This window comes from Alcaligenes sp. SMD-FA, from assembly GCF_025960365.1.
GTDB lineage: Bacteria > Pseudomonadota > Gammaproteobacteria > Burkholderiales > Burkholderiaceae_B > Alcaligenes > Alcaligenes aquatilis.
Map to the genome: position 1 here is coordinate 3,027,992 of NZ_CP110108.1, position 57,671 is coordinate 3,085,662.

The following is a 57,671-nucleotide window of genomic DNA, read 5'->3' on the forward strand; positions in this document are numbered from 1 at the left end:
GCTCCCGACAATGTGAAGGCGGCCTTTGAACGCAGCGCCACCCGCGCTTTTGGTCCTGCCGGATTCCTGGAGCAGGACGACTCCGAGAACTGGGCTGAGATCCAAAAAATCCTGCGTGGCAAACGCGCCCGTGGCACCCAGTTGTGCATGGAAATGGGCCTGGGTAACGAAGGTCTGCGTAGCGACGGCGTGCCAGGCGTCACCAACTATATCTTCTCCGAAACCGCCGCTCGCGGCCTGTACAAGTACTGGGCCGACCTGATGGTGTCCGAGACCTGGGATGAAGTCCTGGAGCGCAGCCGCGTCTACGAAGAGGAGTTGGTGAAATGAGCGCCGTCATTGAAGAACCGACCCAAACAGCCATCGTCGATATGCAACTGCATCATGAAATTGCTGACTTCCTGTACATGGAAGCCGAGTTGCTGGACGACTGGCAGTTTCGCGACTGGCTGGACCTGCTGTCCGAGGATGTGCACTACCACATGCGCAGCACCACCAATGCGCAAACCCGCGACCGTCGCCGCAGCGTGCAGCCACCCACCACCTGGATCTTTAACGACAACAAGTTCCAACTGGAACGTCGCGTCGCTCGCCTGGAAACCGGCATGGCCTGGGCCGAAGAACCTCCTTCGCGCACCCGCCACTTTGTCAGCAACCTGCGTATTCGCCCCACTGCCGACGGCCAGGGTTACGAAATTCGTAGCAACTACATCCTGTACCGCGCCCAGAAAGAGAAGGACGAGACCTGGTACGCCGGCAAACGCCTGGACTATGTACGCCGTGCAAACAACCGCTTTGGTTGGGAGCTGTATGAACGCGAGATCGTTCTGGATCAAGTGGTCATTACATCCCACAACCTGAGCGTTCTGTTCTGACCCTGCTCACTTTCCGATGTTGATTGATATGACACGCATTACCGCATGTGAAACCGGTGCCCTGGCCGATGGCGAGGCACTGAAGATAGACACTCCCGACCGTCAGATTGCCCTGTTCAATATTGATGGCACCTTCTATGCGACTGACGACCGTTGCACACATGGCAACGCGTCCATGTCCGAAGGCTATGTCGAGGACGATGGCACGGTGGAGTGCCCACTGCACGCTGCCCGTTTCTGCCTGAAAACGGGCGCGGCCCTGTGCCAACCCGCCACCGAGGCGCTACGTACCTATCCGGTGATCATCAGCGAAGGCATGGTCTGTATCGATCTGGAGGCCCAGGCATGAACGGCTGGCTACAAAACGAAGTCGCTTTGATCACCGGCGGCGGCTCAGGCCTGGGTCTGGCATTGGTGGAGCGCTTTCTCCAGGAAGGCGCATCCGTGGCGGTACTGGAACGCTCGGCAGAAAAATGTGCCGATCTGGAACAAAAGTTTGCAGGCAAAGTGCTGGCTATCCAGGGCGATGTGTGCAGCGCGGCGGACAACCAGAAAGCCGTGGCTGCCACGGTTGCCCGCTTTGGCAAGCTGGACTGTTTTATTGGCAACGCCGCAGTCTGGGACCACGGTGCCCGGCTGATCAACACCAGCATCGAGCAATTGGACACTGGCTTTGACGAGCTGTTTGCCATCAACGTCAAAGGCTATCTGCTCGGTGCCAAGGCAGCCGCCGCTGAACTGGTCAAATCCTGCGGCAGCATGATTTTCACCTTAAGCAATTCGGCCTTTTACGCCGAAGGCGGCGGCCCGCTCTATACCGCCAGCAAACATGCAGCGGTCGGTCTGATTCGCGAGCTGGCGTTTGAGCTGGCCCCTAAAGTGCGTGTCAACGGCGTGGGGCCCTGCGGCATGAAAACCGATCTGCGTGGCCCACAAGCCTTGGGCCAGCAAGATACGCGCATCATGGACTCGCGCTCACCCGACGCCATCAAAGCAATTTTGCCCCTGCAATTCTTTCCCGAGCCTGAGGAATTTACCGGCCCCTTTGTGCTGCTGGCCTCGCGCCAGAACAACCAAACGCTGACCGGCGTCATGATCAATGCCGACGCAGGCCTGGGAATACGCGGCATACGTAATGTGGCCGGTGGACTGGAGCTGTGATGCAGACACCTCATATTGTGATTATCGGGGGTGGACAAGCCGGAGCCACGGCCGCCGCTGAACTGCGCCGCCGTGAATTTGCCGGGCAGATCACCCTGGTCGGTGAGGAGCCGTACCTGCCCTACGAGCGTCCGCCCTTGTCCAAAGATGCCTTGTTGGACCCGGACAATGTGCAGCTCAACGTGCATCCGGAACACTTTTACACCGAGCAGAACATCACCCTGAAACTGGGGGTTCGTGCGGATACGATTGATGCTCAACAAGGCTGCGTCACCCTATCCAATGGCGAAACCCTAAAGTATGACAGCCTGTTGCTGGCTACCGGCGCACAAGCCCGCCGTCTGCCCGAGCTGGACGCGCTGGGTTCGGTATCGCATGTATTGCGTACGCTGGACGACGCCAACCGTATCCGTACCCAGCTCAAACCTGGCAGCCATGTCTTGCTGGTCGGAGCGGGCGTTATTGGTTTGGAACTGGCCTCCAGCCTGATCGCCTTGGGTGCCAGTGTAGAACTGATCGACCCCGCCGCCCGGGTCATGTCGCGCAACGCACCGGAAGTCCTCAGCCAGTATCTGCAGACCGTACATGAAGCGCGCGGCGTGCGCTTTCACCTGGGCACACAGGTCAGCAAGGCCCACCTCGACCAAGAACAGAAAGTCGTGCTGACACTGGACAATGGCCAGCAGTTGCAAGGCGACCTGCTGATTTACGGTGTCGGTGTGACGATTGATACCCGCTTGGCCGACAGCGCCGGATTGCACACCGAACAAGGTGCCATCGTGATTGATGAGCATGGTCGCAGTTCCCAGCCTGCCATTTATGCGGCGGGTGACACTACCGTGCAAATCGGTATGGATGGACGCTGGCAACGGCAAGAAACCTGGGAAAACGCCAATCATCAAGCCTGCATGGCCGTCTGCCACATGCTCAACCAGGAGCCGGCTCAGGCCAGCCCGGCTTGGTTCTGGACAGACCAATGCGATATGAACATCCAGTTTGCCGGGGATATGGCCGCTGCCCACTGGATTGTGCGCGGCGATCTGGACACGCCTCCTTTTGTCCTGATTGGTCTGGACCCCGAAGGGGCCATCTGTGGAGCCATCACCGTCAATCAAGGCCGTGACATGCGCCCGCTTAAAGAGCTGATCGAACGCCGGGCTGTCCTGCCGCTGGAGGTCTGGAACGACACTGCCCAGAACCTGCGCAACCTGGCCAAACAAATCGCACAGGCAACAAACAGCCCAGCCGCAATCGCTGCAGTGGCAGTCGAAGCAGCGGCCCCCTTACACCCATAATCAGAGTCAGGAGACTGGCATGCAGGCACACCTGGAGTGTCTTTCACACACGCCGTTGCTGGGTCACCACGACCCAGCCCAAGCCGTACTGGACGAAGTTTTTGCGGTACAGAAAGCCGCCCGCGAACGTGTCGCGGCTTTCAAACCTGATCTGATCGTGCTGTTCACTCCCGATCATTTCAACGGTTTTTTCTACAACGTCATGCCCAGCTTTTGCATAGGCACTAGCGCCCATGCCATTGGTGATTTTGACAGCCTGGCCGGACGCCTGGACGTGCCCTTCGAGCTGGCGACACAATGCGCCACCCATGTGATCAATAGCGGCGTGGATGTGGCCATTTCGCACGATATGCAGCTCGATCATGGTGCCGCCTATCCGCTGGAACATCTGGTGGGTAGTCTGGATCAGTACCCGGTCATCCCGGTGTTTATCAATTCGGTGGCCGCCCCCTTGCCGACCTTCAAACGTGCCCGTTTGCTGGGCGAGGCCATCGGGCAATGGGCCCGCTCGACCGGCAAGCGCGTGCTGTGGATCGGTTCGGGTGGCTTGTCGCATCAACCTCCTGTGCCGGTGTATGCCGAGGCACCCGATGCCGTGCGTCGCTCGCTCGATGGCGAAGGCTACACGCTCTCGCCCGAGGCGCGTGCTGCCCGTACACAACGCACCATTGATGCCGGCAAAGCCTTTACTCAGGACCCTTCTGTTCTGCACCCACTCAACCCCGAGTGGGACCAGGGCTTTCTGGATCTGCTTCAAACACAAAGCTACCAACAGCTCGATGAAGTGGCGAACGATGACGTCTCGGCACTGGCCGGGCGCAGTGCCCACGAGGTTAAGACCTGGGTGGCCGCTTTTGCCGGACTGTCAGCCTATGGCCCTTATGAAGCGGGGCATCGCTATTACCGCGAAATTCCCGAGTGGATTGCCGGCTTTGGTGGCTTGTCCGCCCATCCGCGCCAGAACTGAAATCCACCACAACAAAACCTCAGGAGATTGTCATGAGTCTGAATGAATCTGATTACAGCCGTTTCGCGACCGTGGTCGAGGAAGGCAAAGAACTGCGCATCCATTACAACGATTTGGGCCAGGGTGAACAGACGGTCGTCATGTTGCACGGCTCAGGCCCCGGTGCCACCGGCTGGGCCAACTTCAACCGCAATATTGAACCGCTCACGCAAGCTGGCTACCGCGTCTTGCTGATCGATTGCCCTGGCTGGGGCAAGAGCGATTCCATCGTCAACAGCGGTTCGCGCTCAGACCTGAACGCCCGTGTGGTGAAAAGCATTATTGACCAACTGGGCATAGACAAAATCCACATGCTGGGTAACTCCATGGGCGGTCATAGCTCGGTTGCCTTTGCCCTGACCTGGCCTGAACGTCTGGCCAAGCTGGTTCTGATGGGTGGCGGCACGGGTGGCATGAGCCTGTTTACTCCTATGCCCAGCGAAGGTATCAAGCTGCTGAACGGCCTGTACCGCGAACCCACGCTGGAAAACCTGAAACGCTTTAACAATGTGTTCGTGTTCGACGCCAGTGTGCTGACCGACGAGCTGCTGCAAGCGCGCCTGAACAATATGCTCAGCCGCAAGGATCACCTGGAAAACTTCCTGAAATCGCTGGAAGCCAACCCACGTCAGTTCCCGGATTTCAGCCCGCGTCTGCCCAGCATTAGCGCTCCTACCCTGATCATCTGGGGTCGTCAGGATCGTGTTGTGCCTTTCGATACCGGCCTGCGCCTGCTGGCAGGTATCCCCAATTCCGAGCTGCACGTCTACAACCAATGCGGTCACTGGGCGCAGTGGGAACATGCCGAGAAGTTCAACCAGTTGGTTCTGGATTTCCTGGAGCGTTGAGATGAGCGAAACATCCAGCGATCTGCTCGACACCCTGGCCAGCCGTTTGCGCCAGGCCGAGAACAGCAGTCAGTCCATCGAGCCGATTCGCAGCCTGATTGGTGAAGACAATGCCGAGGCAGCCTACGCCATCCAGCGCATCAATATTGCCCGAGGTCTTGCCCAGGGCCGTCGCCTGACAGGCCGCAAGATTGGCCTGACCAACCCCAAGGTCCAGCAGCAACTGGGCGTGTCGCAACCCGACTTTGGCGCCCTGTTTGCCGACATGGCCTATGGCGATGGCGAAACCGTTCCTGTCGAGCGCGTCCTGCAACCGAAGATCGAGGCTGAAATTGCCCTGGTGCTGGAGCGCGACCTGCCCCATGCCGACACCAGTTTTGGCGATGTCGCCGCCGCTGTGGGCTGGGTCATGCCCTCGCTGGAAATCGTCGGCAGCCGCATCGCCAACTGGGATATCCGCTTTGTGGATACCGTGGCCGACAACGCCTCCAGCGGTCTGTACGTGCTGGGCGGTCCGGCCCGCCGCCTGGACGGTCTGGACCTGCGCAATGCCCGCATGAGCCTGCATCGCAATGGAGAACTGGCCTCCAGTGGCAGTGGTGCCGAATGCCTGGGCCACCCCTTTAATGCCGCCGCCTGGCTGGCTCGCACCATGGCCAAACTGGGCGAACCGCTACGGGCCGGCGATCTGATTCTGACCGGTGCCCTGGGCCCGATGGCACCCGTTGCCCCCGGCGATCATTTTGAAGCCGTGATCGAGGGCATAGGCTCGGTATCCGTCACCTTCAGCGCAGGCTAAGTCCTCTTTGTACGGAGTAACACACATGACAAACCCCAACGGCATTGCCGTCGCCATCATTGGCTCGGGCAATATCGGCACCGACCTGATGATCAAGGTGATGCGCCAAAGCAAGCACCTGAAAATGGGCGCCATGGTCGGTATCGACCCGGCCTCCGATGGCCTGGCCCGTGCGGCCCGCCTGGGCGTGCCCACCACCCATGAAGGCCTGGACGGGCTGTTGAAGCTGCCCAACTTCAAGGACATTCGCATCGTGTTTGATGCGACCAGCGCCGGTGCCCACGCCCGTCACAATGCCGTCCTGCAAGAGCACGGCATCCAGGTGATTGATCTGACACCTGCCGCCATTGGTCCATACACGATCCCGGTGGTCAACCTGGACGACAATCTGGACGCCCCCAACATCAATATGGTGACCTGTGGCGGACAAGCCACCGTGCCCATTATTGCGGCCGTCTCGCAAGTGACCCCGGTGCATTATGCCGAAATCATTGCCTCGATCTCGTCCAAATCGGCTGGTCCGGGCACCCGCGCCAATATTGACGAATTTACTGAGACCACCAGCAAAGCCATGCAGGTCGTGGGCGGTGCCACCGTGGGTAAAGCCATTATTGTGCTCAACCCGGCCGAACCACCCTTATTGATGCGCGATACCGTCTACACCCTGAGCGATCCGGGCAAGGAAGCGGAAATCGAACAATCCATCCAACGCATGGCCGACAAGGTGCAGGCCTACGTGCCGGGCTATCGCCTCAAACAAAAAGTGCAATTCGATGTCATCCCCGAGGACAAGCCCATCAATGTGCCTGGTCTGGGATGGCGTTCCGGCCTGAAAACCTCGGTGTTTATCGAAGTCGAGGGCGCGGCCCACTATCTGCCCGCCTATGCCGGCAATCTGGACATCATGACCAGTGCGGCATTGGCCTGCGCCGAGCGTCTGGCCCAAACCCGCCTGCTGACGCAAACCGCATGACACGCAAGGACACCACAATGGCACACGATCCCAACAAGAAGCTCTATATCTCCGATGTGACCCTGCGCGACGGCAGCCACGCGGTGCGTCATCAATACAGCGTGCAAAACGCCATGGATATTGCCCGTGCCCTGGACCAGGCCAAGGTCGATTCCATTGAAGTGGCCCACGGCGATGGTTTGTGCGGCTCCAGCTTTAACTACGGTTTTGGCGCGCACACCGACCTGGAATGGATTGAGGCCGTCGCCTCGGTTGTCACGCACGCCAAGATTGCCACCTTGCTGCTGCCCGGCATTGGCACCATCCACGATCTGAAGGCTGCCTACGACGCCGGTGCCCGTACCGTGCGGGTGGCCACTCACTGTACCGAGGCCGATGTCAGCAAGCAGTACATCGAATATGCCCGCAATCTGGGCATGGACACGGTGGGCTTTTTGATGATGAGCCACATGACGACCCCGCAACACTTGGCCGAACAAGCCAAGCTGATGGAAAGCTACGGGGCGACCTGCTGCTATGTGGTCGATTCAGGCGGTGCCTTGAACATGAATGATGTGCGTGACCGTTTCCGCGCCTTCAAGGACGTGCTCAAGCCCGAGACCGAAACCGGCATTCACGCCCACCACAATCTGTCCTTGGGTGTGGCCAACAGCATTGTGGCCGTGGAAGAAGGCTGCGACCGTATCGATGCCAGTCTGGCGGGCATGGGCGCAGGAGCCGGCAATGCGCCCTTGGAAGTGTTTATTGCTGCCGCCGCACGCATGGGCTGGAACCATGGCACGGATCTGTACACCTTGATGGATGCAGCGGACGACATTGTGCGCCCCTTGCAAGATCGCCCCGTACGCGTCGATCGCGAAACCCTGGCCCTGGGCTATGCAGGCGTGTACAGCAGCTTCTTGCGTCACAGCGAAGTGGCCGCACAGAAATACGGCCTGAAAACCGTGGATATTCTGGTCGAACTGGGCAAACGCCGCATGGTGGGCGGTCAGGAAGACATGATCGTGGACGTGGCTCTGGACTTGCTGCAACGACAGGGCACCACGGCCTGATTTCAAAAAACTAAAAAGTTCTACCCCCGGCTCACCGCCGCTTTATCGCGCGATGAGCCGGGTTTCTGCACCCTGAATTCGGGGCGGGCAGGTGGCAGAAGCAAGAAAAAAAACGTCCCGGTAAACCGAGGAGACATTGAAATGACACAAACCCACGGCCGCAAGCACGCGGTCATTACGGTGGCGATCTGCTTTCTGATCGCTGTTATCGAAGGCATGGATATCCAGGCCGCTGGCATTGCCGTGAAAGGCGTGGCAGCAGAGTTCGGTCTGGATAAAACCTACCAAGGCTATTTTCTAAGCGCAGGCATTCTAGGGCTACTGCCCGGTTCGCTCATGGGCGGGCGCTGGGCAGATAAATACGGTCGCAAAGCCGTGTTGATTGCCTCGGTCGCCATCTTTGCCCTGTTTACCTTGTTCACCGCCTGGGTCAACAGCCTGGCCACCTTGTTGCTGGTGCGCTTTCTGGCCGGTGCTGGTTTGGGCGCAGCCATGCCCAACCTGATCACCTTGGCTGCCGAGTCCGTCAAACCCGAACACCGTGCCCGCGCCGTGGGCATGATGTATGCGGGCATGCCCGTTGGTGCAGCCATTTTGTCGCTGGTAGCCGCTTCCAACTTTGGCGAGAACTGGAAAAACATCTTCTACCTGGGTGGCTTGCTGCCTCTGCTGGTCATTCCCGTGATGGTGTGGCTGCTGCCTGAGTCACGCGAGTTTTTGCAAGCACGCCAGAATCGAACCATCGTACAAGGCCGCTTCCAGGACCTGTTCAGCAATGGTCTTGCCGCCCGTACCCTGCTCTTGTGGGTCAGCTATTTCTTTACATTGATGGTGGTGTATCTGATGCTGAGCTGGCTGCCCTCCCTGTTCCAGGAGCTAGGCTTTAGCCGTAAACAAGGCAGCACCGCCCAATTCTGGTTCATGGTCAGTGCAACCGTGGGCACCGTCTTGCTGGGCTATCTGACAGACCGCTGGCACAAGGCCTTAGTCATCGCCCTGATGTATGGCGGAATCCTGGCCGGTTTGCTCAGTTTGAACGGTGCTTCCGGGCTGGAGCAGATGTATTGGGCCGCCGCCTTGACTGGTGCTTTTGTGATCGGCTGCCAGGGTGTCTTGTATGCCTTTGGCGGCATCGTCTACCCCACTGCCGTGCGTGCCACGGGTGTTGGCACCGCCGCCGCAGTAGGCCGTATTGGCGCCACCCTGGGCCCCACCATTGCAGGCATGTTGCTTAGCCAGGGCTATGGCGCTGCTGGTGTAATCACCTCCGCCATCCCCTGCATTATTGTCTCGGCACTGTGCATGTTCCTGGTGGTACGTCAGATCAGTCAGGAGCAGACACAGGCATCCGGCACCTGCGCCCTGCCTGCAGCAGGGAAAGCCTAAAAGCAGAGCGGATTGCAGACCAACACCAAGCTGTGTGGTCCGCAGGGCAATCCTTCCATAAGCAGCCCTTGTGCTAAGGCTGCTGCCAACCAAGCGAAGGCACTAAAGACATGAGCCGCCCCCCAACGCCGAAGCCCGTATTCGACTTTGGGGGCGGCTCGAAATGGCACAGCCATCTTTTACAATGCCATGCCTGTTTTGCCCAAGCAGACTGATCGGCGGCCATCCCTGATAAGAATGAAAACAAGAATAAAGAATGACGGGATACAATGGCCGGCTGCTACTTTGACAGCATTTTTCTATAGCCTGGCCTAACCCTGCTGCGGGAAACAAGAACAAGGCGCCAGGCCCAGCACGGAAACACGAGTGATGGACACAGTCATACTTCTTCTGATCGCCGCTATTGCCCTTCATTTTGTGCGGGCACGCTATCAACGCGGGCGCATTATCTTGCTGGGCCACCATCTGAGCAGCTTTCAGTTGGAACGCCACATGGAAACGCTGACAGAAGGCTATACCCGTGCGATTGGCGAACAGGATCTCTCGCGCCAACAGCAGGTTCTGGACATGTTTGCCCAGACTGAAAACGCCGTGGCTACCCAGATTCAATCCTTGGCCGATGCACTACAAAAAGAACCGGCAGAAAACACCCGTGTGGGCATGTTGCCTTTTTGTGTGCCTTACGCAGAACGAATCATCCCGTCCATGACGCGCGACTTTCGCCAGCTTTTGCAGATTCATGCCGCCGGTTTGCGCCATGTTGTCGACAATCCCGAGCAGTTGGACTCCAAAAGCCGTGCCTATCATTTGTCAGCCGAACTTTATCTGTTCCAACATAGCTGTCACTGGTTTTGCAAGTCCAAAACCGTGGCCGATGCACGCTTGCTAGCACGCCATAAAGTCACTCATCAAAAAGTGTTGGAGTCCGTGTCTGCCCAGACTCGCAGCGCCTATTTGCGCTGGCAGCAAGGCCAGGGCAAGAGCTAGTTGGTCCACTGGAAAACCCTAGTATTTTTCAGAAGGCATATTTTGTAGATTAAATAAGCAGACATCTTCGTCTGCCAAAACAGATGCATGCGCTGCCAAAGTTGCCAGCGACATGCAGGCAATAAAGCCTCACTCCCTGACACCAGGGGTGGGGCTTTTTTTGTGCGCGCGATTGATGCATGCCTGTTTTATGACCACCACAAGGAGAAGACAAATGACGGTAAGTGTGAAAGACGCCTTGGCCGCAAAAGGGATACATCCCAGCCCCCAGCATCTGGAGAAGCTGGAGGTCAAATGGCGCGAGATCCAGGCCATGAAAGGCAATCTGGAAGGCATTGCCATTGACGATGCAGACGTCGCCATCAAACACCTGGCCGGAGGAGACCACCATGAATAAAGACCTACTTGAACTGAGCGTTATCGACCTGGCCGACAAGCTGCGCAGCAAAGCCGTCTCTCCCGTTGAAGTGACCGACAACCTGCTGGCCTACATCGAGCAATCCAACAAGCAAACCAACGCCTATATTTCCGTTACCGCTGAGCAGGCCCGCAAAAGCGCCAAACAAGCGGAACAGGACATCATGGCCGGAAAGTACAAAGGCGTTTTCCACGGTGTTCCGCTAGCCCTGAAAGACAATATTTACTTTGCGAACGAGGTCACCACCATGGCCTCCAAAATCCACAAGGACTTTGTCTCCAAAGACGACGCCACCGTGGCTACCAAGCTGCGCGATGCCGGGGTGATCTTCACCGGCAAGCTGAACATGCACGAATACGCCTGGGGCATCGACAACAACAACCCGCACTTTGGCGCCGTCCATAATCCCTGGAATGCCGACCGCGTCCCCGGTGGCTCCAGCGGTGGCTCGGGTGCGGCCGTGGCCTCCCACAGCTCCTACAACACCCTGGGCACCGACACCGCCGGTTCCATTCGTATCCCATCGGCTGCATGCGGCATCGTCGGCCTGAAACCCACCCATGGCCGCGTCAGCAAATTCGGCGTCTACCCCCTGGCCTGGACCCTGGACCACGTAGGCCCCATGTCCAAAACCGTCGCTGACGCCGCCGCTATGCTGGAAGTAATCGCCGGCTTTGATGGCCGCGACCCCACGTGCGCCAAGGTCCCGGTCGGCTCCTACCTGAACGCGCTCAATGGGAATGTCAAAGGACTGCGCATCGGCATCATCGAAGACTATTTCTTCAAGAACGTAGACGCCGGTATCGAAAAAGTGATCCGCGACCGTCTGGCCGACCTGGAAAAACAAGGGGCCAAAGTCATCCCGCTGAACGTCCCCGCCCTGCGCTACTCCGAATGGGCCGAACTGGCAGTCAGCCTGACCGAAGCCGCCACCATCCACCATCAGGACCTGATCAAGCGCCCCGAGGACTTTGGCGACGACATCCGCTTCCTGTTTGAACTGGGCGAACTGTTCAGCGGTATCGACTACCTGCAAGCCCAGCAAGTACGCCGTGCGTTGAAACAGCAATTCACCGCCACCTTCAACGACGTAGACGTCATCATTGCCCCCACCCTGCCTTGCCAGGTACCCAATATCGGCACCGATACCGTCAATATCAACGGCAAAACCCTGGACTTCATCGATGAAGGCATCCGCTTTACCGGCCCCAGCAACCTGACCGGCCTACCCGCCATCACCGTACCCGCCGGTATATCTGAGGGCATGCCCGTGGGCCTGCAAATCATTGGCCCCGCCTTTGAAGAAGCCCGCATCTTGAACGTCGCCTACGCCGTGGAAAACATGAAACCACTGGCAGGACACCAGCCCGTCCTGAAACCGTAAGCTCAACAAAGCACCACAGGAACAAGCCCCTGTCCGCCAACCGCAGACAAGGGCTTTCTTTAGTAAAGCGACTAAAAGACGCAATCTGTTTAGCTTGGACCCAGCTAGCGAAAACAACAAAAATACGACTCTGAGCTATCTTCGTCTTTCAGCACCCCAAGCTGGACGCCAAACACGTCGGGCTACTCCTTGTCTGCTCAGTCACTTAAGTGGACTCAGACCGTTTGATCCCACCCGAACTGGCCCGATACCCCCGCATCCGACCAAGCCAGGCAAAGACAAAGCATCCACCACCAGTTCAAAGCCAAAGCCAAAGCCAAAGCCAAAGCCAAAGCCAAAGCCATCAAAATCGTAAACACAGAGGGACTCTATTTTCTTTCAATAAGCCATTCGGGTTCGCCCCAGGGCTGAGCGGCGAGTCAGAGTTCTTGCCGCGGGCGATTGCGGGATACGGGGTACAAGCGCCCTTCTGTTCGCGCCCGACGCTTGTGATGTGTCCGGGGGACACATCACCGGGCAAGTTAAGGGCGCGCCCGTATCCTGCAATTGCCAAGGGGACCGACGCGCAGCGTCGGCAAGGACTCAGCCGCTCAGCCCTGGGGCGAACCCGAATGGCGTCTTTCAGAACGAGCCCCCTGCTACCAACCCGAGGCACTTCAGACAAGAAAACAATCTAAACGAAGTCAAACAGCGCAGGCATTACACCCACCCCAAACAAGGCATTACCTCCTGCGTCAAATGCGCCACATTCAGGCGCATCCTGTCCCTAAAATCCTTGTCTACAGCAAACGAGGCCCCCGGCATCAGCAAGATCCCCTGCTGTTCCAGCCTCTCTATATAAGCCGTCAAATCCGGCATATCCGGGTGCCCAACCCACAAAAACATCCCGCCCTGCGCTGGAACCTCAAACACCCAGCCATATTCCGTCAACGCCTTTTGTGCAATGTGCTGATGCGTCATCAACTGCCGCTGAATTGCCTGCGTATGTTTCGCATAGGTGCCATCGGCCAAAATGGTATTGACGAAACGCTCACAAAACCCTGGCACAGCCACGCTGGTCAACAACTTCAAACGAATCAAAGGATCGAGCAACGACGTCCCACAGGCGATATAGCCAATCCGCAAAGAGGCCGACAAGGACTTGGAAAAACTGCCTATATAAACCACATGCTCCAAATCTCCCAGCCCCGCGAAAGTCTGCCGCACACCGGGGAAGAAATCCCCATACACATCATCCTCGACAATCAGGAAATCGTGCTCCGCCGCCAGCTTGACCACGGCAAAAGCCACCTTGGGACTTAAGCCTGCCCCAGTCGGATTATGAAAGGTACTATTGCAGAAAAACGCCCGTACCTTGTGCGCCTGCAGAATCTGCTCCAAAGCCACCACATCCGGCCCATCGGCCAAGCGCGGCACACCAACAGGCACACCCCCACACAAGCGGATCAGCTTGATCAGATTGCTGCTACAAGGCTCATCCACCAGAACATAATCACCCTGACGAATCACAATTCGGGCGATCAGATCCAACGCTTGTGTCGCACCTAAGGTCGTCACAATTTGCTGGGGGGACACCTCAATCAAGGTCGATTGCCGCAACAGCATGGACAACTGCTTGCGCAGCGGCAGATAGCCCTGAATATCTCCATACTCCACCAGACCACTGCGCCCCGAGCGCGCTGTCTTGCGTATAGCCTTGGCCAAGGCATCCGTATCCCTCCACGGTACAGGCAACCAACCACAACCCAACTTGCACTGCTCGGGCTTGGCCTGCAAGATCTTGAGCAAAGGGTCCCGTGCCGCTTCACAAGGGGACAGAGGCAAATGCTCCCCCAAACCAGACCAGCGAGCCACAAAATAACCGCGACCTTGCAAGGCCTCCAGCATCCCCTGGCCAACCAGACGGGTGTAGGCACTGACCACGGTGTGATGGCTCAGGTTTTCTGTCGCCATCATCTTGCGGATGGACGGCAACGGCTGCCCCACCGCCCATTCACCCTGAACAATCGCTTCCTTCAGACGCTCATAAAAATCCATGCTGCCTGCCTCTTAACACTGTTAGAAAAAATTAACTAACAGTTTTCAGGATAGTACACCCACTGTTCGAGACAAGCGCATCGTGAACATACAAAATGGTCCCCACCGTTTTCACGCACTCAGCCACCGTTGGAGCCGAGACAGACGTTCCCCTTGAAAGGTCTATCTATCACCGCGCAGCACCATGACATCCACTCATCTTCCATCTCGAACCTACCTGTATTTCCTGGCCCAATCCATCAACCTGACTACTGCCGTCATGTCCGTCACCATGGCAGCACTGGTCGGCGGCAGTCTGGCGCCCGAAGCCTGGCTATCGACCGTGCCTTACGGTTTTCAGTTCCTGTTTGTGATGCTGTTTACCCTGCCTGCGTCCAAGCTGATGGCCGCCATAGGCCGAAAAAAATCCTTTCTGCTGGCCTGTCTGTCCTTGGCCGCCTCTGGCGTGGTCGGTTACTGGGCAATTGAAATGAAGCAGTTTTCCTGGCTGGTGGCCTCACATGCCCTACTGGGTATTTATATTGCCTTTGCCAACTTCAACCGCTTTGCCGCCACCGACGGGCTTAGCGCCGCGTTAAAACCGCGAGCCATTTCCTTGGTCGTAGCCGGAGGGGTGATTGCCGCCGTATCGGGCCCTTTGCTGATACGGGGTTTGAAAACCAGCAGCTTTGGGCCCGAGTTTGCCGCCTGCTATGCCGCTTTCACCGTGTTGGCCGTCGTCTCATTCATTCTGAATCTGTGCATCAAACCCATACAGCCTGCTCAACAGGCTGCACGCAAACCAGGCAACCGTGGCCAGACCTTAAGCCTGGTACTGCATAACAAGACACTGGCCATCGCCATTTGCATCGCCGCGATTGGCTACGGCATCATGAACCTGCTGATGATTCAGGCCTCCATGCACATGTCCCACCTGCATGTACATTTTTCAGATATCAGCACCGCGATTCAATGGCATGTACTGGCCATGTTCGCCCCTTCTTTCTTTACCGGCTTTCTGATTCAAAAGTTTGGTTTGAAAACCATTGCCATTACCGGCATTTTACTTTTGCTCTTGAGCAGCCTGATCAACATCGTGGGCCACAGCTATACGACGCTCAGCCTTTCCTTATTGATTCTAGGCTTAGGCTGGAACTTTACTTATGTGGGTGGCAGCGCCTTGCTGACACAGGCCCTGGAAGGCAAACCGCACTCTCTGGAAGTACAGGGTGTGAATGATCTGGGGGTTTCCATCTGCGCCACACTGGGGGCCTTCGCTCCGGCCTTTCTGTTCAGCTTTGCTGGCTGGGGCGGCACCAATATTCTGTCCGCCATTATCTGCCTGGTGCTATTGCTGCTGTCCCTACTCTATATCCAGCCCACAACGACAAACACCAAGCCTTAGAACCGGGTCTGCCAAGATCACAACAGACTCGCCGTTATCGATGAAATCGCCGCTGACCTGTATGGAAAGCGGCGATTTTTTTGCCTGCATCAATAATCGAAAGCCATGAAAATCAGATAGTTCTTACTTCGCAAGCTGAATCTGCATGTTCCAATTTCATGCACACAACACGCTAATGCAAACTGCCTCTATTCAAACGGACCATCGCCTAAACAGGCGCCAGGCCCACCATTTTCTCGGTTTGCAGCACGGCTCGAATTCAATGCTCGCCCCTCAAAAAACGGAATAAAGATAGTCGAACATCTCGAGGAATTTATGCGATTTACCTTTCCCGGTGCGGCCATTGTGGCCGCCTTTATTTTATCTGCTTGCCAAGCCACCACCCCTACCCACACGACTGAAGCGCCCATTGCCTCCAGCCAGGAAGATAAATGCTATCAAGAACTCGCCGCGCTAAAAGATCTGGATCCGCTTGCCTACGAAAAATACCGACAGCAAATGCAAACTATTGACGAGAATTTTGGCGTCTACAAATCCAATGAAGCATTGATTGATGAAAACGCCTCTGAAGTCATGCTGACCGAAGTCAATAAGATGCTATCTCTGGTTTGTGTCCGGATTAATAACGCTGTCTATTCCAACATGATGGATCGCGTTCAAAGCCTGAACAAGCTATGAGAAAGTACATGAACGCAGCACTTTGCTGCAGTTTGCTGCTGTTTTACGAGGCGTCCCATTCGGTTGGCACTGGTCTTCTGGACCGCTTGGCCCATGAAAACATCATTGGCGATGGCCTTGCCCGCCCGCAAGGGGACGAGCACTCGGCACGAGCCAACGCCATCCCCGTCACACCGAACACCACAAACCAGGCCGAGCACCATGCCTTACTCAGAAACGAGCTGCATCAGGCCAACACACAACTGATCGCCTTACAACAACGCTTGTCAGATAGCGAAAACCTGAACAGCCAACTGCAACAACAGTTGCTGCAACTACACGCAGAGCCAGACGGCTCCATGATCTTGGCCCCCATTGCTCTCGATCAGGAACAGAACCTGGCGCGCATCAAGGATTTAAGTCAGCGCCTGGAACAAGAGCTGAACCAGAAACATGCCCTGGAATCAGAGCTGGAGAATTTGCAAAAAACTCGTGGCCACGACCTGCCCAATGGCCTGTCACAAGACAGCAGGCAGGCTGCGATTGAAATAGCCTCTCTCAAGAAAGACATTGACGACCTGAAAGCAGCAAAGCAAGACTTGCAGCACCGGCTGGTCGCACAAGCTCTGACCTCAAACCAGGCCGAACCCACTGGCGTGCCCAGGCGCATGATTGTAAATAATGCGGCATCAGCCGATGTTCGTCTTAGCTACGCCATCGGTACCTGGTATGCCGACAGTGCGCCACACGAGACACAGAAACTGGCCTCTATCGGCAAGAAGCTAGATTTACAAGCCTTCTCCCAAGGTTTTAGCGACAAGATAGACCAGCGCCTGCAATTGTCCTCCAGCATCATTTCCGTAGAACTGGCCAATGTCGACAAACTATTGGAACAGGCCATGCTGTCCAAGAACGAGAAACAGGCCCAATCGGTTCTGGCTGCAGCGGCGGCAGAAAAGGGGGCAGTCAAAATGCAGGATGGCACGGTTTACAAGATCTTGAACAAAGGCAAAGCACCCATGGTGACCGCCAGCAGCGACATCTTGTTTGAGCTGGACGAAGAGCTGGGAACAGGGGAAATACTGGCCGCCAGAGAAAGCAAAACCAGCCTGACTAAAGATTTGCCCCCCTTATTTCAAAGCATCGTCAAACAGCTAGGTATTGGCGGCTCTGCAAGAGTCCATATCCCCATCACCGAGGCTCATGCAGGCACCGGAGTGCCGCCCGGTTCGGTATCAATTACCACTATCAGGATCATCGGTGTGAAATAAGAAAAATGCCGATACTCGTATAAAAATCGAGTATCGGCATCTTGACTGGTTTAAGTCCCAAGCTACGGTGGCGGATTCATGCCTTCAAACGAAAAAAGAACTTCTACCATGATCGCTTACTTGGCGGTATACCCGCCATCGACCACCATACACGCCCCCGTCATGAAACTGGCCCCGTCCGAGAGCAGGAAAGCAATCGCGTGGGCAATTTCATCGGCATGACCCAAACGGCCAATCGGATGTTGGTCCACGAGTGCTGCACGGGCGGCATCATCTAAACCCGACAGAATCGGCGTATCCACATAACCGGGGTGGATGGTGTTGATGCGTACACCTTTGGAGGAATACTCCAGCGCAGCCGAGCGGCTCAAGCCAATCACCCCGTGTTTGGCGGCGTTGTAGCCGGGCAAAGTGGGGTTGGCCACCAGCCCCATGATGGACGACATATTGACGATAGCGCCCCCGCCGGCAGCCAAAATGGCGGGGATCTGATAGCGCAGACCATAGGCCACGCCGTTCAGGTTGATGTCGATCAGGCGACGCCAGCCGTCCAGATCCATCTCGCCAGCCGGGCCGGAATCCCCGGCCACACCGGCGTTATTGACGGCAAAGTGCAAAGCACCGAAATGTTCAATAGCGCCATCAACAGCGGCTTTCAACTGATCGGGCTGAGTCACGTCGGCCATATTTGCCACCGCCTTGCCACCGGCCTGCTCAATTTCCTTGACCACGGCCTGGACCGCGTCGGCCTGTACATCAGACACCACAACCGACAGACCATTGGCCGCCAGCAGGCGGGCCGTTGCGGCACCGATACCCGAAGCGGCGCCCGTCACCAGAACAGAATGGCCGGAAAATGAGTACTTCATACTGACAACTCCTTCAAAAATTCACTGGAACCCAGTCTCAAGACTTGCGCTGACGAGTCCTGGATGCAGCACCCGTGCTGGCAGGCTTGGTGGCCACCTTGCCTTGCCCGGATGCTGGCAAGGAGGTCGTTGCAGGCTTGGCGGCGGATTTGCTGGCTGGCGAGGCAGGTGCTGACTTGACGGCTGGCTTTGTTGCCGTGCTGACCGGATCGGACTTGGCGTCTGCACTGACGGCCTTGGCAGGCACGCTGGCAGCAGGCTTGCTTGTGGTCTGTTCCGCAGGAAACAAAGACCCAGAAGCAGACGACGTAGCGGCGGGCTTAGTCGCTGAACCTGTCGCAGGCCGTGCTACTGAGCTCGTCGTTGCAGACGTAGAGGCTGGCGATTTGCTTGTCGCCGGAGCCGCCGAACTTGCAGCGCCCGATACTGGAGTCCCGGCAGCGCTAGTTGCTTTACCCGTTTCCTTGCTGGGTTCTACCGATTTAGCCTGAGGTTTAGCCATGGCATTACTCTTTGCTTTTGTAGCGGCACCGACCTTGGTCTCCCCTACGGAGCGAGAGACAGGCTTGTCAACAGCGGGCTTAGCCGCCGCGTGAGCCGGAATGCCTGCCGTGGTTTGGGCAAGCGGTTTTGTTGCTGGCTTGGCGGCTACTTTCACTGGCGCTGTTGCAGCTGTTTTAGCGCTCGTACCTGTTGACGATATGCCCGTCGATTTCGCAGCCGTTTTCCTTACTGGCTGGGCCGTCCTTGGCTTGGCGGACGCAGGAGCAGCCGACTTCCTGGCCACTGCTGGCGTCGTTTTAGCAGCGGCTTTCGTTGTGACCTTGCTGGCCATTTCGGCAACGGGTTTGTCGTCCGCACTGCTCGACTTCCCGCCCTGCTCTTGTTGTTTAGCCGCTGCCTCGAACAAGCCCAACACTTCTTCAGAGGCCTTGACCACCGCCTCGGGGGCGGCATCCTGCTCGTCAATCGCACTGATCAGTTTCTTGATCAGGGACGCTACCAGACGGATTTCCTCTGGCTTATGTTTGCTCAACAGATGCGGAATCGCTTCTACGGCCTTATGACCGTGGTGCGCCAGCACCAAGGCTTGCTCGCGAATCGCTGCGCGCATTTTTTCAATATCAACGTGGCCCGTATCGTACTGCTCGCGCAAGCGCATGGCGGCATGGTGATAACGCTCATCAACGCTGTGACGCTGTTTGGCAATATGGAACAAACCGCGCAGTGCCGCTTCCAGCAAACCGCCCTCGTTCAACAAACCGTCCAGCCTGTGCATTTGCTGACGCACAAATGCCAGATGCTCAGGCGAGCTGCCAGGATGCGGGCGTGCCGGTGCAGAATCACCCGGCGCATGCCCTGCCAAGGCCATCAGCAAAGGCGAACCATACACCGTGTCAAACCAGATCTGATAAATACTGTCGCGACGGTCGCGGTAATTATTCAAGACCCGTTCCATGGCTTGGGAGAAATTCTCTTGCGCCTCCAGAAACAGATTGTCTTTGTCGACAGTCTGACGCTGCTGGCTAATGTTCTCGGCCCATTGATGAATCGTAGCGGCCCAAGGATGGGTGCTGGTCCAGGATTCGTAGGACAGGCGCATGGGATGCAAGGTTTCCAGCAGTGCAGCGGTATAAGGCGTGGTCAAGGCTTTGACCCACGGCTGTAAAGTGCTCTTGTAGAAAGCCAAATTGATTTCCGACAAGCGTGCGGCCGCTGCAAAGCGACGGTCTGACTCAGGGTCAGGTTGCACAATCTCGGCAATTTCAGCCAGATTGCTTTGACGCACCGACATCAGATACGGGTCGTTCAGCAAGGTGTCGTCGTCAGGTGTTTCCTCGACGGTGGCCCGATAAATACCAGCAGGCAGTAGATCAATTTGATCAATGGTGCTGGCAAACTTGCGGTGCTCTTTGCTGCCTACACTGCCCGACACAAAAATACCTAAATGCCCGATACGATCATGGGTCGTAAATACAATGGTCTGGTCGTGACTGCGTACATCATCGTCGTCCAGATACAGGTCGGTAATCCAGCCCAGGGCCTGTGCTGGTGGCGTGATGTTATCGCCAAAGGAGCTGAACACCACAATCGGTGAACGGATATTACGCAGATCAATACGGATGCCATCTGAAGTCAGTAACTGAGCCGTAGACAGCTTGTTGCCGATGAACAGATTGTCCACGATGTACTGCATTTCCACATCGTTCAGAAAGACATAACCGCCCCAGTACTTCTCGAAGCCGATGTAGCGTTCGGCCTCAGTGTCTGCCTTGGCGTACACGTTGTACTGCTTGGTCCACAAGGTATTGGCAGGGTCCAGGTTCTCGAAGTTCTTGACCAGCCACGCGCCATCAAAACGGCCATTGCCCAGATCGCTGGTCATGGCGGTCAACCAGCTCCCCCCCAGCAAGCCTCCGGCATAACGCATGGGGTTGCGACCGGCCCAGTAGGACAGGGGCGCGCCGGCCAGAATCAGCGGGCCAAACAGCTCCGGCCAGACAGCAGCAGCCATCATGACCTGCCAGCCTGCCTGACAATTGCCGATCACTACCGGCTTGCCCTGACTTTCCGGATGCAGTTCAGCCGCTTTGCTGACAAAGGCGGCATGAGCACGCATCACGTCCTCGACCGTCTGGCCGGGAACAGGGTCAGGTAAAAAACCGACGAAATAGCAAGGGTGCCCGGCTTGCAGCGCGGCACCGATTTCACTGTCGGACTTAAAGCCACCGATGCCCGGCCCATGCCCGGCCCGGGGGTCTACCACCAGGAAAGGACGTTTGCTGGGATCGGTAGGCTGATCATCCGGTGCCAGAATGCGCACCATCAGATAGTTAACGGGTCGGGGAAGAGTCAGACCCGACATGACCAGTTCAGCCGGGAAGTTCAACACATTGGGCACGTCAAGCTTGCGTTGGGCCTGGTACTGATCCCCGACCTGACGCTCGATGTCGGCATACAGAATGGTGCGCTGCCAGGCATCCACAAAGTACGAGGAGACGGTCTGACCCAGGTTCCAGGGATTCATCATCCAGGAGGACCAAGCCGTGCTGTCATCACGAGACTTATCTGTCATCATCTTCTCCCTTCAATCAGCTATCTGTTCAAGCGGCCTCAATAGCAATCGCTACGCCTTGACCACCGCCAATGCACAAGGTGGCCAGACCTTTCTGGGCACCACGGCGACGCATTTCATGAACCAGTGTCACCAGCACACGCGCGCCGGAGGCACCAATGGGGTGACCCAAAGCAATGGCACCGCCATTGACGTTGACCTTGTTCATATCCCACTGCAAGTCTTTGGCCACCGCCAGCGATTGAGCGGCAAAGGCTTCATTGGCTTCGATCAGGTCCAACTGATCCAGCTCCCAGCCCACCTTCTTCAAGACCTTGCGACTGGCCGACACAGGACCAATGCCCATGATGGCCGGGTCCACGCCAGTGCTGGCCCAACCACGAATCCAGGCCAGAACAGGCAGGCCCAATTCCTTGGCTTTTTCTGCGCTGGCCAGCAACAGCACGGCAGCACCATCGTTAATAGTGGATGCATTGCCTGCCGTCACCGTACCCTCTTTTTTGAAGGCGGGACGCAACTTGGCCAGGGACTCCAAGGTGGTTTGTGCACGAGGTTGCTCGTCAGCCTCGACACGAACGGGATCGCCTTTGCGCTGAGGAACCTCGATCGGGGTGATCTCGTCCTTGAAGCGTCCGGCTTCCATAGCGGCGACAGCTTTACGCTGGGATTCCACGGCAAACGCATCTTGCTGCTCACGGCTGATGCCGTAACGCTCGGCCAGATTCTCTGCGGTAATGCCCATGTGGTAATTGTGGAAGGCATCGGTCAGGCCATCACGCAGTAAGGTATCGTCCATCATGGCATGGCCCAGACCCAAGCCGGTACGCGCCTTGTGTACGACAAATGGGGCCAGGCTCATGCTCTCCTGGCCGCCTGCCAGCACCAGATCCGCATCACCCAGGGCGATGGCCTGCGCCGCCAGATTCACCGCTTTCAAGCCTGAACCGCACAGCTTGTTCAGAGACATCGAGGGGACTTCATACGGCAGGCCGGCGTTGACCGCTGCCTGACGGGCCGGATTCTGCCCTGCACCGGCGGTCAGAATCTGGCCCAATATGACTTCATCAATCTGCTCGGCTGCCACGCCTGTGCTCTGGAGCACAGCACGAATCAGTTGTGCGCTTAAATCATGAGCGGGCACCGTCGACAGCCCCCCTTGAAAGCGGCCGATGGGGCTGCGAGTTGCAGCAACAATCGCGATATCTTTGTGCATATCCATTCCTTTCGTAAGTCGCAGGCCCGACAAGCGGGCCCATCCAGGCTGCAGCCGAACAGGGTCGGGCTTAGTACATATGCTGGCCGCCATTCATGGCGACATTACTACCTGTCATAAATCCGGCTGCCTCGCTGGCAATAAAAGCCACCAAAGCGGCTATTTCCTCGGGCTGGCCCAAACGGCCCACCGGGATGCCCGCGATAATGCTGTTACGCACTTCCTCGGGCACCGCCATGACCATCTTTGTGGCCAGATAACCGGGAGAGACGGTATTGACCGTGACGCCCTTACGCGCCACTTCCTGAGCCAGCGCTTTGGTAAAACCGTGCATCCCTGCCTTGGCGGCCGAGTAGTTGGTTTGACCGAACTGCCCCTTGCTACCGTTAATGGAAGAGATATTGATCACCCGGCCCCAAGCACGCTCCAGCATGCCGTCGATAAAAGGCTTGGTCACGTTAAATACCGAGTCCAGATTGACACGCAGCACATCGTCCCACTTGTCTTTGCTGAGCTTGCGGAACGTACCGTCGCGTGTAATACCGGCGTTGTTGATCAGGATGTCGACCTGCAGGCCATCCTTCTCAATGGCTTGCGCCATTTGCTGGCACGACTCGAAATCGGCCACGTCAACGTGATAGCCCTGAAATACATACCCTGCATCGGCCTGCTCTTTTAACCAGACCTGGGCATCGGCCTCACTACGTGAATGAGTCACCAGAACATGGTGGCCCGCATCATGTAGGGCACGGGCGATCTCTTGGCCCAGACCACCCATCCCTCCTGTCACCAACGCTGTGCGTTTAACCGTAGACATACCGCTTATGCTCCCTTTTTAGTGTCTGAGGCGCTGGCAGCCGTTGCCCAAGGTGCGCCCCACTGCTTGAAAATATCCATCACAGGCACCGCCGCGCTGGTATCGCTGACGATCGCCATCACCGACTTCTGCCACGCTTCCAGCGCTTGCTGCAAGCCGGACGTAAATTCAGTCTGGTTCTCGATCGCAAGCTGATTGATGGTCTGGCTGTCATTGACACCGTGCTGGAACAAACGCCAGAAGGTGTCGGCGGGCAAGGCGGCCAAGGACTGCCAATTGCCGGTTTGCAGCAAGCTCTCGATTTCAGCGGTGGTCTGCTCCATGCTGCGCAAATTGCTCTTCTGTACAGATTCCAGCCAGCGATGTCCTCCTTCCTGCAGCAGGCGAGTGATACGCAGTTGCAACTCAACATTGGCCTTGTACAGATCCAAGGGAAGTGTTTCCATGCTCATCGAAATCTCCTTAAAGGAAAAAAGTGCCCCGTAATGGGGCCCAGCCCATCAAGCCATCTGAGAGATGGTGTTACGAAAACGCCGCAGCGACAGAACAAACAAGGCCGTTCCGATCACCAGCAGGGCTAAAAAGGGTTGCCACACGGTTTCAAGACCGGCGCCACGAAACAAAATGGCTTGTCCCAGAGACACAAAATGCGTGGTGGGGGCCAGTTGCATCAGGTTTTGAACAATTTCAGGCATGCTTTCACGGGGAGTCCGTCCGCCCGAGAGCAAGTTCATAGGCAGCAAGGTCAGCATCAGGAGCAAGCCAAACTGCGGCATGCTGCGCGACAAAGTGGCCAGATAGATGCCCATGGAGGTCATGGCGAACAAGCACAGCACAGTGCCGCACAAGAACAAAGGGATGGAGCCTTCAATCGGTACGCCCAGCAAGCCACGCACCACGAAGTTCAGGGACGCAGCGGTCGCAATCAGCACCACCAGCCCCATGGCCGTTACCTTGGACGCCATGATCTCGCCCGGAGTGACGGGCATCACCAGCAAGTGTTCAATGGTGCCGTGTTCGCGCTCACGAATCAGGGCAGCGCCAGTCAGAATGATGGACAGCATGGCGACCGAGTTGATGACCTCGGCAATACTGCCGAACCAGGCTTTTTCCAAGGTGGGGTTAAAGCGCACCCGCAAAGCCAGATCCACCGGCAGGGTGTCAACGCTGCGATATCGCCGCACGAACTCGTTGACCTCGCCCATCACCACCTGCTGGATGTAGTTATTGCCAGTAAAGGCCTGACTCATGCGGGTGGCATCAATGTTCAACTGCACCTCGGGGCTGCGTCCGGCCAGCACATCACGCTGAAAATTCGGCGGAATATTCAGCACAAAAGTAAAGGCCCCGGTATCCATGCCCGAGTCCATTTCGTCGTACTCGATCATGCGCGGGTGAATAAATTCCGGCGGATAGAAAGCCGACGTAATACGCGCGGATAAGGGGCTTTGGTCCTGATCCACAATCGCAATAGGCGCATTGTTCAAGGTTTCGGGCTGGGCCGTCGCCGAGGTGTAAATCGAGACCGAAAACACATACACGATGAGCAACAGCATCATGGGGTCGCGGGCCAGACTCCATAGTTCCTTGCGGCCCAGCAACAGCACATTCTTGAGTTTTCTCATCTCACTTCTCCTGCTTTTTCAGCAGCATGACCGCCGCACCCAGGACCACCGGAATCGCCAGCGCCAGGGCCAGCAAGGCGCCCTGCAAGTCCGAGAACGTCAGGGCCTTGTTAAATACCCCACGGCTGATGTTGAACATATGTGTCGCCGGGTAAATTTCGCCTGCCCAGCGACTGATCCCTTCCATGGAGGACACGGGATTGAGTAAACCCGATATCTGCACGGCGGGCAGCATGGTGCCGATCATGGCAAAGAACATGGCAGCGATCTGACTCTTGGTGACAGTGGATGCGACCAGGCCCATGCCGGTTGAAATCACGCAAAACATCAAGGTGGCCACGCTCAAAGTCAAAAAGCTGCCCTTGATAGGCACGTCGAACACCGTGATCGCCAACAGACACATGCACAAAAAATTGACCATCGCCAGGCCGATATAGGGAATCTGCTTGCCCAGCAAGAACTCCACTCGCGTCACCGGCGTGACGTACAGATTGATGATGGAACCCAGCTCCTTTTCGCGCACCACAGACAGCGCGGTCAGCATGGCGGGCAACATCAGCAAGAGCACCGGGATCACGGCCGGCACCATGGCGGGCAAGCTCTTGACGTCCGGGTTGTAGCGATAACGGTCCTGAATACTGGCGGGAACCACCAAGGCCCCTGCCCCCAGGCGTTCCTTGGCTTGTGTCACCAGCCATTGCTGGTGCATGGCTTTCACATACCCCTGGATGGTCTCGGCCCGGGTAGGCATGGAACCATCTACCCAGGCGGCAATTTCAGGCTTGCTGCCACGTAAAACATCACGCCCAAAACCGGGCGGGATTTCAATGGCCAGCGCAATCTTGCCACGCCGCATGCGGTCATCCAGATCCTGATAGTCCGTTAACGGGGGCTGTTCCAGAAAGTAGCGTGAACCGGACAGGTTCAAGGCATAGTTCTGGCTGATACTGGTTTGGTCACGGTCCAAGACGGCATAGCGCAAATCCTCTACATCCAGCGTAATACCAAAACCCATCACAAACAACAAAATCAAAGAACCGGCCAAGGCCAAGGTGGCGCGCACCGGGTCACGACGCAGTTCCAGGGCTTCACGCCAGGTATAGCTCAACAGACGTTGCAGGCTGAAGTGATCGCGCTTGTCGCTATGTTCCTGGGCTACGGTGACTTGCTCGGTAGCTGGCTCTACGTCAGCTTCCGGTCCACTGGCCTCCAGCAAATAGCCGATAAACGCTTCTTCCAGACTCGCTGCGTCCCGTTTTTTCACCAGATTGGCAGGGGTGTCACTATCGAGCACCTTACCGGCGTGCATCATGGACATGCGGTCGCACCGCTCGGCCTCGTTCATGAAGTGAGTCGAGATAAAAATCGTGACCTTGTCGCGACGCGACAGCTCAATCAACAAACGCCAGAAATTGTCGCGCGCGACCGGGTCCACCCCAGAGGTCGGTTCATCCAGAATCAGCAGTTCCGGCTTGTGCACCATGGCCACGGCCAAAGACAAACGCTGGCGCATACCCAAAGGAATTGCATCGGGCAGGCGGTCCAGAATCTGCCCCAGCTCGAAGCGCTCCACCATTTCGGCCACACGGCCATCCACCTCATCCTCGGGAACGTGGAACAACTGGGCGTGCAGCACCAGGTTTTGTCGAACCGTCAGCTCGCTGTACAGAGAGAAAGCCTGCGACATGTAACCCACACGACGACGGGTATCAATGTCCTTGGGGTTCACCTCGTGGCCGAACAGCCAGGCCTGACCTTCGGATGCAGGCAGCAAGCCGGTCAGCATCTTCATGGTGGTGGACTTGCCGCAACCATTCGATCCCAGAAAGCCAAAAATCTCGCCGCGTCGAATCCGAAAAGACACATTGTCCACGGCGGTAAAGTCGCCAAACCGAATCGTCAGCCCCTCGGCTTCAATGGCAATATCGTCTGCGTCCACATCCAGCGGCGGGATTTCTACTGCTTTGTGTCCTTGGCGCTTGTCCTCGGGCAAGAGGCGGATAAAAGCCTGTTCCAGGCTTTGGCTTTCCGTGCGTTCCAGCAACTCTTTGGGTGAACCCGTTGCCAGAATCTGGCCATCATCCATGGCGACCAGCCAGTCAAACCGCTGGGCCTCGTCCATATAGGCCGTGGCCACAATCACGCTCATGCTGGGGCGCTCGATGCGAATACGCTCGATCAAATCCCAGAACTGCTTGCGGGCCAGCGGGTCCACACCAGTGGTAGGCTCGTCCAGCAGCAGGAAATCCGGGTCGTGAATCAAGGCGCAGCACAGACCCAGCTTTTGCTTCATACCGCCCGAAAGCTTGCCTGCAGGCCGGGTAAGAAAAGGATGTAGTCCGGTACTGCGCGTCAAATCGTCAATACGACGGCGCCGCTCGGCCGCATCGTGCCCAAACAAACGGCCAAAGAACTGCAGGTTTTCTTCCACTGACAAAGTGGGATACAAATTCTTGCCCAGACCTTGAGGCATGTAGGCAATGCGCGGGCAAATCTGGTCGCGATGACTTTTTTCCGCCATATCACCCCCCAGCACCTCAATATGGCCTTCCTGAATCACGCGGGCACCGGCCAGCAGGGACAGCAAGCTGGACTTGCCCACACCGTCAGGGCCAATCAGTCCGACCATGCAAGCAGCAGGAACATCCAGGCTTAACCGATCCAGTGCGAGCGTGTCACCATAACGCTGGCTGAGCCCAACAACGCGAGCAACAGTCGCCGCTTGCTGCTTGAGCATGGTTTACTCCGTCAAGGTAGAAGTCAGCGACTCAGGCCAGTTGGCATTAGGATCCAGCTTCACCCAGGCCACACCAGGCAAGCCGGTTTTAACTTGCTCCAGGTGCTTTTTCAGCAACTCGGGGGCAATCTGAGCCTTGACGCGGAACATCAATTTTTGACGCTCCGAGGCTGTTTCTACACTTTTGGGGGTGAATTGGGCCGAACTGGCCACAAAGGACACGGTAGCGGGAACCGGAATATCAGGGATGGCATCGAGCACGAGACGGACCTCTGTACCCAGAGCCACCCTGCCGGCCACTTCGCTGGGCAAGAAGAAAGTCATGTACACATCAGACAGGTCCAGCACGTTCAACACACGGCCACCGGCACCCAATACTTCACCGGGTTGAGCAACGCGAATTTGCACTCGTCCATCTCGGGGGCTGACCAGCTTGCTGTCACGCAAGTCGGCTTCAATACGGGCAACAGCCGCAGTGGCAGCTTCCACCGCCGACTGCGCACCAATCAACTGAGCTTTAGCGGCGTTAATGGCGGCTTGCGCTGCATTGGCCTGGGCCTTGGTGGCGGCAACGGCCGCCTGTGCACCACGCACACGCGCACGGTCATCATCCAGCTCCTGCGCGGAGGCAGCCCCTTCTTTGGCCAAGGTCGTGGAACGGGCCAGACGGCGCTGGGCCGCATCCAGCTCCGACTCACGTTGACCAATCAGGGCTTTGGCGGCGATAGCATCGCTTTCACGCAAGGCAACTTGCGCCTGAGAGGCCGCCACATTGTTTTCGGCCTGACGCAAACCAGCCACCGCTTCGTCACGAGCCGCCTCCAAACTGTCTTGCTGCATGATGGCCAGCACTTGGCCTTCCTTCACAAAGTCGCCCTCATGGGCAGCAATACTCTGGATACGTCCGGCAAACTTGGTAGAGATATCAATCTCGGTCGCTTCGATACGGCCATTACCACTGACAAAACCTTCTCCAGGGCCCGTATCGGACATTTTCTGCCATGCCCACCAGCCCAGGCCCAACACCCCGGCAACGATTAGGACAGGAACAAGATTTTTTTTCAACGAAGATGGTTTGCTCATAGCTGGCTCGAGGATGGATTCGATGGAGAGGAGTTATGGGTGTTGGTCAGGGGCTCGGCAGGATCCAGCCCACCGCCCAAGGCGCTATACATGGCAATCTGGCTGGCCAGGAGCGCACGGCGCGTTTGCACCACTTGCTGCTCCACATCCAGCAGGTCGCGCTGCGCATCCAGCACTTCCAGATAGGCGGCTGAACCGTTGTCGTAACGCATCTGTGCCAGACGGGCGCGCTCGGTCTGAGCGCTACGGGCCACCAGTTGCACTTCCAGTTGCTGACTTAACCAACGACGCGTCGACAAAGCATCCGACACTTCACGGAAAGCGGTTTGAATCGCTTTCTCGTACTCGGCGATACGCATATCACGACGCACGTAAGAGACGTCCAGATTGGCGCTGCGACGGCCACCATCAAAGATAGGCAGGGAAATCGTGGGAGCGAACATCCAGGCTTTGCTGCCGGATTCAAACAAGCCATCGAGCTCAGCGCTGGCTGTGCCGAAATTGCCGGTCAAGGCAATGCGCGGGAAAAAAGCAGCGCGGGCTGCACCAATATTGGCGTTGGCTGCCCGCAACTTATGTTCAGCCGCAATAATGTCGGGCCGCCAGATCATCAGGTCAGAAGGCAAACCGGGAGCCAGCTCGGCCAACATGAGCGTGTCATTTAAAGGCGTCCCCGTTAGAGGCACTCCCGGATCAGCACCCAGTAGTTGTTGCAAGGCATGCAATTGCACAGCACGTTGCTGCTCCAGTTGGGCCAGCATGGACTGGGCTTGCGTCAGCAAGGTTTGGACCTGAGTCACATCCAGCTTGGACGTTGCTCCTACCTCATAGCGGCGGGAGAAAATACGGTAGGACTCCTGACGCGTCTCCACACTTTTACGAGCGATCTGCACGCGCTCATCGAGCTCGCGCACCACAATATAGTTAATGGCCACTTGCGAGACCAAAGCCACATGCGCGGCTTGTCGGCCTGCCTCGGTAGCCAGCCAGCCCTGCAAGGCGGCATCTTCCAGACTACGTACACGCCCCCACAAATCCAGCTCCCAACTGGTCAAACCGACCTGGGCGCGGTAATCGCCGCCCGTCACGGCCTGGCCGCTCGGGTTCATATCGCCTGGCACACGCGAACGCGCAGTCTGACCACCCACGGTAAATTCAGGAAAGCGTTCGCTGCGCTGCAAATTCAGCATGGCGCGAGCCTCATCTACCCGTAGCACAGCCACGCGCATATCACGGTTATGGTTCAGTGCCGTCTCAATGAGCTTGCTCAGAACCGGATCTGTAAAGTATTGGCGCCAGCCCAGGTCACGCGCTCGCGCCGCATTTACCTGCTCTGCAGACAAATCCGAATAGGCTTGCGGAACGGGGGCGGCGGGCTGCTGGTAATCGGGTGCCATCGAGGTACAACCAACTAAGGTCAGCAGCAAGGCAGCCAGCGCGAAATGAGGGCGACGCGCAGCACTTCGATACTTGATACTCAAATCAGAGATCTGTGGGGCCATGGGAAAACATGCCTAATGAGAAAAAGAAAACTGCCGTCCAGGCAAAACAGCACGTCAGCGATAGGTTTTGTCCCCATCGCCGACATAAAACAGCGCGAAAAGCTCAGCTCGAAAGAGAGCGTGTGTGAGCTGACTGCTTACTTCACTAATACGTATTGACCGGGTGCCGGACCGACAGGTGGATAACCCTGTTTAGCTGCCCCCATTTGCGGTGGCTTCACATTCGCACCCGAACGGGTTTTCAGCCATTCAGCCCAGGCGAGCCACCAGGAGCCCTGATGGGAGGCGGCTTGGGCCTGCCAATCGTCCACCAAAATGGGCGCGGTACCTGCTGCGCGGGTATGAATCTGATATTTGCGACGCGGATGACCCGGTTCGCTGACAATTCCGGCGTTATGCCCGCCTGTGGTCAAGACAAAGGTGATCTCAGAAGGGACCAGATAATGCAGTTTATAAACAGAGCGCCAGGGTGCTACGTGATCGGAAACCGTACCGACGCAAAAAATAGGCAAATTAACTTGCGACAAAGAAACAATACGGCCTTGTACCGGATAACGGTTTTGACTTAAATCATTATTTAAATACATGCGGCGCAAATACTGCGAGTGCATGGTGGCTGGCATACGCGTGGCATCTGCATTCCAGGCCATCAAGTCACTCAAGGGGAGACGTTCACCCAATAAATACTTACTCACCATGGGCGCCCACAGTAGATCAGCGGAACGCAGCATTTGAAAAGCAACTTCCATCTGATTGGCGCGTAAGTACCCTTCATCAGCCATCTGGGCTTCCAGCAAGCTGACCTGGCTCTCGTCAATAAACAGGGACAAATCGCCAGGCTCGGAAAAGTCGGTTTGGGCGGCAAAAAAAGTCAGGGAGGCAAGCCTGTCATCACCATCGCGTGCCATGGCAGCGGCCGCAATGGCCAGCAAGGTGCCGCCCAGGCAATAGCCGGTCGCGTGGATTTTCTGGCCGGGAACAATGGCGTTGACCGCATCCAGGCTAGCCTTCCAGCCCAGGCGAATGTAGTCGTCCATCCCGAACGCATGATCTTGGGCAACGGGGTTTTTCCAGGATAAGCAAAACACGGTATGACCTTGATCTACCAGATATTTGATCAGGGAGTTGTGCTCGGACAGATCCAGAATGTAGTACTTCATGATCCAGGCCGGCACAATCAGAACCGGCTCTGGATGAACCTGTTTGGTCGTTGGCGCGTACTGGATCAGTTCAACCAGTTCATTACGCAATACAACCTTGCCCGGAGTGGCCGCCACATCCTTGCCAACCACGAAGTCTTGCGCACCTACAGGAGGCTCACCGGCGAACTGGGCTTGCATATCCTGCTGCCAGTTTGTCAGACCACGGCTAAAGTTATCTCCGTGCTCTGCAAGGGTTTTGTCCCACACCAGCGGGTTCGTCCAGGCAAAATTGCTGGGGCTGAGCATGTTCAGCCATTGCTCGACACCAAAGGCAATTAGTTTTTGATGATGGGGCTCAACACCGGCCACGCCTTCCGTGGCGCTTTGCCACCATTGCTGTTGCGCCTGATAGGTTTGTCGCAGCAAATTAAAAGGCCAGCGGTCCCAGGCAGGATCAGAAAAACGGCGGTCTGTGTAGGCTGGCGTGGGGGCTGGTTGAGCAGTTTGCAAGGACTGTTGGGCCGATGCAGCCAGCTCTTGGCTCCATTCGCGGAACAACTGTTCCCACTGTTTTTGGGCCAACTGCCGTAACTGCTCTTGTTTGCCGGGGCTAAGGGCCAGATGACGTATCCAGTCCATCCAGGCAAGAAATTGTGATTCGGGGGAGATGGAACTCCAGATACGAGCCCAGGCGGCTCGTGCGGATGCGTCTAACTGTTCAGCCTGATCATGGGACTGCCTGCTAACCATTGCCACTCCGCAAAAAGTACACAAAAAACAGATACGACTGCTTAGTCTTTTTAATAATACACCAGTTTACATCTAAACTTTTTGCATACAGGTCTTTTAACAAGAAGCTATAAAAAACCTTTGCGTTAGATCAAGTTCATGACAGATAAAAAACCGCCAACGTCAGCCCCATTTGTTGTTATACCGTGCTTGTTATGAAATAAGGAAATGAAAATCAGTAAAAAACAAATAAAACATTTTTAAAAAAGGTTTTTAAAAACAAAACGCTGCATTTCAGTTAAACCCGCGAACACCCAAACACAGAGCAGAACTATTATTTCTGCAACTATGTGACAAAACAAGCAAAACGTCACGTCTCATGGAACGTAGCTTGCCAGCGGTCTGAGAAAAGCAGCCTGATATACTGCAGGCCCCATATCTTGCCCATCCACACAGGATGACATGACAGACACACACCAAAATAAACTTCATAAAAACGAAAGCACCAACAAGCGACGTTACCTGCCCTCGGCCGAGCGTAAACGCGAAATCCTGAAAGCAGCTTTTGACGAATTTTCTCACCGGGGTTTTTTGGGAACCTCGCTCGAGCGCATTGCCGCCCGCGCTGGAATCTCCAAGTCCGGCACTTACGCGCACTACAACAGCAAAGATGACGTATTCGAGGACATGCTCCGCAGCACGCTGCTGCCCCCCGAAGGCAACACCTTTGAACTTTCCGATACCTGCGAGGCAGCCACCCTGTCCTGTCTCGTGGATGAGTATCTCAATCAACTCTATGAGCGCCTGTCCAATCCGGACGTGCAAGCCATGTTCAGGCTGCTAATGACCGAAAGCGGTCGTGTCCCCGATCTGGCCCAGTATTGGGGCCAACAACTCTTGGACCAGAACTACACGGCCAACCAGGCTTTTTTTCAGTTGGGTATCCAACGAGGGCTTATCCGCCCCGATGTCAGCTCCTCAGACTACCTCCAGGCGGCCTCCCCTTCCCTGATGTGGTTAATGGTTTTGCTGGTTTTAGGCCCGCAACACTCGCCTGTACCCTTTGAGGAAGTCCGCCTCCTGCACAAACGCTTATTAATAGAGCGCCTGCAACCCGTGTCTGTCTGAGCACGCCCCCTTGAAATCAGGCAATCAAGCTCAATGGCATTGGCAAGCAGGCTTGATTGGCATGCAAGGCCTCTTATGTTGTAGGCCATAAGCCTCATCAAGCCTGACGTATAAGCGCAGCCGAGCTGCGCGCTACACTTGTGGCCACCAATTATTCCCTTGAACCGCAACTACTCGTACAATTGTCGGTTGCAGTCCATTTCCAATGGGTTCCCTCACCCCATCCACCAAAAAGGTCCAGACATGACTCTGCCTACCGTGCCGTCTTCACGGCTGTCGTTCTACTTGCGACTTCTCATTGCCTTTCACATTTTTATTGTGATTGCCAGCAATTATCTGGTTCAACTTCCCATTGAATTGTTCGGCTTCCATAGCACGTGGGGAGCCTTCAGCTTTCCCTTTGTTTTTCTGGCTACCGACCTGACCGTCCGTTTGATGGGCAAGTCCGAAGCACGCCGTGTGATTACCCGCGCCATGTTTCCGGCCCTCATCGCCTCTTATGTCGTCTCCGTGCTCTTTCATGAAGGCCAATTCAATGGCCTGCAGGCACTGGGCGAATTCAACAGCTTTGTGTTTCGTATTGCCTTGGCCAGCTTTGCCGCCTACGTCTTAGGGCAATTGCTGGATGTACAGGTCTTTGACCGCATCCGTCGCGACTACAAACAGTGGTGGCTTGCTCCAGCCGCTGCTTCGGTCTTCGGGCAGGCACTGGATACGCTGGCCTTTTTCGGTATCGCCTTCTGGCATAGCAGCAATCCTTTCATGGCCGAACACTGGGGCGAGATTGCCATCGTCGATTACGTCATCAAGCTGGGCGTCAGCCTGCTGCTGTTTGTACCTATGTATGGCGTGCTGCTCAATTCCCTGATCAGCACCATGAAGCGCCGCGCCCTAAGCATCGCGCAGGCCAAAGCATGAAGCCGCACACTCCACACCGCCGGGCCCTGGTTTTGTTTTCAGGCGGACAGGATTCGGCTACCTGCCTGGCCTGGGCTCTGGACCGCTTTGCCTTTGTGGAAACCGTGGGCTTTGACTACGGCCAGCGCAACCATGCGGAATTGCAGTGCCGTCAGACACTAAAAGACAAACTGTGCCAACGGTTCCCGCATTGGGCAGAGCGCCTGGGGCAAGACCATGTGCTCGATGCCCATGTTCTGGCTCAGATAGGTGGCAGCGCCATGACCGAATCCATGACGATCGCCATGCAGGAAGACGGTCTGCCCAATACCTTTGTGCCCGGTCGAAATCTGCTGTTCTTTACTCTGGCTGGTGCCCTGGCCTACCGCCGGGGCCTGGATACGCTGGTAGGCGGCATGTCGGAAACCGATTATTCGGGCTACCCGGATTGCCGCGACAACACATTGAAAGCGCTGCAAGTGGCATTGAGCCTGGGAATCGAGCGCCCACTGACCGTGGAAACACCATTGATGTGGCTGGATAAAGCAGATACCTGGGAATTGGCCCACCAGCTTGGCTCGGATGCTTTGGTACAACTGATTCGGGAAGACAGCCACACCTGCTACCAGAACAATCGGGAAACGCTGCATGACTGGGGATATGGCTGCGGGCAATGCCCGGCTTGTGAACTGCGGGCCAAAGGGTATGCCGACTGGCGGATACAAGACAGAACCGCAAGGCGCTCATGAGCTAAACGGATGACTGAATGGCCACTACCACCTATACCTCAAGCCTCAACATAAAAGGTGGTGAGTAAAGCCGCTTCATGTCCCAAGCAACATGCCTAAAGATAAGCCCAGTCATGCTAATGACTGGGCTTTTTCATTGAATTACAACTGCGCCGGTTCTGTCTGCACTTGATACACCGGATAGCTTCGACACAAGGTCACGATTTTTTCACGGATCTCGTGCTTGATCGTATCCAGCGTGCCTGCCTCATAGGCATCGAGCACATCGCACAAGTAGTGTGCCAACTGCTCGCAATCGGCCACGGTAAAGCCGCGCGTGGTCACAGCGGGGGTTCCGATCCGGATACCTGAGGTCACCATGGGCGAACGCGGATCATTGGGCACCGAGTTCTTGTTCACTGTAATGTAGGCATCTGCCAAGGCATCGCTGGCCTCTTGGCCGGTGTAAGGTTTGGCCGACAAGTTAATCAGCATCATGTGATTATCCGTACCGCCTGACACGATATTATGGCCGCGCTGCATCAGTACCGCTGCCATGGCGCGGGCATTACGCACCACATTTTGCTGATAAGTCCGGAACTCGGGCTGCAGAGCTTCTTTGAACGCAACCGCTTTGGCTGCAATCAAGTGCATCAAGGGGCCCCCTTGCACGCCAGGAAACACAGCCGAGTTCAGGCGTTTGTACAAATCCTCGCTCTGCCCTTTAGCCATGATCACACCACCACGTGGGCCACGCAGGGTTTTATGGGTCGTACTGGTCACCACATGCGCGTATGGCAGAGGGCTGGGGTACTCACCTGCCGCCACCAGACCCGCCACGTGGGCCATATCCACCCAGAACCAGGCACCCACCTTGTCGGCGATCTGGCGCATGCGGGCCCAGTCCTTCACACGCGAATACGCGGAAAAGCCACCAATCAGCATTTTGGGCTTGGTCTCGATAGCAATGCGCTCCATTTCGTCGTAATCGATCAGCCCGGTTTGGATATCAACTCCGTAAGGAACAATATTGTAAAGACGGCCGGAAATATTGATCGGGTTGCCGTGTGTCAGGTGCCCGCCTTGGGCCAGGTTCATTCCCATGACCGTATCGCCTGGTTTGAGCAAGGCCAGGAACACAGCGGTATTGGCTTGCGCTCCGGCATGAGGCTGTACGTTGGCGTAGTCACAATCGAAGACGGCTTTCAGGCGCTCGATTGCCAGACGTTCAGCCACGTCCACAAACTCGCAACCGGCGTAGTAACGCTTGTCCGGGTAGCCCTCGGCATATTTATTGGTAAACACGGAGTTCTGAACCTGCATAACCAGGGGACTGGCATAGTTTTCCGAAGCAATCAGTTCTACGTGATCTTCCTGGCGGCTTTCTTCGCCTTGGATGGCCTGGGCCAATTCCTTGTCAAAATCGGACAGGCTGAGAGTGTTGTCGTACATCGCTTTTCCTTAAAAAAATTCTATCCACGTTGCGGCCACTTGCCTGGCCACTTTGCAAAGCAGGCCCACGCCCTAACCGTGAGTGCGCTCGAACTCACGCATGAACGCTCCCAGCGCCTGTACCGCGTCCAAGGTGACGGCGTTGTAGATGCTGGCGCGCAAGCCTCCTGTTGATTGATGGCCCTTCAAACCGTGAAAACCATTTTTCTGGGCTTCTTTCACAAACAAATCTTCCAAATTAGTTTCAGCAATATGAAATGGCACATTATTGATGGATCGATCGTCAGACCAAACGCCATTGGTATAAAAACCATTGCTTTTATCAATGACGTCATAGAGATGTTGTGCTTTTTTCTTATTTATTTCATACAAAACGTCTATTCCACCTACTCGCTCAATCCACTCCAGAGTCAAACCCAAGACATACCAGGAAAATGTAGAAGGGGTATTGAGCAAGGATTGCTTTTTTGCCTGAATGGAAAAATCCAACACCTGTGGCGTACTCGCTAAAGGCTTGTCTAAAATAGCAGGATTGAGCAATACCATTGTCACACCAGCGATGCCCATATTTTTCTGGGCTGAAGCGTAAATCAAATCGTGAGCCGAGATGTCAAGCGGTTTTGACATCAAGCTGGAGCAAGCATCGCATACCAATGGAATAGATGAAACAGGTGGTTTTGAAAATTGCAAGCCCTGTGCAGTTTCATTCTCTGTGTAATGCAAGTACGCTGCATCCAGATTAATATTAGATTCATTAATTTCCGGAATACGATCAAATCCAGTTTCATAAGAACTCGCTATGATTCTTACTTCCCCATATTGCCTAGCAGCATTGGCGGCTTGTTCCGACCATAACCCTGTATGTATATAGTCTGCTGTTTTTTTTTGATGAAACAAGTTCATCGGGATTTGAGAGAACTGCAGATACGACCCCCCTTGCAGGAGCAAGACGTGATAGTCCGATGGCACAGCCAGAACACGACGTACAGCGGTGTCAGTACGATGGGCAAAATCCATGAAAGGCTGGGAACGATGACTGATTTCCATCACAGAGACCCCTGTGCCGGCAAAATCAAGCAGCTCATCTCGTACTTGCAATAGAACATCCATCGGCAAGGCGCTGGGCCCTGCGCTGAAATTAAAGGGTCGGGACATACTTGTTGAGATCCTGTACAAACCTGAACGCCGGAACAGGCCCCCCCTATTTCGGCAATGACAATCAAGTCTACGAGCACAATGGTCTGACTAGTCAGACCATTAATATTCCCTGGAGCAGACCGCATGACGCGTTCGTTTGAACTGGATACCTTGAAGATGCGTCTTAACGATGACGAACTTCAATCCCTGGATCTCCATCAGCGCATCCAGCGTGCCTTGCGGGCATTGATTCTGGATGGCGCGCTGGGCCCCGGGGTCAAGCTGCCTGCTACACGCTCCCTGGCCAAGTCCCTGAGCATGGCCCGCGATACCGTTGAAAACGCCTATGTTCAGCTACACCGCGACGGCTTTATCGTGCGTCGTGAAGGCTCGGGCAGCTATGTTTCCGAATCAGTAGGCACCGAGCTGCGTGGCAGCGCCTACCGTCGTATCAAAGCTCAAGATCTGAAACGCAGTGTGATGGAACCGGGCACCGGTTTAAGCCGTCGCGGTCGCGCCGTGTTTGAAAGCGGCGGCATTGCTGATCAACAAACTATCAAAGCCTTTGCCACCGGCTTGCCGGAAACCCGCAACTTCCCCACCGATGTCTGGGAGCGCCTGCAACGTCAGGCCATGAAAGACTATCGGGCCAACATCCTGCTGCACGGTGACCCGCAAGGCACCGAGTCCCTGCGTAAAGCGATTGCCGTCTACCTGAATCTGGAGCGTGGCGCCAAAGTCTCGGCCGACCAGATTCTGATTCTGAGCAGCACACGCCAAGCCTTATTTTTGTGCGCGCAATTACTGGTCGATGCCGGCAAGCCCATTCTGGTTGAAAACCCCGGCTACTTCGGTGCCCGTAAAGCATTTGAAGCGGCCGAGGCCCGTGTGGTGCCCATTGGCGTGGACAGACAAGGGCTGCGCACCGATTTGCTCAATGAGGACCGAAGCGGCGCGAACTGTATTTATGTGACACCCTCGCACCAGTACCCCACCGGGGCCACCATGTCCCTGGAACGCCGTCTGGAACTCATCCACTGGGCGGCAGAAAATGGCCGCTGGATTATGGAAGACGACTACGACAGCGAGTTTCATTACGACGGGCTGCCCACCGCATGCGTGCAGGGTCTGGATAAATACCAGCGCACGATTTACTTAGGCACCTTCAGCAAAACCCTGTATCCGGGCCTGCGCATGGGCTATATGGCGCTGCCGCCCGAACTGGTCAAACCCTTTACCCAGGCACGCAGCATCATGGACGGCCACACGCCGCAAATCCTGCAGCTGACGCTGGCCCGCTTTATGGAAGACGGACACTACAACTCTCATATTCGCGCCATGCGCAAGTTGTACGCAGGACGACGGGAAATCATGCTGGAAGCCATCGAGCAGCACTTGCAAGGCATTGTTCGTGCTGCCCGACCCGAAGGTGGTTTGCAGATTCCCTGCTTTCTGGAGCCGGGCTGGTCAGAGGAGCACACCTTGCGCCGCGCCTTAAGTGCCGGGGTTCAACTGCCAGGCTTGAGCCGTCTGTACATTGGTGAGGAAAAACAACAGGGCTGGTTACTGGGCTATGCGTCTCTGACCGCTTATGAAATCGAGTCAGCCATGTTGCGTCTGGCCAACGCCCTACGTCAGGGCAAAGGCTAAAGGAGCCGGGTATCAGTACATCAAGGGGTATCGTCGATTCAGGTCGGCGACCCCTTCCAGAATGGCATTTTCGGTACGTGGGTTGCGTGAGCCACTACGCACACCGCCCAGCAAAGCCAGAATCATGTCGCCAATTTCTTTGAAATCATCCTCACCTAAACCACGAGTGGTACAAGCAGCACTGCCTACGCGCACTCCCGAATACGCCGCATTGTCTTGCTCATAAGGCACCCGGTGTTTGCTCAAACTAATGCCTAGCTGAGCCAGCACCCGCTCCACCAAAGGGCCAGACAAATCCCAGGGGCGCAGGTCCACCACACCAAAATGACAGTCTGTTCCCCCCGACACCACCGTCAACCCGCCCTCGGACAAGCGGCGGCACAAGCTGCGAGCGTTATTGATGACGGACTGGGCGTAGGCTTTATAGGACGGGCTCATCGCCTCACCCAAAGCCACCGCCTTGGCAGCCATAATGTTCAGCAAGGGTCCGCCTTGCAAGCCTGGATACACGGCCTGGCTCAAGCGCTCGGCCAGCTTGGGTTCATTGCTCAGGATAATGCCGCCACGCGGACCCCGTAATGTGCCGTGAGTGGAAAAAGTGGTGACGTGTGCATGTTTGACCGGCGAGTCCATCAAACCCGCTGCGACCAGGCCCGCACTATGCGCCAAATCCACCATCAGATAGGCATTGACCTCGTTAGCAATATCTCTGAATTGGGCAAAGTTCGGGGTTCGTGCATAAGACGAGCCCCCGGCAATTATCAGCCTTGGACGCTCCTTGTGCGCCAGGGCACGCACTTCATCCATATCCACCCACTGGGTCTGACGATCTACTCCATACGAACAGGTCTGAAACCAACGGCCCGATACATTGAAATGCGAACCATGGCTAAGATGGCCACCCGCGCTTTGATCCAGCGCCAAAATAGTATCCCCAGGTGAGAGCAAGGCCAGGTATACCGCCAGATTGGCCTGGCTGCCTGAGTGCGCCTGCACATTGGCATAGGATGCCCCAAAGACCGCTTTGGCCCGTTCGATAGCCAGCTCTTCAGTCTGATCCGCTTGTTCGCACCCGCCGTAGATCCGCTGTCCTGGATAGCCCTGCGCCTGCTTGTTGCTAAGCAAGGAGCCTTGCACATCCAAGACGGCTCGGCTCAGGTAGTTCTCGGAAGCGATCAATTCAATGGTGTGTTGTTGCCGACCCCGCTCGGCTTCGATGATGTCCCAAAGATTGCGATCACTTTGCTGTAGAAATTGCGAACCCACCAGAGGCTGGTGGGGGGTGTCGCCACCGGCAAGACTCTTCATGGGAGTTCCTGTTCAAAGATTGGCTACTTTTACAACCGTGGCTGCTTTTCAGGCACGAGAGAAAAACTCAACCCTGGCCTGATGGCTCCAAGGGCGAAAGATACACATCCTATTCTGTTTATCAAGTTATTAAGCAGTCCAATAAAACTTTATTCACCAGACCACTTTTTATTATTGTTATTTAAATAAACATTTAAAGCATAAATAATTAAAAACCCTCTGAAACACAGCCAGAAAGCCAATCCCGATCATTCTTATCAAGAATTAAAACGGGATTTTATTTTCTGCTTTTAAGTGGTCTGTTAAATGATCTTGAAATGGTCTGTCATTTATTGTCATAGGATCATTAGAATGCAGCCAACGAATACTCAACAGCCATACTTCTATTCGCTCAAACAGATTATCACTCTTTTTAATCTGCAAACGACAGAAACATCCCCAGTTCCCCACAACCACAGGAAACGCCATTGCTTTAACGGCAGTTCAACCATGCTGATCCCCAAGACTTGAGAGACTCGATGACGGGTTTTTTTGGGCCTTGCTCATAAGGACCGGCAAATCCTTTTAAGCCTGCGGATTTCCATTTGGAAATAGAGATAGGCGAAATACAGAAACGACCTGTTCATTTCGAACAGATCGCAATCAACAGCAAGGAAGTTTGAAATGACAATCAAAAGCTACGAAACTGATGACGCCGTACGTAATATGCTGCAAAAGCTGTCTGTACTTTGGAAAAACCGGGCCGCTGTCAATCAGGAACTGCCGGACTACAACAATCTGGCGTTCGACCCCAGCAAGGCGGATTTCAGCGAATGCCTTTTGCCTTTCCGTGAGCATCAGGCCTGGTTGGAAGCCCCCGAGGAATTAAAATCGCAGTGCTTGTCCTATGCCTGGGGTATTTACAACCTTAAAACCATTTACGTTGAATGCAACGTGGTTACCCCTTCTTGCGAAGACATCATCAAAACGCCGCCCCCAAGCTCCAATCGCAATCTGCTGCAAGATGTCATGTCCCAAGCCTTGTTGGACGAGGCCCTGCACACCCGCATGTCGATCATGGCGTGCAACTACATCTATTCCATGCGCGGCCTGCAGCCGCTGGATTTCACCAACTTCAACCTGGTGCAGTGGCGCAATGACATCCTGAGCCAGTGCAGCTCCGAATCCGAACGTCGCCTGACCCGCTTTGCCATTGCCTGCGCGTCCGAGACCCTGATTACCGACTACCTGAAAACCATGGCCGAGGACAAGAGCATCCAGACCGTGTGCCATGAAGTCACTCGCACCCATGCCATGGACGAATGGAGCCACTCCAGCGTGTTCAGCTTTGTCGCTTCGGACATCATTCACGGCCTGAGCCAGAAAGAGCGTGAACACATGCGTGCCATCATTTTGCGCACCGTGGAAATGTTCGCCAACAATGAAATGGGCGCCTGGGAAAAAGTGTTCTCCATGGTGAACTTCCCCAATGCTCGCGACATCCTGCACGATACGGGCGACTCCAACGAGATTGGCGTGTACACCGGTTCGGTTGAAAGCCTGATCGAACGCATTGGCTTGAACAGCAAATCGGGGCAGGCACAAGCCCAAGCCGAGCAACAGGAGGCGCTGCAATGACAGCCACGATTCAGGCGCGCTGCGAGACCGTTCGCCCCGAGGCCGGAAACGTCAAAGTGTTCACCTTGCGCGTTCAAAGTAAACACTTCGATTTTCTGAGCGCCTTGCGGGCGGGCAAGCATGTCGCCCTGAGCTACCCCGATACCGGCGGCACCATTCAACAGCGTATGTACTCGATCACCCGTATGGCTGATCCAGACCTGATTGAAATTGCCGTAAAAGGCTCGGGCCGCAATAGTGTCTCCGATCATTTGCACGCCACCTTGCGTGAGGGCATGAGCGTGCCCCTGCAATATGTGGCGGGTGATATTTCGGTGGACTCTATTGTGGGTTATGAGCGTATCGCCATGATCGCAGGCGGCATTGGCATTACCCTGCCCATTGCCTTGCTGCGTGAGTTGGCGGCGCGAGCCCAGGATGGCTTGCCAGTACCACAAGTACATTTGCTGCTCAGTATTGCTCGTATTGCCGACATCCCCTTCTTGCACGAACTGCTGCAGCTGGATCTGAGCACCAGCTGGTTCACACTGACGGTGTTTGTCACGCAAGAAAAAATCCGCGAAAGCGCGCATTTCAAAGTGGGACGTCCCTCCTTTGAGAACATGGAGCAGTTGAAAGACCCGCAGGCTGTTGTGATTTGCGGCAGTCATGGCTTTGCCCAGGCCTTGCGCGAATACACGATTCAAGCGCATCCCATCTCGCATATGTTGATTGAAGCTTTTTCCCCGCCTGCCAAGTCCGGTGTGGAAATCCTGCCTGAAGCAGGCAGCGCTCCCTTGCAAATCAATGTACGCAGCACAGGGCAGACGCTCTCACCCGAACCAGGCAGTAGTTTGCTGGAAATGCTGGAAGCGGCCGATGTTCCTATCCGCAGTCAGTGTCGTTCAGGAATTTGTGGTGCTTGTCGGGTACAGATCTCGGAGGGCGAATACCGCTCTGAGCCGGACTTTTGCCTCAGCGACCAGGACAAGGCGCAAGGTCATGCTCTGGCATGTTGCACCTTCCCCCTATCGGGCGCCATGAATGTAGACATTGGTACCACGAGCTGACATCCTTACCATCTGAATTAAAAGAACCCCCTATGAAGAAAGTCATCGCACTGCGTCATATCCATTTTGAGGACTTGGGCACACTGGAACCTGTTCTGATCGAGCAGGGCTACCAAGTTCAATACATTGACCCTTCCGTCGAGTCACTGCGCCACGTGGGTGAACAGGACGCTGACCTGCTGGTTGTATTGGGCGGGCCAATCGGCGCCTACGACGAAAAGATTTACCCATTTCTCTCCGATGAGCTGGAGCTGATCAACAAATTCCTGCTGGCTGGCAAACCCTTGCTGGGCATTTGTCTGGGCGCACAACTGATTGCGCGTGCCCTGGGAGCCAATGTGTATCCACTGGGTGTGAAAGAAATCGGTTTCTCTCCCTTGAAACTGACTGATGCGGGCAAAGAATCGCCCCTGTCCGCAGTTAGCGGTATTCCTGTCCTGCACTGGCACGGGGATCAGTTCGATATTCCTGACGGTGCCATTCACCTGGCCAGCACGGATGTGGGCCCCAACCAGGCCTTCTCCTTTGGAACCCAGGTATTGGGCCTGCAATTTCACTTGGAAGCCGACACCAGCAAGCTGGAGCGCTGGCTGGTTGGTCATGCCAACGAACTGGGCCAAGCGGATATCGACCCGCAAATGCTGCGTCTGGAAGCCATGGCGGTACAAAAGCGCCTACACGCCGCTGCCGCTACGGTCCTGACCGACTGGCTCAGCCAACTTAAACAAACCAGTTCCGCTGATTGTGCTGCATGAACACTGCTGTAACGTTTGTTGATCGTGAACGACATCCCTACCATGTGGATGTCGTTTCGATTCAGTCCCAAGTCGTCTACGGTCGGGTGGGCAACAATGTTGCCGGCCCGACTTTGCGTAGACACGGTTTTAAAGTAGCCGCCGTTCCCACCGTGTTGCTTAGCAACAACCCGCAATACCCCACGGTGCACGGCGGTGCTGTACCCGATGAGTGGCTAGAAGGCTTTCTGAACGATCTGGTCTTGCGCGGTGCGCTGGACAAGGTGCGCGCTGTGCTGATCGGTTATCTGGGCAGCGCCAATCAGGCCATTATCATTGCGCGCTGGTTAAAAGCGCTACTGCAAGAGCACCCCGACATTCTGGTCATTGTGGACCCGGTCATTGGCGATCTGGACGTAGGCGTCTATGTAGACCCGGCTCTGATCCCCGTCTATCACCAGACCTTATTGCCGCTGGCTACGGGCTTGACACCCAATAACTACGAGTTGTCCTTACTGTCTCAACAGTCTTGTGACAGTATTCAGGCCAGCTCAAACGCGGCTCACGGCCTGTTGAATGGCCGTACCGAATGGGTCATTGCCACCAGTGCCGCCCCCGAATCCTGGCAAGATGGCCAGATCAAATTATTAATGTCTCGCAAAGAACCACGTGCCGACACGCTGCTTAGCCATCCACGCGTCGACTGTGCGGCCAAAGGCACCGGCGATCTGTTTGCCGCCACCTTATTGGCTCACCTGATATTGGGCGCAGACCTGCATTCTGCTGTGCATACAGCCAGTGCCAATGTGCTGCACCAGTTGGAGTTGACACGGCAGGCCGGACATCAGGAATTAATTTTGCCCATAGATCCTTTCCGAGCCTGAGCAAATATTTCTTAATCTAACAAGACTTTCAACTGTCAGCCGTTCTCGTTAAGCTGTGCCCTCTTAGTTACAAACGGAGCATGACATGGGGCTGCCTTTTAGAAGCACGCTACATCCACGGGTGTTCTGGGGATCTACCTTTATCGTCCTGATTTTCTTGCTGATCGGGATCATTTTCCCTAAAGACGCCGCGCTTATTTTTGAACAGTTGCAAGACTGGGTCATCAAAAGCTTCGGCTGGTTCTACATCCTTGCCGTCGCCTTATTTTTCTTTGCGGTGGTTTATCTGGCCTTAAGCCGCTATGGCAATTTGAAATTAGGGCCCGATGACTCTGAGCCTGACTACCCTTACCTGACCTGGATGGCCATGCTGTTTGCCGCCGGCATGGGTATTGGCTTGATGTTTTTTGCCGTGGCCGAGCCGCTGCAACACTTCTCGGCCCCCCCTTCAGGGCTGGCTAGTACAACCACGTCAGCCCATCAGGCACAGATCATCACCTTCTTTCACTGGGGGGTGCATGCCTGGGCGGTCTATGCCGTAGTCGGGCTATCACTGGCTTACTTTTGTTTTCGTTACAACCTACCACTGACGATTCGCTCGGGCCTATACCCGCTGTTTGGCAAGCGCATCGAGGGTTGGATTGGCGACAGCGTTGATATTTTTGCTGTCTGCGGCACCTTGTTTGGTATTGCCACCTCCATGGGTCTCGGTGTTTTACAGATCAACGCAGGGCTTGAATACCTGTTTGGCTGGCCTCAAGAGACCTGGTTACAGATCGCACTCATTACCGGTGTCACCGCCTTGGCGACCTTATCGGTGATCAGTGGTCTGGATGTGGGCATTCGGCGCCTTTCCGAACTGAACCTGCTGGTAGCCGTGTGTCTGATGCTGTTTGTGCTGACTGTCGGCCCCACCTCCTTTTTAATGAATGCTTTTGTACAGAATATTGGCGGATATCTGGATAACTTTTTCGCTCGCTCATTCAGTACACAAGCATTCCGAGAGCAAACCTGGATGAAAGCCTGGACCCTGTTTTACTGGGCCTGGTGGATTGCGTGGTCGCCCTTTGTCGGCATGTTCATCGCCCGCATCTCGCGCGGTCGTACCGTGCGCGAATTCGTCCTGGGGGTCTTGCTGGTTCCAACCGTGTTCACCTTTTTCTGGATGACCGTATTTGGTAACACAGCTATTTTCCTGGATATGGGGGTTGCCGCTGGCCAGCTGGCTCAAGATGCAGCCAATAACGCCTCTGTGGCCTTGTTCGAGTTTTTTGAATACCTGCCCTGGCCTGGTGTCACCTCGGCTCTGGCGGTACTGCTGGTTACCATTTTCTTTATCACATCAGCAGACTCCGGCTCCCTGGTGATCGACACACTGGCAGCCGGTGGCGTAGAAGACGCTCCTGTATGGCAACGGATTTACTGGTGCACGCTGGAAGGTGTCGCCGCTGCCTTGCTTTTGTTGGCCGGTGGTCTCACCGCGCTGCAAACTGTCACTTTGGTCAGCGCCCTACCTTTTGCTGTGATCGTCTTTTTGCTGATACTGGGACTGTTCAAAGGCATGAAAGCGGATATGTCACGTATGCGTCGCCAAAGCCCCATGTCCGGCCCGGCGCCAGGCTCGGAAGTGTCCTGGCGTCATCGGCTCTCGACCATCTTGCACACGCCCAATCGACGGGATGCTCGTCGCTTTATGGGCGCGACCGTCATTCCCGCGCTGCAGGCGGTGGCCGACGAACTAGGTAAGCGCAATCTGAATGTCAGCCTGGAAACCAGCGATCAAGATACCGCTCAACTGACGATTCAGGCGGATAACCAGCGCAACTTCGTCTATGGCGTGGAACTGCGTGCCCGTCGAGTTGCCAGCTTTACGGCAGCAGCCGCCCGTAACGAGCAGGCACATCCTCAGGAATGGCAGATACGCACCGTGTTTGCGGACGGCAGTCGGGGTTATGACTTGATGGGTTTGTCCTCCAGCCAGGTCATTAACGATATCCTGAACCACTTCGAGCGCTATCAGGCCTTGGTCACCTCCGAGGCGACCGCTCTGTACGCACAGTCGCCCGACCCGACCTAAACCTCTGATCCGGCCTCCAGCTTTCTTTCCAGAATCTGGGGGCCGGGCCCTTGCTGGCCCAGGATATCGGCCGGATTACGCAAGGGACATTCACTCATGGACAAGCACCCACAGCCAATGCAGTGGGTCAGCTCATCGCGCAATCGCGTCAACTGCTCAATCCGATCATTCAAACTGTCTTGCCAGCGGCTGGACATGGCCCGCCATTGTTTGCTGGACGGTCTGCTACCCGGTGGCAAACCCTGCAAGGCCTCGTGAATTTCCTCCAAAGGAATTCCGGTACGCTGCGCCACTTTAATGATCGCTATGTAGCGTAAAACCACCGAATCAAAGCGACGCTGGTTACCACTATTACGGGTACTGGCAATCAAACCTTTCGCCTCGTAAAAATGCACCGTGGACACGGGCACGCCACTGCGCCTGGCCACCTCTCCCACCGTCAGCGCACGCGTGAAATCCACTGTTTTCGCCATTTTCACCCCCTTGACCTAAAGTTAACTTGAGGTTTTATAGTCCAGGTACCTAATTAAGGCAAGCCATATCGGCTGCCTCTTTATTGTCACAGGAACCTGCCATGCCTCCCCTCATTTGGACTATGTTTGCCGGACCTCTGTCATGGTTTCGGCAGTCCGTGCTTGACCAAAGCACAATCACCACTGCCCTGGCAACCCAAGTCCGCAAGCCGCTTGCAGCAGCCATCCATTTCAAGCCCGAAGACTGGTCACAAAGCGATCAGCGATTCGGCTGGACGCTTCCGAACAGACAGCCCCTGTGGCTCTCTTGCCCAACAGGAGGTCCAGCAGCATGAGTTCGCGTCGTACTTGGATCATGATTCCCATTGTGGCCGGCGTATTGGCCATAGGCTGGCGTTTGCTGCCAGCCTCACAAGAAGTTCAAGCAGCAGGCGGCTATCCCCCTGCCGTTGTCGAATTGGCCAGCGTCAAGTCCCAAACTGCCCCTCGTCTTTTACATGCCGTCGGTGCACTGGAAGCCTGGCAGCAAGTGTTGCTGAGCGCAGAGACCAGTGGTCGTATTCGCAAGATTGATTTCACCTCCGGACAGCACGTCAAAGCCGGCCAGCCTCTGGTCTTGCTTAATGACGAACTGGAGCAAGCCAGCGTGCGCCGCGAGCAGGCGCAAGTCAAACAGACCGCTATTCAACTGACGCGGGTGCGCAAGTTAAAAGAACAGCAAGCCGCAACCCAGGAGCAACTGGATCAGGCCCAGGCTGATCACGCGGTAGCCCAGGCTCAACTGCAATATCAACGTGCTGAGCTGGCCTTGAAGCAAATTACCGCTCCCTTCTCGGGCCGCATCGGTATCACCAGCCTGCACCAGGGCCACTACCTGCAACCTGGCCAAGCTATTGCCAGTCTGGTCGATGACAGCCAATTGCGCGTAAACCTGACGGTGCCCGAGCAAAATCTGTCTGATTTAAGCGTGGGCCAGACCTTGCTGGTGCAAGTTGACGCCTGGCCGAGTGAAAACTTCCAGGCTGAAATCAGCGCTGTCGATCCTTTGATCGGTGATTCGCGCACGGTGCGCCTGCAAGCCCTACTCCCCAATCCAGGCAATCGCCTCAAAGCGGGAATGTACGTCCGCGCTCAATTGAAACGCCCTGCCGAAGCCCCCGTACTGACCGTGCCCGAAACCGCACTGACCTACACCGCTTACGGCCAGACCGTGTTTGTGGCCTCCCCCAAGGATCAAGGTCTGTGGCAGGTCAAACGCGTAGCCGTACAAACCGGCGAGCAGTGGGATGAGCATGTCGAGATCCTTGAGGGCCTGAAAGAAGGCGACAAGGTGGTCAGCGCCGGTCAGATCAAGATTCAGGACGGCTCCACGGTACAGACCGCCAAGGACAAGGAGCCCGTATGAACACCGCCTCCCGTCCCGGTTTTACCGACTTGTTCGTGCGTCGGCCGGTTCTTGCCCTGGTGGTCAGTGCCTTGCTCCTGATGTTGGGTCTGTTCTCTCTGGACAAGCTGCCCATCCGGCAGTATCCCCTGCTGGAGAACTCCACCATCACGATTACCACCGAGTACCCCGGCGCCTCTGCACAGCTGATGCAAGGCTTCGTCACCCAACCTATCGCCCAGGCACTGGCCTCGGTGGAAGGGGTGGATTATCTGTCCTCCCACTCCGTGCAAAGTCGCAGTGTCGTGACCTTGCGCATGGAGCTGAACCGCGACTCCACCCAGGCACTGACCGAAGTCATGAGCAAGGTCAGCCAGGTGCGCTATCGCCTGCCTGAAGGCGCTTATGACCCGGTTGTGGAGCGCTCCTCCGGGGACTCCACCGCCGTGGCCTATGTGGGCTTTTCCACGACGTCGATCTCCATCCCGGAGCTGAACGACTATCTGTCCCGCGTGGTGGAACCCATGTTCTCCACCATTGATGGCGTCGCGAAGATCCAGACCTTTGGCGGCCAAAAACTGGCCATGCGACTCTGGCTGGATTCGGACCGCATGGCTGGCTATGGCCTGACTGCTGCCGATATTGCCCAGGCTGTACGCGCCAACAACTATCAGGCCGCTCCCGGCATGGTCAAAGGCCAGCATGTCTTGAGCAACATCCAACTCAACTCGGACCTGACCAGCGTGGCCGAGTTCCAGGACCTGATCGTGCGCGAAGACGGCACCTCTTTGGTACGACTGCGCGACATAGGCAAGGTTGAACTGGGTGCCGCCGCCACTGAGACCAGCGCCTTGATGGATGGCCTGCCCGCCATTCACCTGGGTTTGTTCCCCACTCCCGGCGGCAATCCCTTGCGCATTGTGGAAGGCATTCGAGATCGCCTGCCAGCCATTGAAGCGACCTTGCCACCCGGCGTAGAAGTGGCCCTGGCTTTTGAAACCGCCCGCTTCATTCAAGCCTCAATTGATGAAGTACTGAAGACCCTGACCGAAGCCATGATTATCGTGGTGCTGGTGATTTATCTGTGTCTGGGTTCCTTTCGCAGCGTGCTGATTCCGCTGGCTACCATTCCCTTGTCCATGCTGGGAGCCGCGGCCTTGATGCTGGCCTTTGGCTTCAGCATCAACTTGCTGACCTTGCTGGCCATGGTGCTGGCTATTGGTCTGGTCGTGGACGACGCGATTGTGGTGGTTGAAAACGTACACCGTCACATCGCTGCGGGTCGCTCGCCCGTGGTGGCAGCCTTGCTGGGCGCGCGTGAAGTGGCCGGCCCTGTGATCGCCATGACCCTGACGCTGGCTGCGGTTTATGCCCCGATTGGTCTGATGGGTGGTCTGACTGGGGCACTGTTCAAAGAGTTTGCCCTGACCCTGGCCGGTGCGGTGCTGGTATCCGGCGTGGTGGCCCTGACCTTGTCCCCGGTGATGAGTTCTTTGCTGCTGCCCTCGCAGCAAGATGAAGGCCGCATGGCCCATCTGGCAGAGAGCTTCTTTGGTGGCCTGTCGGCCCGCTATGGCCACTTGCTGGCCCGCTCCTTGCGTCATCGCTGGATTACCGGCGCGGTCGCCTTGCTGGTCTTTATCAGCCTGCCCGTGCTCTATCAAATGACGCACAGTGAACTGGCTCCCATTGAGGATCAGGCCAGCGTGCTGACAGCCGTGAAAGCTCCGCAAAATGCCAACCTGGCCTATGCCGAGCGCGACGGCAAGCTGCTGGATGACACGTATCGTGAAGTGGCCGAAACCGAAAGCACCTGGTTGATTGTGGGGACAGACGGCCCGGCCGCCAGCTTTGGCGGGATCAACCTGAAGGACTGGAGCAAGCGCGACCGCGATGCCAGCGCCGTACAGGGCGAACTGCAAGGACGCGTCAGCGCGATTCCCGGCAGCAGCATCTTTGCTTTCCAGCTTGCCCCCTTGCCCGGCTCCAGCGGCGGGCTGCCGGTACAACTGGTACTGCGCAGTCCCGGCGACTACCGCACGGTATACGACACGATGGAATGGGTGAAGCAGCAAGCCCGTGAAAGTGGCTTGTTCGTTGTAGTGGATAGCGACCTGGACTACAACAAGCCCGTTTCCCGCGTGGAAATTGACCGCAGCAAAGCCGCCAGCATGGGCATCAGCCTGCGTGATATTGCCGACTCTTTGGCTGTACTGGTGGGCGAGAACTACCTGAACCGCTTCTCGCTGGATGGCCGCTCGTACGACGTCATTCCGCAAAGCCAGCGTGAACTGCGCCTGACGGCTCAAGCCCTGACACGCCAGTTTGTACGCAGTGCCAATGGCGAGCTGGTGCCCTTGTCGACCATGGTTCAAATCCACAGCGAAGTGGAACCGAACAGCCTGCGCCAATTCAACCAGCAAAACTCGGCCACGTTGCAAGCCATTCCCGCTCCGGGCGTAACGCTGGGGCAAGCAGTGGGCTATCTGGACGACATCGCCCGGCAATTGCCGGCTGGCTTTACGCATGACTGGCAATCCGAATCGCGCCAATTTACCCAGGAAAGTCAGTCTCTGGTGTGGGCTTTCCTGGCCGCATTGGTGGTGATTTATCTGGTGCTGGCCGCACAGTACGAAAGCCTGGTGGACCCCATCATCATTCTGGTGACGGTGCCCTTGTCCCTGTGCGGAGCCCTGCTGCCATTGGCTATGGGGTTTGGCACGCTCAACATCTACACCCAGATAGGTCTGTTAACGCTGGCTGGTCTGATCAGCAAGCACGGCATCTTGATGGTGGAGTTTGCCAATGAGCTGCAATTCAAGGAAGGCCTGAAAAAGCCCGAAGCCATCTTGCAAGCCGCCCGCATTCGTTTGCGCCCAGTGCTGATGACAACCGGAGCCATGGTCTTTGGTCTGGTGCCTCTTCTGTTTGCCTCCGGTGCGGGTGCTAACAGCCGCTTTGGTCTGGGTGTGGTGCTGGTCTCGGGCATGTTGATTGGCACGGTCTTCACTCTGTTTATCCTGCCGACTTTGTATACCTTGCTGGCGCGTGATCACGCCCATCAAGTAGACACCCCACGGGCGCGCGATTTGGCTCAGGCCCTGCGCCCTTCGACTGGAGAACACTCATCATGACGCCACCATTATCAAACAGGCTCGCGCCTGTGGCGCGTGCTCTGCGACTGGTGATCCCCAGCCTGATCCTGAGCGGTTGTGCCGTGGGACTGGACACCTCCATTCCCACCGCCCCAAGCTTGGCCGACACCAACTGGAACAGCCAGTTCGCCCAAACCACCGAACAAGGCGAAAACTGGTGGACCTTGCTGCAAGACCCGCAACTGGACGCCCTGATTGCCAAGGCCCTGGATCACAATCTGGATATTGCCCAGGCACAGGCCCGCTGGCGGGCCTCCCGCGCCCTGATCGACGAGCGCCAGCACGACCGCCTGCCGGCCGTCACGGCCCACGCCAGCTACAAGCGTAGCGGTTCACAGTTTGCCGCAGCAGACGGTTCCATTGACCACGGCATTAGCGAAAACTGGCGCCTGGGCATGCAGGCCACGTGGGAGATTGATCTGTTCGGTCGTCTGGAACAATTAGCCCGCTCTGCCCAGGCTCGCAGCGAGGCCAGTGCAGATCAATTGGATCTGACTCGCCAGGCCATTGCAGCTGAACTGGCGCGTCAATATGTGCAAGCACAGGGTTTGCAACGACGACTGGCTCTGGCAGAGGACGATGTACGCAGTTGGGAACAAACCATCAAGCTGGTGCAGGCTGGTGTGTCGTTGGGCCGGGAACTGCCGGAGAATCTGGACAATGCCCAGGCGGGTCTGGAACGAGCCAAAACCCTGGTGCCTCAACTGCGCAGCGATCTGGAGCTGGCTCGTTTGCGTATCCAGGTGCTAAGCGGCGGACAAGCCGAGAGTATTGATACGCCGCTGCCTAGCGCCAAGGCACCTTTGGCCGCCTCCCTGCCTTTGGGGGACGTCAACGCCATGCTGTTCAACCGGCCTGACGTACGTGCCGCTCGACAGGAAATCCTGGCCAGTTCGCACGAAGTGGCCGCCGCCACCGCCGAGCTGTACCCCCGTCTGGATCTGGCTGGCTTTATCGGCTTCTTTGCTCTGAGGGGTAGCGACCTAGGCCATGCTGCCCGCGCCTTCGATGTTTCACCCGCCATGCAATGGCCTGCCCTGCGCTTGGGTCATGCCAGAGCGCGCTTGCGTGGCATGGAAGCCGTGGCTGATGAATCACGCCTGCACTATCAACAAGTGCTGCTGCAAGCTCAGGAAGAAATTCAGGGCTCTTTGCAAAGGCTGACTCAACATCAGGAGAGCCTGCTTAGCCTGACACGGGCGGCGTCACACCTGGAAAATGCCCATGAGCGCGCCTTGACGCGCTATGAAATAGGCGCTGGGGCCTATCAGCAAGTGTTGGAAAATCAGCGCAGCCTGAACCAGACCCGGCAAGAGCTGGCAATGGCGGAAACCGGCTCGTACCTGAATGTGATTGCCTTGTATCAGGCTTTGGGTTGGGGAGTAGCGGCACCGAGTCCGACAAAGTAGTTTCAGCTTTGATTGGCTTGGGGGTGGTCTGTCTCATAGATGGGCCGCCCCTTTTCTATTTGTGCGTCCGCCTGTTGCAGAAACTCGGATAGATTCGCAATCTTGCTTTGCATCAGCCGCTCCAGCCGCTTCCCACCAAACCACAGCAAGGCGCAGCAAAAAAGCGTAATCGGCAATACATACCAGCGCAGCCAGACCGAAGCATCCAGCAGCCAGCCTGCAGCGGTAAAAATCACCACCAAGGTGCAGGCAATCCCATTATTGCGCTTGGCTTTGAGCAGAAATTTACTCAAGTCCTGGTGACCACGCTCCAGAGTCTCTACTTGCTCGCTCAACTGATCACGGTCTTTTTTCAACTGCGCCCAGGCGGCGCGCTGCTCCTGTGTCACCGGCCTGCCTGGTTCATGTTCCTGATTGCTCATTATCTCTACGCCTGCTCTCGCTACCCACAGCACATCAGACTAGCCAAAAAAGGGCTAATTCCCCAGCAAGGACGAACCTTTCTGCCCCAAAGACAGCACTTCACTGGCGTTCACAATGGCAATCGAAATGTCTTCAATCGTGCTGCGTTTGTTCATGGCCTGCTCGCGGATCAGATCGTAGGCCTGATCTTCCGACACCTGATGAGTGCGCATCAAGATCGTCTTGGCCTGCGCTACATGCCGCTGCCCCAGCAGCTTGGTCTGCAACTTGCTGATCAGGCGACGCTGCTGGCGCAATTCCTTATGGTATTTGCGCGCCAGTACCACCGTGGACAACAAACCGAAAGAACGAATGGGCGAAGGCAGGATCGCCTGAATATTCAAATCCAGCACAGCGGAAACTATCGTGGGGTTTTCATAATTAACCACGGCAATCACTGTAGGGGCGTCTTCCTCGCAGACCCAGTCCAGGCGCAGGTGCAAGAGGTCCGGTTGCACGGCCAGAAATACCAGATCCGTTCCTGAAGGCAGGTTTTGCGTGGGCGGCCAGATAGTCTGGACCGAACACCCGATACGCTGCAGTTGCTGGGTCAGCAAGCGGCCATCGCTATCGTCCGGATGCATGACCACCATCGTCAATTGCCGCAGTTCCTTGAGCTGCGGCGAGGTGGCATGCGGAAAACGATTCCGCGTTCGCAAGGGCTTGTTTGCCGGCTCATCACCGTAGGAAGAGGAGTTGGCCACGCTTTATGTCTCCAAAGTATCCAGCTTGGCAGTCCAGTCGCCCAAAGAATGGGTGACCAGATAGGGGTCGGGTGAGACCGGGCGCGTTGCCTGGCGCACAATCACAAACTCGCCGTCGGCATTGATGCGTCCGATCCGAGGATAAAGCCATGTGTGGTGATTATTGGGATCGATCTTGATCCGCCCCTGAGGTGCATCCAGCTCGCTGCCCAGCAGGTAGGGCAGCAAATCCCCGATCGCATCGCTGGCGGATTGCCGATACGCATTGGCGAACAAATGCATCTGCGAATAAGCCGCTTCCCAACACAGATTAGGGTGGCAGTCGGCCCCAAAACGCTTGCGCAAACTGGCCAGGCAACGCGCATTGACGGCCGACTCGATGGATTGGAAGTACGGTGCAGCGGTAAAGTGCCCACAGGCAATATCGGCCCCCATCTGGGCGATCTCGGCCTCCGAGGTCGTCAGACTGGCAATGGGCATGGTCTGCGGATTGAAGCCCGCATTGGCATAGGCACGGTACAGATTGGCCGTGGAATCGCCCACCACGGTGGAGAAGATAAAGTCCGGCTGTTTCTGGCGTATATCTTGCATGATGCGGCTGTAATCGACCTCGCTGGCATCCAGGGGCAGATAGTGTTCACCCAGCACTTGGCTATCAGGATGCTGCATGACCAGCTCGCGCATGATGCGGTTGGACTCGTAGGGGTAGATGTAGTCCGAGCCAATCATATAGACCCGCGCGCCGAAATTGCTGGTCATGAAATGCGCTAGCTGCACACTGTTCTGATTGGGGGCGGCGCCGGTATAGATCACATTGCCGGAGAACTCGAAACCTTCGTACAGAGTGGGATAAAACAGCAGCTTGTTCCACTTCTCCACAATCGGGATCACAGCCTTGCGGCTGCTGGACATATAGCAACCAAAGATCACATTGACGCGATCCTGCACAATCAGCCGCTCGGCCTGTTCAGCGTATAAAGTGGGCTTGGACGCTGGGTCGTAGCACACTGCCACCAGCTCGCGCCCGAGCAGGCCACCGGCCTCGTTGATTTCCTCAATCGCCAGTTTGGCGCCCTGCCATTGCGACTGACCAATGGTAGAGGTCATGCCGGTTGCGGAATAAAGAACGCCGACGCGTACGGGTTCGTTGTGAGCCAAAGTCCATCTCCTGTCTAGCATGGTAGGGGTGCAGGTCAACGGACCTGCCAGTAAACACGACAAGCGAGCATCAGGTTACTCCAAAAAACGGCTTAAATCTGGCCCCCCACCACGCTTGCACCCCTATGAAAACTACCAGGCATCCATCAGGATCAGGGTCCCGGGCAACCAGCAAGTCAGCGCTCCGATCAGGACGGTGTACGCGGGCAAAATACGCAAGGACCGTCCCAGCCCCAGGGCCACAAAAAACAGGAACCACAGGCTGGACCACAAAAGCCACATGGCGATCAAACGCGGATCACTGGCAGATCCGGCAAAGGCCAAGGCACTGACGGCAACAAACAAGCAATACCAACCAAAGCCCGCCCCTTTCAGGCCATACCACTGCACCACGGCCAGATACAGGTAGGTAAAGGCAAACAGCAGCCCGCCGGCAGCGGCGAAATAATCCGCCATTTGCTCACCACGCTGCAGGCCCAGCAAATTGATGAACAAGGCCAACAAACCCACCAGTAAATTAAAGGGGGCCAGATCTCGACTTTCAATACGTCCAGTCAAACCCACGCCATTGACAATCAGCACAGCCCCAATAAAGAAAAGCGCAACACCCAACATGGCATAAGCCTCCAAAACAAGGTGACGATCCCGGCCTGGCTGGCACCAGAAACTCCTGGTGCTGCATGAGCTCCGTGTATCGCGATGGCGTATTGCCGGCAGGCATGGTCCGAATAGTTCGCAACCTAATTACAAGGTCGGATTGATTTCAGGCAAACAAAAAAGCCCGGACCGGTTCAAACAATGAACCGGTCCGGGCTTCTTTGCCCAGCATCGGCGCTGGCAGCATTGGCAGCGGATGTCGTGTCTATTCGGAAATGTCTCAGCGATCTGAAATCGCGATCGATGCAATTCTTACATAGCCCGGACGATCGTCTGTACTAGCGATTACCCTAGCGGCTGACGATTGACGTACCAAATACATTTCATGCTAAAGTGCTCCATCGATTTAACGATCTGATTCTTATTTCATGAACCGCCCCGCATCCTCTTTGCCAAGCACTCTGCCCCTGTCGCGGGCCGCGTCGCTGCGGGCGGGCTCTCCCCCATCTGTCTTGCTGTTGACTGTCGTCGCCCCAGGCGTCGTCAATCAAGCCGCAGTCGTGTCCGACGTCGTCGTCGACACACGCGTCTACAGCGTCTGCTCCTAAGACCCTTTTTCTTTTCCTGCGCGGTTGATACGCCTGGAATGTCTTTGCAGACAAGTCTCATTTATTTAGACAGATAAAGAACGATCATGATTTCTTCTTCTCGCGCCCAAGGGGGTGCTATTGCCTTGTTCGTGCTGCTTTGGGGCAGCGCGGGTATTTTCACTCGTATCGGTTTGGACCATGGCTCGGTTATGGCCATGCTGATCCTGCGTTTTGCCATCGCCCTGCCTATGGTGGTTATGCTGGGGCACTTCAATGGCGGCTGGCTACCGCCCAAAGGGCAACGTCTGCTGCCGGCTATCAGCGGTTTGCTGATGATCGGGCTGTATTCCTTTTTCTATTTTGAAACTCTGGCCCAGGGAATCACGCCCGGTCTGCTGGCAACGATCCTGGGTGTACAACCGATTCTGACCTTGGCCTTGACCGAGCGGCGTTTTTCCCTGACCCGTGTAGCCGGTTTAGCCCTGTCGCTGACCGGGCTGATTCTGGTGGTGTATCAAAGCCTGATTGTCAGCCGTTTGTCCGTAACGGGTCTGGTGTTTGCCATTGCGGCTTTGTTAAGCATTACTGTCGGGACGATTGTTCAAAAGCGCCAGCCTGTGGGGGCTTTGCAGGGCATGCCTTTGCAATACTCTTTGTCTTTGGGCTTGTTTATTCTGGTGTCTCTGGGTTTGGGGCAAGACATCCGCTGGGAGAACACCTTGGGCTTTTGGGGGCCTGTTATTTGGCTTGGC

At 56.2% G+C, this 57,671-nt stretch carries 48 protein-coding genes and 1 pseudogene (2 of these 49 running past the window's edge); 30 read left to right on the plus strand and 19 right to left on the minus strand.

What is annotated here, in order from left to right; translation table 11 throughout:
* From hcaE to OKX01_RS14120, 14 genes are all read left to right on the plus strand, one after another.
* Window positions 1-330, plus strand: the 3' end of a protein-coding gene (gene hcaE, locus OKX01_RS14055; protein ID WP_094197434.1) for a 3-phenylpropionate/cinnamic acid dioxygenase subunit alpha. The gene continues 1,029 nt to the left of window position 1, outside the view; the window shows 330 of its 1,359 coding nt (coding positions 1,030-1,359); its start codon lies off the left edge, out of view; it ends in the stop codon at window positions 328-330.
* Window positions 327-875: a 3-phenylpropionate/cinnamic acid dioxygenase subunit beta gene (hcaF, locus tag OKX01_RS14060; RefSeq protein ID WP_264671958.1), complete on the plus strand. Its 549-nt coding sequence runs from the start codon at window positions 327-329 to the stop codon at window positions 873-875. The genes hcaE and hcaF overlap by 4 nt, the downstream gene beginning before the upstream one ends.
* Window positions 876-903: 28 nt before the next feature.
* Window positions 904-1,224, plus strand: a complete 321-nt coding sequence (hcaC, locus tag OKX01_RS14065) for a 3-phenylpropionate/cinnamic acid dioxygenase ferredoxin subunit (protein WP_264671959.1) — start codon at window positions 904-906, stop codon at window positions 1,222-1,224.
* The gene (hcaB, locus tag OKX01_RS14070) at window positions 1,221-2,036 is read left to right on the plus strand and encodes a 3-phenylpropionate-dihydrodiol/cinnamic acid-dihydrodiol dehydrogenase (RefSeq protein ID WP_094197436.1); all 816 of its coding nucleotides are present in this window, start codon (window positions 1,221-1,223) and stop codon (window positions 2,034-2,036) included. The genes hcaC and hcaB overlap by 4 nt, the downstream gene beginning before the upstream one ends.
* Window positions 2,036-3,331, plus strand: coding sequence for a 3-phenylpropionate/cinnamic acid dioxygenase ferredoxin--NAD(+) reductase subunit (gene hcaD / locus OKX01_RS14075; RefSeq protein WP_264671960.1), 1,296 nt, complete (start codon window positions 2,036-2,038; stop codon window positions 3,329-3,331). Before hcaB ends, hcaD begins: the two co-directional genes overlap by 1 nt.
* 19 nt (window positions 3,332-3,350) lie before the next feature.
* Entirely contained in the window at window positions 3,351-4,298 is a 948-nt protein-coding gene (locus OKX01_RS14080) for a 3-carboxyethylcatechol 2,3-dioxygenase (protein WP_264671961.1), read from the plus strand.
* Window positions 4,299-4,330: 32 nt separating this feature from the next.
* A complete protein-coding gene (locus tag OKX01_RS14085) occupies window positions 4,331-5,185 on the plus strand; it encodes an alpha/beta fold hydrolase (protein WP_264671962.1) in 855 nt (284 codons plus the stop codon).
* A 1-nt stretch (window position 5,186) separates the two neighbouring features.
* Window positions 5,187-5,984: a 2-keto-4-pentenoate hydratase gene (mhpD, locus tag OKX01_RS14090; RefSeq protein WP_264671963.1), complete on the plus strand. Its 798-nt coding sequence runs from the start codon at window positions 5,187-5,189 to the stop codon at window positions 5,982-5,984.
* Window positions 5,985-6,009: 25 nt separating this feature from the next.
* Complete coding sequence (locus OKX01_RS14095; RefSeq protein ID WP_035272042.1) at window positions 6,010-6,957, plus strand: acetaldehyde dehydrogenase (acetylating); 948 nt, start codon at window positions 6,010-6,012, stop codon at window positions 6,955-6,957.
* A 17-nt stretch (window positions 6,958-6,974) separates the two neighbouring features.
* Window positions 6,975-8,009 (plus strand): 4-hydroxy-2-oxovalerate aldolase, encoded by a 1,035-nt coding sequence (gene dmpG, locus OKX01_RS14100; protein ID WP_094197440.1) that lies wholly within the window; start codon window positions 6,975-6,977, stop codon window positions 8,007-8,009.
* Window positions 8,010-8,150: 141 nt separating this feature from the next.
* Window positions 8,151-9,395: a 3-(3-hydroxy-phenyl)propionate transporter MhpT gene (mhpT, locus tag OKX01_RS14105; RefSeq protein ID WP_094197441.1), complete on the plus strand. Its 1,245-nt coding sequence runs from the start codon at window positions 8,151-8,153 to the stop codon at window positions 9,393-9,395.
* 369 nt (window positions 9,396-9,764) lie between these two features.
* Window positions 9,765-10,382, plus strand: coding sequence for a hypothetical protein (locus OKX01_RS14110; protein ID WP_264671964.1), 618 nt, complete (start codon window positions 9,765-9,767; stop codon window positions 10,380-10,382).
* A 214-nt stretch (window positions 10,383-10,596) separates the two neighbouring features.
* Window positions 10,597-10,779, plus strand: a complete 183-nt coding sequence (locus tag OKX01_RS14115; protein ID WP_026484623.1) for a hypothetical protein — start codon at window positions 10,597-10,599, stop codon at window positions 10,777-10,779.
* Window positions 10,772-12,184 (plus strand): amidase, encoded by a 1,413-nt coding sequence (locus tag OKX01_RS14120; RefSeq protein WP_264671965.1) that lies wholly within the window; start codon window positions 10,772-10,774, stop codon window positions 12,182-12,184. The genes OKX01_RS14115 and OKX01_RS14120 overlap by 8 nt, the downstream gene beginning before the upstream one ends.
* Window positions 12,185-12,883: 699 nt before the next feature.
* Here the strand turns inward: OKX01_RS14120 and OKX01_RS14125 are convergent.
* Window positions 12,884-14,221: a PLP-dependent aminotransferase family protein gene (locus tag OKX01_RS14125; RefSeq protein WP_264671966.1), complete on the minus strand. Its 1,338-nt coding sequence runs from the start codon at window positions 14,219-14,221 to the stop codon at window positions 12,884-12,886.
* 184 nt (window positions 14,222-14,405) lie between these two features.
* Here OKX01_RS14125 and OKX01_RS14130 point away from each other — a divergent pair, with 184 nt between their 5' ends.
* From OKX01_RS14130 to OKX01_RS14140, 3 genes are all read left to right on the plus strand, one after another.
* Window positions 14,406-15,605, plus strand: a complete 1,200-nt coding sequence (locus OKX01_RS14130) for an MFS transporter (protein ID WP_264671967.1) — start codon at window positions 14,406-14,408, stop codon at window positions 15,603-15,605.
* A 315-nt stretch (window positions 15,606-15,920) separates the two neighbouring features.
* Window positions 15,921-16,283: a hypothetical protein gene (locus tag OKX01_RS14135; protein WP_264671968.1), complete on the plus strand. Its 363-nt coding sequence runs from the start codon at window positions 15,921-15,923 to the stop codon at window positions 16,281-16,283.
* A gap of 8 nt (window positions 16,284-16,291) precedes the next feature.
* Window positions 16,292-17,533 carry an FKBP-type peptidyl-prolyl cis-trans isomerase N-terminal domain-containing protein gene (locus OKX01_RS14140; RefSeq protein WP_159086130.1) on the plus strand — a complete coding sequence of 414 codons (1,242 nt, stop codon included), beginning with the start codon at window positions 16,292-16,294 and terminating at the stop codon, window positions 17,531-17,533.
* 116 nt (window positions 17,534-17,649) lie between these two features.
* Here the strand turns inward: OKX01_RS14140 and OKX01_RS14145 are convergent, their stop codons facing one another.
* From OKX01_RS14145 to OKX01_RS14190, 10 genes and pseudogenes are all read right to left on the minus strand, one after another.
* Window positions 17,650-18,402, minus strand: coding sequence for an SDR family NAD(P)-dependent oxidoreductase (locus tag OKX01_RS14145; protein WP_249459952.1), 753 nt, complete (start codon window positions 18,400-18,402; stop codon window positions 17,650-17,652).
* A gap of 751 nt (window positions 18,403-19,153) precedes the next feature.
* Window positions 19,154-21,433 (minus strand): annotated as a pseudogene (locus OKX01_RS14150) (DUF3141 domain-containing protein); the annotation flags it as partial.
* Window positions 21,434-21,506: 73 nt separating this feature from the next.
* Window positions 21,507-22,691 carry an acetyl-CoA C-acetyltransferase gene (locus tag OKX01_RS14155; protein ID WP_108727836.1) on the minus strand — a complete coding sequence of 395 codons (1,185 nt, stop codon included), beginning with the start codon at window positions 22,689-22,691 and terminating at the stop codon, window positions 21,507-21,509.
* Between the two features lie 70 nt (window positions 22,692-22,761).
* Entirely contained in the window at window positions 22,762-23,508 is a 747-nt protein-coding gene (gene phbB, locus OKX01_RS14160) for an acetoacetyl-CoA reductase (protein WP_094197451.1), read from the minus strand.
* A 5-nt stretch (window positions 23,509-23,513) separates the two neighbouring features.
* Window positions 23,514-23,960: a phasin family protein gene (locus tag OKX01_RS14165; RefSeq protein ID WP_094197452.1), complete on the minus strand. Its 447-nt coding sequence runs from the start codon at window positions 23,958-23,960 to the stop codon at window positions 23,514-23,516.
* Between the two features lie 48 nt (window positions 23,961-24,008).
* Window positions 24,009-25,133: an ABC transporter permease gene (locus OKX01_RS14170; RefSeq protein ID WP_094197453.1), complete on the minus strand. Its 1,125-nt coding sequence runs from the start codon at window positions 25,131-25,133 to the stop codon at window positions 24,009-24,011.
* 1 nt (window position 25,134) lies between these two features.
* The gene (gene rbbA, locus OKX01_RS14175) at window positions 25,135-27,870 is read right to left on the minus strand and encodes a ribosome-associated ATPase/putative transporter RbbA (protein ID WP_264671970.1); all 2,736 of its coding nucleotides are present in this window, start codon (window positions 27,868-27,870) and stop codon (window positions 25,135-25,137) included.
* 3 nt (window positions 27,871-27,873) lie between these two features.
* Window positions 27,874-28,953 (minus strand): HlyD family secretion protein, encoded by a 1,080-nt coding sequence (locus OKX01_RS14180; protein WP_230017596.1) that lies wholly within the window; start codon window positions 28,951-28,953, stop codon window positions 27,874-27,876.
* Window positions 28,950-30,455, minus strand: coding sequence for an efflux transporter outer membrane subunit (locus OKX01_RS14185; protein WP_264671971.1), 1,506 nt, complete (start codon window positions 30,453-30,455; stop codon window positions 28,950-28,952). The genes OKX01_RS14180 and OKX01_RS14185 overlap by 4 nt, the downstream gene beginning before the upstream one ends.
* Window positions 30,456-30,592: 137 nt before the next feature.
* A complete protein-coding gene (locus OKX01_RS14190; protein ID WP_125277665.1) occupies window positions 30,593-32,347 on the minus strand; it encodes a PHA/PHB synthase family protein in 1,755 nt (584 codons plus the stop codon).
* Window positions 32,348-32,788: 441 nt separating this feature from the next.
* On the opposite strand from OKX01_RS14190, the gene OKX01_RS14195 reads away from it, so the two are divergent.
* The 3 genes from OKX01_RS14195 (at window position 32,789) to queC (ending at window position 35,100) form a co-directional block, all read left to right on the plus strand.
* On the plus strand, window positions 32,789-33,454 hold the full coding sequence (locus OKX01_RS14195) for a TetR/AcrR family transcriptional regulator (protein WP_264671972.1): 666 nt from the start codon (window positions 32,789-32,791) through the stop codon (window positions 33,452-33,454).
* Between the two features lie 243 nt (window positions 33,455-33,697).
* Window positions 33,698-34,372, plus strand: a complete 675-nt coding sequence (locus OKX01_RS14200) for a 7-cyano-7-deazaguanine/7-aminomethyl-7-deazaguanine transporter (RefSeq protein ID WP_125277664.1) — start codon at window positions 33,698-33,700, stop codon at window positions 34,370-34,372.
* Window positions 34,369-35,100, plus strand: a complete 732-nt coding sequence (queC, locus tag OKX01_RS14205) for a 7-cyano-7-deazaguanine synthase QueC (RefSeq protein ID WP_108727840.1) — start codon at window positions 34,369-34,371, stop codon at window positions 35,098-35,100. Before OKX01_RS14200 ends, queC begins: the two co-directional genes overlap by 4 nt.
* Window positions 35,101-35,241: 141 nt before the next feature.
* On the opposite strand, the gene glyA (OKX01_RS14210) is transcribed toward queC, so the two are convergent.
* Window positions 35,242-36,531: a serine hydroxymethyltransferase gene (gene glyA / locus OKX01_RS14210; RefSeq protein ID WP_108727841.1), complete on the minus strand. Its 1,290-nt coding sequence runs from the start codon at window positions 36,529-36,531 to the stop codon at window positions 35,242-35,244.
* A gap of 72 nt (window positions 36,532-36,603) precedes the next feature.
* On the minus strand, window positions 36,604-37,686 hold the full coding sequence (serC, locus tag OKX01_RS14215) for a 3-phosphoserine/phosphohydroxythreonine transaminase (RefSeq protein WP_125277663.1): 1,083 nt from the start codon (window positions 37,684-37,686) through the stop codon (window positions 36,604-36,606).
* A 126-nt stretch (window positions 37,687-37,812) separates the two neighbouring features.
* Here serC and OKX01_RS14220 point away from each other — a divergent pair, with 126 nt between their 5' ends.
* Window positions 37,813-39,318, plus strand: a complete 1,506-nt coding sequence (locus OKX01_RS14220) for a PLP-dependent aminotransferase family protein (RefSeq protein ID WP_094197463.1) — start codon at window positions 37,813-37,815, stop codon at window positions 39,316-39,318.
* A 12-nt stretch (window positions 39,319-39,330) separates the two neighbouring features.
* Here the strand turns inward: OKX01_RS14220 and glyA (OKX01_RS14225) are convergent, their stop codons facing one another.
* Window positions 39,331-40,626 carry a serine hydroxymethyltransferase gene (gene glyA / locus OKX01_RS14225; protein ID WP_094197464.1) on the minus strand — a complete coding sequence of 432 codons (1,296 nt, stop codon included), beginning with the start codon at window positions 40,624-40,626 and terminating at the stop codon, window positions 39,331-39,333.
* A 663-nt stretch (window positions 40,627-41,289) separates the two neighbouring features.
* On the opposite strand from glyA (OKX01_RS14225), the gene OKX01_RS14230 reads away from it, so the two are divergent.
* The 5 genes from OKX01_RS14230 (at window position 41,290) to OKX01_RS14250 (ending at window position 46,987) form a co-directional block, all read left to right on the plus strand.
* Window positions 41,290-42,243: an AurF N-oxygenase family protein gene (locus tag OKX01_RS14230; RefSeq protein WP_094197465.1), complete on the plus strand. Its 954-nt coding sequence runs from the start codon at window positions 41,290-41,292 to the stop codon at window positions 42,241-42,243.
* Window positions 42,240-43,292, plus strand: coding sequence for a 2Fe-2S iron-sulfur cluster-binding protein (locus tag OKX01_RS14235; RefSeq protein WP_094197466.1), 1,053 nt, complete (start codon window positions 42,240-42,242; stop codon window positions 43,290-43,292). The genes OKX01_RS14230 and OKX01_RS14235 overlap by 4 nt, the downstream gene beginning before the upstream one ends.
* Window positions 43,293-43,324: 32 nt before the next feature.
* Window positions 43,325-44,047 carry a glutamine amidotransferase gene (locus OKX01_RS14240; RefSeq protein WP_094197467.1) on the plus strand — a complete coding sequence of 241 codons (723 nt, stop codon included), beginning with the start codon at window positions 43,325-43,327 and terminating at the stop codon, window positions 44,045-44,047.
* A complete protein-coding gene (gene pdxK / locus OKX01_RS14245) occupies window positions 44,044-44,910 on the plus strand; it encodes a pyridoxine/pyridoxal/pyridoxamine kinase (RefSeq protein ID WP_121739412.1) in 867 nt (288 codons plus the stop codon). Before OKX01_RS14240 ends, pdxK begins: the two co-directional genes overlap by 4 nt.
* A gap of 85 nt (window positions 44,911-44,995) precedes the next feature.
* Window positions 44,996-46,987 (plus strand): BCCT family transporter, encoded by a 1,992-nt coding sequence (locus tag OKX01_RS14250; protein ID WP_094197469.1) that lies wholly within the window; start codon window positions 44,996-44,998, stop codon window positions 46,985-46,987.
* Here OKX01_RS14250 and soxR read toward each other — a convergent pair.
* Window positions 46,984-47,460: a redox-sensitive transcriptional activator SoxR gene (gene soxR / locus OKX01_RS14255; protein WP_094197470.1), complete on the minus strand. Its 477-nt coding sequence runs from the start codon at window positions 47,458-47,460 to the stop codon at window positions 46,984-46,986. The two genes, OKX01_RS14250 and soxR, sit on opposite strands and share 4 nt — an antisense overlap.
* Before the next feature lie 331 nt (window positions 47,461-47,791).
* Between soxR and OKX01_RS14260 the strand changes: the two genes are divergently transcribed.
* Genes OKX01_RS14260 through OKX01_RS14270 form a run of 3 tightly spaced genes read left to right on the plus strand, consistent with a single transcriptional unit; the run spans window position 47,792 to window position 53,408 of the window.
* Window positions 47,792-48,865, plus strand: coding sequence for an efflux RND transporter periplasmic adaptor subunit (locus OKX01_RS14260; RefSeq protein WP_264671973.1), 1,074 nt, complete (start codon window positions 47,792-47,794; stop codon window positions 48,863-48,865).
* Window positions 48,862-51,978 carry a MexW/MexI family multidrug efflux RND transporter permease subunit gene (locus OKX01_RS14265; protein ID WP_264671974.1) on the plus strand — a complete coding sequence of 1,039 codons (3,117 nt, stop codon included), beginning with the start codon at window positions 48,862-48,864 and terminating at the stop codon, window positions 51,976-51,978. The genes OKX01_RS14260 and OKX01_RS14265 overlap by 4 nt, the downstream gene beginning before the upstream one ends.
* On the plus strand, window positions 51,975-53,408 hold the full coding sequence (locus OKX01_RS14270; RefSeq protein ID WP_264671975.1) for an efflux transporter outer membrane subunit: 1,434 nt from the start codon (window positions 51,975-51,977) through the stop codon (window positions 53,406-53,408). The genes OKX01_RS14265 and OKX01_RS14270 overlap by 4 nt, the downstream gene beginning before the upstream one ends.
* Before the next feature lie 2 nt (window positions 53,409-53,410).
* Here OKX01_RS14270 and OKX01_RS14275 read toward each other — a convergent pair whose 3' ends face one another.
* The 4 genes from OKX01_RS14275 to OKX01_RS14290 all read right to left on the minus strand — a co-directional run bounded on the left by OKX01_RS14275 (window position 53,411) and on the right by OKX01_RS14290 (window position 56,347).
* Window positions 53,411-53,830 carry a hypothetical protein gene (locus OKX01_RS14275; protein WP_249459973.1) on the minus strand — a complete coding sequence of 140 codons (420 nt, stop codon included), beginning with the start codon at window positions 53,828-53,830 and terminating at the stop codon, window positions 53,411-53,413.
* 54 nt (window positions 53,831-53,884) lie between these two features.
* Window positions 53,885-54,574, minus strand: coding sequence for an ANTAR domain-containing response regulator (locus tag OKX01_RS14280; protein ID WP_094197475.1), 690 nt, complete (start codon window positions 54,572-54,574; stop codon window positions 53,885-53,887).
* 3 nt (window positions 54,575-54,577) lie between these two features.
* Window positions 54,578-55,732: a transporter substrate-binding domain-containing protein gene (locus tag OKX01_RS14285; protein WP_234354333.1), complete on the minus strand. Its 1,155-nt coding sequence runs from the start codon at window positions 55,730-55,732 to the stop codon at window positions 54,578-54,580.
* Window positions 55,733-55,864: 132 nt separating this feature from the next.
* Entirely contained in the window at window positions 55,865-56,347 is a 483-nt protein-coding gene (locus OKX01_RS14290) for an AmiS/UreI family transporter (RefSeq protein ID WP_094197477.1), read from the minus strand.
* A gap of 676 nt (window positions 56,348-57,023) precedes the next feature.
* Here OKX01_RS14290 and OKX01_RS14295 point away from each other — a divergent pair.
* A protein-coding gene (locus OKX01_RS14295; protein ID WP_230017587.1) for a DMT family transporter crosses the window boundary here: on the plus strand, window positions 57,024-57,671 show its 5' portion. It continues 213 nt past the right edge of the window; 648 of the gene's 861 nt are visible here — the first part of the coding sequence; the start codon lies at window positions 57,024-57,026; its stop codon lies off the right edge, out of view.

What these genes read in the sequence shown, in the direction of transcription:
- OKX01_RS14115 (WP_026484623.1), top strand. Translation starts at nt 10,597, where the DNA reads ATGACGGTAAGTGTGAAAGACGCCTTGGCCGCAAAAGGGATACATCCC.
- OKX01_RS14200 (WP_125277664.1), top strand. Translation starts at nt 33,698, where the DNA reads ATGACTCTGCCTACCGTGCCGTCTTCACGGCTGTCGTTCTACTTGCGA.
- OKX01_RS14095 (WP_035272042.1), top strand. Translation starts at nt 6,010, where the DNA reads ATGACAAACCCCAACGGCATTGCCGTCGCCATCATTGGCTCGGGCAAT.
- OKX01_RS14180 (WP_230017596.1), bottom strand. Translation starts at nt 28,953, where the DNA reads ATGAGCAAACCATCTTCGTTGAAAAAAAATCTTGTTCCTGTCCTAATC.
- OKX01_RS14080 (WP_264671961.1), top strand. Translation starts at nt 3,351, where the DNA reads ATGCAGGCACACCTGGAGTGTCTTTCACACACGCCGTTGCTGGGTCAC.
- OKX01_RS14290 (WP_094197477.1), bottom strand. Translation starts at nt 56,347, where the DNA reads ATGTTGGGTGTTGCGCTTTTCTTTATTGGGGCTGTGCTGATTGTCAAT.
- pdxK (WP_121739412.1), top strand. Translation starts at nt 44,044, where the DNA reads ATGAACACTGCTGTAACGTTTGTTGATCGTGAACGACATCCCTACCAT.
- OKX01_RS14250 (WP_094197469.1), top strand. Translation starts at nt 44,996, where the DNA reads ATGGGGCTGCCTTTTAGAAGCACGCTACATCCACGGGTGTTCTGGGGA.
- OKX01_RS14270 (WP_264671975.1), top strand. Translation starts at nt 51,975, where the DNA reads ATGACGCCACCATTATCAAACAGGCTCGCGCCTGTGGCGCGTGCTCTG.
- rbbA (WP_264671970.1), bottom strand. Translation starts at nt 27,870, where the DNA reads ATGCTCAAGCAGCAAGCGGCGACTGTTGCTCGCGTTGTTGGGCTCAGC.
- hcaC (WP_264671959.1), top strand. Translation starts at nt 904, where the DNA reads ATGACACGCATTACCGCATGTGAAACCGGTGCCCTGGCCGATGGCGAG.
- OKX01_RS14195 (WP_264671972.1), top strand. Translation starts at nt 32,789, where the DNA reads ATGACAGACACACACCAAAATAAACTTCATAAAAACGAAAGCACCAAC.
- OKX01_RS14155 (WP_108727836.1), bottom strand. Translation starts at nt 22,691, where the DNA reads ATGCACAAAGATATCGCGATTGTTGCTGCAACTCGCAGCCCCATCGGC.
- OKX01_RS14165 (WP_094197452.1), bottom strand. Translation starts at nt 23,960, where the DNA reads ATGAGCATGGAAACACTTCCCTTGGATCTGTACAAGGCCAATGTTGAG.
- OKX01_RS14130 (WP_264671967.1), top strand. Translation starts at nt 14,406, where the DNA reads ATGACATCCACTCATCTTCCATCTCGAACCTACCTGTATTTCCTGGCC.
- OKX01_RS14125 (WP_264671966.1), bottom strand. Translation starts at nt 14,221, where the DNA reads ATGGATTTTTATGAGCGTCTGAAGGAAGCGATTGTTCAGGGTGAATGG.
- OKX01_RS14170 (WP_094197453.1), bottom strand. Translation starts at nt 25,133, where the DNA reads ATGAGAAAACTCAAGAATGTGCTGTTGCTGGGCCGCAAGGAACTATGG.
- OKX01_RS14235 (WP_094197466.1), top strand. Translation starts at nt 42,240, where the DNA reads ATGACAGCCACGATTCAGGCGCGCTGCGAGACCGTTCGCCCCGAGGCC.
- OKX01_RS14085 (WP_264671962.1), top strand. Translation starts at nt 4,331, where the DNA reads ATGAGTCTGAATGAATCTGATTACAGCCGTTTCGCGACCGTGGTCGAG.
- OKX01_RS14260 (WP_264671973.1), top strand. Translation starts at nt 47,792, where the DNA reads ATGAGTTCGCGTCGTACTTGGATCATGATTCCCATTGTGGCCGGCGTA.
- OKX01_RS14220 (WP_094197463.1), top strand. Translation starts at nt 37,813, where the DNA reads ATGACGCGTTCGTTTGAACTGGATACCTTGAAGATGCGTCTTAACGAT.
- soxR (WP_094197470.1), bottom strand. Translation starts at nt 47,460, where the DNA reads ATGGCGAAAACAGTGGATTTCACGCGTGCGCTGACGGTGGGAGAGGTG.
- phbB (WP_094197451.1), bottom strand. Translation starts at nt 23,508, where the DNA reads ATGTCTACGGTTAAACGCACAGCGTTGGTGACAGGAGGGATGGGTGGT.
- OKX01_RS14110 (WP_264671964.1), top strand. Translation starts at nt 9,765, where the DNA reads ATGGACACAGTCATACTTCTTCTGATCGCCGCTATTGCCCTTCATTTT.
- hcaD (WP_264671960.1), top strand. Translation starts at nt 2,036, where the DNA reads ATGCAGACACCTCATATTGTGATTATCGGGGGTGGACAAGCCGGAGCC.
- OKX01_RS14140 (WP_159086130.1), top strand. Translation starts at nt 16,292, where the DNA reads ATGAACGCAGCACTTTGCTGCAGTTTGCTGCTGTTTTACGAGGCGTCC.
- OKX01_RS14145 (WP_249459952.1), bottom strand. Translation starts at nt 18,402, where the DNA reads ATGAAGTACTCATTTTCCGGCCATTCTGTTCTGGTGACGGGCGCCGCT.
- OKX01_RS14185 (WP_264671971.1), bottom strand. Translation starts at nt 30,455, where the DNA reads ATGGCCCCACAGATCTCTGATTTGAGTATCAAGTATCGAAGTGCTGCG.
- OKX01_RS14135 (WP_264671968.1), top strand. Translation starts at nt 15,921, where the DNA reads ATGCGATTTACCTTTCCCGGTGCGGCCATTGTGGCCGCCTTTATTTTA.
- glyA (WP_108727841.1), bottom strand. Translation starts at nt 36,531, where the DNA reads ATGTACGACAACACTCTCAGCCTGTCCGATTTTGACAAGGAATTGGCC.
- hcaB (WP_094197436.1), top strand. Translation starts at nt 1,221, where the DNA reads ATGAACGGCTGGCTACAAAACGAAGTCGCTTTGATCACCGGCGGCGGC.
- hcaF (WP_264671958.1), top strand. Translation starts at nt 327, where the DNA reads ATGAGCGCCGTCATTGAAGAACCGACCCAAACAGCCATCGTCGATATG.
- OKX01_RS14275 (WP_249459973.1), bottom strand. Translation starts at nt 53,830, where the DNA reads ATGAGCAATCAGGAACATGAACCAGGCAGGCCGGTGACACAGGAGCAG.
- mhpT (WP_094197441.1), top strand. Translation starts at nt 8,151, where the DNA reads ATGACACAAACCCACGGCCGCAAGCACGCGGTCATTACGGTGGCGATC.
- glyA (WP_094197464.1), bottom strand. Translation starts at nt 40,626, where the DNA reads ATGAAGAGTCTTGCCGGTGGCGACACCCCCCACCAGCCTCTGGTGGGT.
- OKX01_RS14120 (WP_264671965.1), top strand. Translation starts at nt 10,772, where the DNA reads ATGAATAAAGACCTACTTGAACTGAGCGTTATCGACCTGGCCGACAAG.
- serC (WP_125277663.1), bottom strand. Translation starts at nt 37,686, where the DNA reads ATGTCCCGACCCTTTAATTTCAGCGCAGGGCCCAGCGCCTTGCCGATG.
- OKX01_RS14265 (WP_264671974.1), top strand. Translation starts at nt 48,862, where the DNA reads ATGAACACCGCCTCCCGTCCCGGTTTTACCGACTTGTTCGTGCGTCGG.
- OKX01_RS14230 (WP_094197465.1), top strand. Translation starts at nt 41,290, where the DNA reads ATGACAATCAAAAGCTACGAAACTGATGACGCCGTACGTAATATGCTG.
- mhpD (WP_264671963.1), top strand. Translation starts at nt 5,187, where the DNA reads ATGAGCGAAACATCCAGCGATCTGCTCGACACCCTGGCCAGCCGTTTG.
- OKX01_RS14190 (WP_125277665.1), bottom strand. Translation starts at nt 32,347, where the DNA reads ATGGTTAGCAGGCAGTCCCATGATCAGGCTGAACAGTTAGACGCATCC.
- dmpG (WP_094197440.1), top strand. Translation starts at nt 6,975, where the DNA reads ATGGCACACGATCCCAACAAGAAGCTCTATATCTCCGATGTGACCCTG.
- queC (WP_108727840.1), top strand. Translation starts at nt 34,369, where the DNA reads ATGAAGCCGCACACTCCACACCGCCGGGCCCTGGTTTTGTTTTCAGGC.
- OKX01_RS14240 (WP_094197467.1), top strand. Translation starts at nt 43,325, where the DNA reads ATGAAGAAAGTCATCGCACTGCGTCATATCCATTTTGAGGACTTGGGC.